This is a genomic window from Absicoccus intestinalis (assembly GCF_033971885.1).
GTDB classification, from domain to species: Bacteria; Bacillota_I; Bacilli_A; order Erysipelotrichales; family Erysipelotrichaceae; genus Absicoccus; species Absicoccus intestinalis.
Window position 1 is genome coordinate 1 of record NZ_JALBUS010000001.1, and the last position, 57,671, is coordinate 57,671.

The 57,671-nt window shown below is 40.4% G+C and carries 45 protein-coding genes, 2 tRNA genes and 1 other RNA gene (1 of these 48 running past the window's edge); 23 read left to right on the plus strand and 25 right to left on the minus strand.

From position 1 onward, the window contains the following. From MOZ64_RS00005 to MOZ64_RS00015, 3 genes are all read right to left on the minus strand, one after another. On the minus strand, positions 1–140 hold a 140-nt coding region (locus MOZ64_RS00005), incomplete at its 3' end, for a helix-turn-helix domain-containing protein (protein ID WP_320324782.1). A 136-nt stretch (positions 141–276) separates the two neighbouring features. After that, on the minus strand, positions 277–1,551 hold the full coding sequence (locus MOZ64_RS00010) for a cytosine permease (protein ID WP_320324576.1): 1,275 nt from the start codon (positions 1,549–1,551) through the stop codon (positions 277–279). 160 nt (positions 1,552–1,711) lie between these two features. Then, positions 1,712–2,827 carry a PucR family transcriptional regulator gene (locus MOZ64_RS00015; protein WP_320324577.1) on the minus strand — a complete coding sequence of 372 codons (1,116 nt, stop codon included), beginning with the start codon at positions 2,825–2,827 and terminating at the stop codon, positions 1,712–1,714. A gap of 165 nt (positions 2,828–2,992) precedes the next feature. Between MOZ64_RS00015 and MOZ64_RS00020 the strand changes: the two genes are divergently transcribed. Beyond that, complete coding sequence (locus MOZ64_RS00020) at positions 2,993–3,670, plus strand: cysteine hydrolase family protein (protein ID WP_173447112.1); 678 nt, start codon at positions 2,993–2,995, stop codon at positions 3,668–3,670. Here the strand turns inward: MOZ64_RS00020 and MOZ64_RS00025 are convergent. The 5 genes from MOZ64_RS00025 to MOZ64_RS00045 form a co-directional block, all read right to left on the minus strand. After that, positions 3,667–4,152, minus strand: coding sequence for a peptidylprolyl isomerase (locus MOZ64_RS00025; protein WP_320324578.1), 486 nt, complete (start codon positions 4,150–4,152; stop codon positions 3,667–3,669). The genes MOZ64_RS00020 and MOZ64_RS00025 overlap by 4 nt on opposite strands. Positions 4,153–4,166: 14 nt before the next feature. After that, positions 4,167–5,099: a magnesium transporter CorA family protein gene (locus tag MOZ64_RS00030; RefSeq protein ID WP_320324579.1), complete on the minus strand. Its 933-nt coding sequence runs from the start codon at positions 5,097–5,099 to the stop codon at positions 4,167–4,169. A 56-nt stretch (positions 5,100–5,155) separates the two neighbouring features. Then, positions 5,156–5,486: RNase P RNA component class B (rnpB, locus tag MOZ64_RS00035), an RNA gene on the minus strand. A gap of 14 nt (positions 5,487–5,500) precedes the next feature. Then, entirely contained in the window at positions 5,501–5,983 is a 483-nt protein-coding gene (locus MOZ64_RS00040) for a DivIVA domain-containing protein (protein ID WP_320324580.1), read from the minus strand. A gap of 62 nt (positions 5,984–6,045) precedes the next feature. After that, on the minus strand, positions 6,046–8,592 hold the full coding sequence (locus MOZ64_RS00045) for an ABC transporter ATP-binding protein/permease (RefSeq protein WP_320324581.1): 2,547 nt from the start codon (positions 8,590–8,592) through the stop codon (positions 6,046–6,048). 133 nt (positions 8,593–8,725) lie between these two features. Between MOZ64_RS00045 and recU the strand changes: the two genes are divergently transcribed. Beyond that, positions 8,726–9,334: a Holliday junction resolvase RecU gene (gene recU / locus MOZ64_RS00050; protein WP_320324582.1), complete on the plus strand. Its 609-nt coding sequence runs from the start codon at positions 8,726–8,728 to the stop codon at positions 9,332–9,334. Next, positions 9,315–11,675, plus strand: a complete 2,361-nt coding sequence (locus MOZ64_RS00055; RefSeq protein ID WP_320324583.1) for a transglycosylase domain-containing protein — start codon at positions 9,315–9,317, stop codon at positions 11,673–11,675. Before recU ends, MOZ64_RS00055 begins: the two co-directional genes overlap by 20 nt. A gap of 34 nt (positions 11,676–11,709) precedes the next feature. Here the strand turns inward: MOZ64_RS00055 and MOZ64_RS00060 are convergent, their stop codons facing one another. The 4 genes from MOZ64_RS00060 to MOZ64_RS00075 form a co-directional block, all read right to left on the minus strand. Continuing rightward, the gene (locus MOZ64_RS00060; RefSeq protein WP_173447119.1) at positions 11,710–11,871 is read right to left on the minus strand and encodes a hypothetical protein; all 162 of its coding nucleotides are present in this window, start codon (positions 11,869–11,871) and stop codon (positions 11,710–11,712) included. Position 11,872: 1 nt separating this feature from the next. Continuing rightward, complete coding sequence (locus MOZ64_RS00065; RefSeq protein WP_320324584.1) at positions 11,873–12,415, minus strand: nitroreductase family protein; 543 nt, start codon at positions 12,413–12,415, stop codon at positions 11,873–11,875. Positions 12,416–12,523: 108 nt separating this feature from the next. Continuing rightward, positions 12,524–14,902: a coiled-coil domain-containing protein gene (locus MOZ64_RS00070; RefSeq protein WP_320324585.1), complete on the minus strand. Its 2,379-nt coding sequence runs from the start codon at positions 14,900–14,902 to the stop codon at positions 12,524–12,526. Continuing rightward, complete coding sequence (locus tag MOZ64_RS00075) at positions 14,886–16,994, minus strand: efflux RND transporter permease subunit (RefSeq protein WP_320324586.1); 2,109 nt, start codon at positions 16,992–16,994, stop codon at positions 14,886–14,888. Before MOZ64_RS00075 ends, MOZ64_RS00070 begins: the two co-directional genes overlap by 17 nt. 151 nt (positions 16,995–17,145) lie before the next feature. On the opposite strand from MOZ64_RS00075, the gene MOZ64_RS00080 reads away from it, so the two are divergent. After that, the gene (locus MOZ64_RS00080; RefSeq protein ID WP_320324587.1) at positions 17,146–17,757 is read left to right on the plus strand and encodes a TetR/AcrR family transcriptional regulator; all 612 of its coding nucleotides are present in this window, start codon (positions 17,146–17,148) and stop codon (positions 17,755–17,757) included. Here MOZ64_RS00080 and MOZ64_RS00085 read toward each other — a convergent pair. Further along, the gene (locus MOZ64_RS00085) at positions 17,744–18,664 is read right to left on the minus strand and encodes a calcium/sodium antiporter (RefSeq protein WP_320324588.1); all 921 of its coding nucleotides are present in this window, start codon (positions 18,662–18,664) and stop codon (positions 17,744–17,746) included. The two genes, MOZ64_RS00080 and MOZ64_RS00085, sit on opposite strands and share 14 nt — an antisense overlap. 100 nt (positions 18,665–18,764) lie before the next feature. Here MOZ64_RS00085 and MOZ64_RS00090 point away from each other — a divergent pair. After that, positions 18,765–18,839: transfer RNA gene (locus MOZ64_RS00090), tRNA-Asn, on the plus strand. A 13-nt stretch (positions 18,840–18,852) separates the two neighbouring features. Beyond that, positions 18,853–18,927 (plus strand) — tRNA-Asn (locus MOZ64_RS00095). Positions 18,928–19,061: 134 nt separating this feature from the next. On the opposite strand, the gene MOZ64_RS00100 is transcribed toward MOZ64_RS00095, so the two are convergent. Continuing rightward, complete coding sequence (locus MOZ64_RS00100) at positions 19,062–21,875, minus strand: DNA methyltransferase (RefSeq protein ID WP_320324589.1); 2,814 nt, start codon at positions 21,873–21,875, stop codon at positions 19,062–19,064. A 379-nt stretch (positions 21,876–22,254) separates the two neighbouring features. On the opposite strand from MOZ64_RS00100, the gene MOZ64_RS00105 reads away from it, so the two are divergent. Further along, positions 22,255–24,258: an EAL domain-containing protein gene (locus MOZ64_RS00105; protein ID WP_320324590.1), complete on the plus strand. Its 2,004-nt coding sequence runs from the start codon at positions 22,255–22,257 to the stop codon at positions 24,256–24,258. Between the two features lie 206 nt (positions 24,259–24,464). Here the strand turns inward: MOZ64_RS00105 and MOZ64_RS00110 are convergent, their stop codons facing one another. Continuing rightward, the gene (locus tag MOZ64_RS00110) at positions 24,465–25,802 is read right to left on the minus strand and encodes an MATE family efflux transporter (protein WP_320324591.1); all 1,338 of its coding nucleotides are present in this window, start codon (positions 25,800–25,802) and stop codon (positions 24,465–24,467) included. Between the two features lie 147 nt (positions 25,803–25,949). Here MOZ64_RS00110 and MOZ64_RS00115 point away from each other — a divergent pair, with 147 nt between their 5' ends. Next, positions 25,950–26,408 (plus strand): Lrp/AsnC family transcriptional regulator, encoded by a 459-nt coding sequence (locus tag MOZ64_RS00115; RefSeq protein WP_320324592.1) that lies wholly within the window; start codon positions 25,950–25,952, stop codon positions 26,406–26,408. 23 nt (positions 26,409–26,431) lie between these two features. Here MOZ64_RS00115 and MOZ64_RS00120 read toward each other — a convergent pair whose 3' ends face one another. After that, positions 26,432–27,445, minus strand: coding sequence for a phosphotransferase (locus tag MOZ64_RS00120; protein WP_320324593.1), 1,014 nt, complete (start codon positions 27,443–27,445; stop codon positions 26,432–26,434). Beyond that, entirely contained in the window at positions 27,445–28,935 is a 1,491-nt protein-coding gene (gene cysK, locus MOZ64_RS00125; RefSeq protein WP_320324594.1) for a cysteine synthase A, read from the minus strand. Before cysK ends, MOZ64_RS00120 begins: the two co-directional genes overlap by 1 nt. Before the next feature lie 116 nt (positions 28,936–29,051). Here cysK and MOZ64_RS00130 point away from each other — a divergent pair, with 116 nt between their 5' ends. The 5 genes from MOZ64_RS00130 to MOZ64_RS00150 all read left to right on the plus strand — a co-directional run bounded on the left by MOZ64_RS00130 (position 29,052) and on the right by MOZ64_RS00150 (position 31,969). Then, positions 29,052–29,498, plus strand: coding sequence for a C-GCAxxG-C-C family protein (locus MOZ64_RS00130; RefSeq protein WP_320324595.1), 447 nt, complete (start codon positions 29,052–29,054; stop codon positions 29,496–29,498). Between the two features lie 18 nt (positions 29,499–29,516). Further along, on the plus strand, positions 29,517–29,963 hold the full coding sequence (locus MOZ64_RS00135; protein WP_320324596.1) for a C-GCAxxG-C-C family protein: 447 nt from the start codon (positions 29,517–29,519) through the stop codon (positions 29,961–29,963). After that, the gene (locus MOZ64_RS00140) at positions 29,950–30,663 is read left to right on the plus strand and encodes a phosphotransferase (RefSeq protein ID WP_320324597.1); all 714 of its coding nucleotides are present in this window, start codon (positions 29,950–29,952) and stop codon (positions 30,661–30,663) included. Before MOZ64_RS00135 ends, MOZ64_RS00140 begins: the two co-directional genes overlap by 14 nt. Positions 30,664–30,781: 118 nt before the next feature. Continuing rightward, on the plus strand, positions 30,782–30,970 hold the full coding sequence (locus tag MOZ64_RS00145) for a hypothetical protein (RefSeq protein ID WP_320324598.1): 189 nt from the start codon (positions 30,782–30,784) through the stop codon (positions 30,968–30,970). A 51-nt stretch (positions 30,971–31,021) separates the two neighbouring features. Further along, a complete protein-coding gene (locus tag MOZ64_RS00150) occupies positions 31,022–31,969 on the plus strand; it encodes an SHIRT domain-containing protein (protein ID WP_320324599.1) in 948 nt (315 codons plus the stop codon). Positions 31,970–32,040: 71 nt separating this feature from the next. Here MOZ64_RS00150 and MOZ64_RS00155 read toward each other — a convergent pair whose 3' ends face one another. Beyond that, positions 32,041–33,744: a hypothetical protein gene (locus MOZ64_RS00155; RefSeq protein WP_320324600.1), complete on the minus strand. Its 1,704-nt coding sequence runs from the start codon at positions 33,742–33,744 to the stop codon at positions 32,041–32,043. Positions 33,745–33,995: 251 nt separating this feature from the next. Here MOZ64_RS00155 and MOZ64_RS00160 point away from each other — a divergent pair, with 251 nt between their 5' ends. Continuing rightward, entirely contained in the window at positions 33,996–35,690 is a 1,695-nt protein-coding gene (locus tag MOZ64_RS00160; RefSeq protein ID WP_320324601.1) for an ammonium transporter, read from the plus strand. Between the two features lie 93 nt (positions 35,691–35,783). Here MOZ64_RS00160 and MOZ64_RS00165 read toward each other — a convergent pair whose 3' ends face one another. After that, positions 35,784–36,869 carry a M20 metallopeptidase family protein gene (locus tag MOZ64_RS00165; protein WP_320324602.1) on the minus strand — a complete coding sequence of 362 codons (1,086 nt, stop codon included), beginning with the start codon at positions 36,867–36,869 and terminating at the stop codon, positions 35,784–35,786. A gap of 90 nt (positions 36,870–36,959) precedes the next feature. On the opposite strand from MOZ64_RS00165, the gene dapF reads away from it, so the two are divergent. The 3 genes from dapF to pyrG all read left to right on the plus strand — a co-directional run bounded on the left by dapF (position 36,960) and on the right by pyrG (position 40,124). Continuing rightward, the gene (gene dapF, locus MOZ64_RS00170; protein ID WP_320324603.1) at positions 36,960–37,724 is read left to right on the plus strand and encodes a diaminopimelate epimerase; all 765 of its coding nucleotides are present in this window, start codon (positions 36,960–36,962) and stop codon (positions 37,722–37,724) included. Further along, complete coding sequence (dapD, locus tag MOZ64_RS00175) at positions 37,721–38,407, plus strand: 2,3,4,5-tetrahydropyridine-2,6-dicarboxylate N-acetyltransferase (RefSeq protein WP_320324604.1); 687 nt, start codon at positions 37,721–37,723, stop codon at positions 38,405–38,407. The genes dapF and dapD overlap by 4 nt, the downstream gene beginning before the upstream one ends. Before the next feature lie 115 nt (positions 38,408–38,522). Next, the gene (pyrG, locus tag MOZ64_RS00180; protein WP_320324605.1) at positions 38,523–40,124 is read left to right on the plus strand and encodes a CTP synthase; all 1,602 of its coding nucleotides are present in this window, start codon (positions 38,523–38,525) and stop codon (positions 40,122–40,124) included. A gap of 13 nt (positions 40,125–40,137) precedes the next feature. Here pyrG and MOZ64_RS00185 read toward each other — a convergent pair whose 3' ends face one another. Further along, the gene (locus tag MOZ64_RS00185) at positions 40,138–40,707 is read right to left on the minus strand and encodes an ANTAR domain-containing response regulator (RefSeq protein ID WP_320324606.1); all 570 of its coding nucleotides are present in this window, start codon (positions 40,705–40,707) and stop codon (positions 40,138–40,140) included. A gap of 12 nt (positions 40,708–40,719) precedes the next feature. After that, positions 40,720–41,874 (minus strand): glutamine synthetase family protein, encoded by a 1,155-nt coding sequence (locus MOZ64_RS00190; protein WP_320324607.1) that lies wholly within the window; start codon positions 41,872–41,874, stop codon positions 40,720–40,722. Between the two features lie 195 nt (positions 41,875–42,069). Here MOZ64_RS00190 and MOZ64_RS00195 point away from each other — a divergent pair, with 195 nt between their 5' ends. The 5 genes from MOZ64_RS00195 to purF all read left to right on the plus strand — a co-directional run bounded on the left by MOZ64_RS00195 (position 42,070) and on the right by purF (position 53,203). Continuing rightward, on the plus strand, positions 42,070–44,154 hold the full coding sequence (locus tag MOZ64_RS00195; RefSeq protein WP_320324608.1) for a glutamine synthetase III family protein: 2,085 nt from the start codon (positions 42,070–42,072) through the stop codon (positions 44,152–44,154). A 10-nt stretch (positions 44,155–44,164) separates the two neighbouring features. Then, entirely contained in the window at positions 44,165–45,748 is a 1,584-nt protein-coding gene (gene asnB / locus MOZ64_RS00200) for an asparagine synthase B (protein ID WP_320324609.1), read from the plus strand. Between the two features lie 11 nt (positions 45,749–45,759). Then, on the plus strand, positions 45,760–50,220 hold the full coding sequence (gene gltB / locus MOZ64_RS00205; protein WP_320324610.1) for a glutamate synthase large subunit: 4,461 nt from the start codon (positions 45,760–45,762) through the stop codon (positions 50,218–50,220). 11 nt (positions 50,221–50,231) lie between these two features. After that, a complete protein-coding gene (locus tag MOZ64_RS00210; RefSeq protein ID WP_320324611.1) occupies positions 50,232–51,686 on the plus strand; it encodes a glutamate synthase subunit beta in 1,455 nt (484 codons plus the stop codon). 101 nt (positions 51,687–51,787) lie between these two features. Continuing rightward, on the plus strand, positions 51,788–53,203 hold the full coding sequence (gene purF, locus MOZ64_RS00215; protein ID WP_320324612.1) for an amidophosphoribosyltransferase: 1,416 nt from the start codon (positions 51,788–51,790) through the stop codon (positions 53,201–53,203). 46 nt (positions 53,204–53,249) lie between these two features. Here purF and MOZ64_RS00220 read toward each other — a convergent pair whose 3' ends face one another. Together MOZ64_RS00220 and trkA are read right to left on the minus strand one after the other, a co-directional pair. Further along, complete coding sequence (locus MOZ64_RS00220) at positions 53,250–54,779, minus strand: TrkH family potassium uptake protein (RefSeq protein ID WP_320324613.1); 1,530 nt, start codon at positions 54,777–54,779, stop codon at positions 53,250–53,252. After that, positions 54,763–56,121, minus strand: coding sequence for a Trk system potassium transporter TrkA (gene trkA, locus MOZ64_RS00225; protein ID WP_320324614.1), 1,359 nt, complete (start codon positions 56,119–56,121; stop codon positions 54,763–54,765). Before trkA ends, MOZ64_RS00220 begins: the two co-directional genes overlap by 17 nt. A gap of 117 nt (positions 56,122–56,238) precedes the next feature. Here trkA and MOZ64_RS00230 point away from each other — a divergent pair, with 117 nt between their 5' ends. Continuing rightward, the gene (locus MOZ64_RS00230; RefSeq protein WP_128519364.1) at positions 56,239–56,397 is read left to right on the plus strand and encodes a rubredoxin; all 159 of its coding nucleotides are present in this window, start codon (positions 56,239–56,241) and stop codon (positions 56,395–56,397) included. Between the two features lie 32 nt (positions 56,398–56,429). Here the strand turns inward: MOZ64_RS00230 and MOZ64_RS00235 are convergent, their stop codons facing one another. Continuing rightward, positions 56,430–56,756: a YolD-like family protein gene (locus tag MOZ64_RS00235; RefSeq protein ID WP_320324615.1), complete on the minus strand. Its 327-nt coding sequence runs from the start codon at positions 56,754–56,756 to the stop codon at positions 56,430–56,432. Next, positions 56,746–57,671, minus strand: the 3' portion of a protein-coding gene (locus tag MOZ64_RS00240) for a Y-family DNA polymerase (RefSeq protein WP_320324616.1). It continues 322 nt past the right edge of the window; only the last 926 of its 1,248 coding nucleotides appear in the window; its start codon lies off the right edge, out of view; it ends in the stop codon at positions 56,746–56,748. The genes MOZ64_RS00235 and MOZ64_RS00240 overlap by 11 nt, the downstream gene beginning before the upstream one ends.

Sequence of the window (57,671 nt, forward strand, 5' to 3'; positions counted from 1 at the left end):
GTTTGGTTTCGTTTCAATTCTCTGGAAATCGTACTCGGACTTCTTCCAAGTTGCTTCGCTATTTCACGAATCGATACGTCAGAAGAAGCAAGTAAAGATATGACTGTTCTCTCATTTATGTTAAGATGGTTGTAGTTCATGGGATTCTCCTTGATAAATGTTTGTTTTCTCACTCACATTTTATCATTGAACCCATGGACTTTTTTAATTCTTATAGGCTGTTGCACTTATTATGATAATTTATCCATGAAAAAAAGCTGCCTTGGATAAGACAGCTTATACATTTTCAGATACGATCTTGGTATTTCTTACATTTCTGATTTTTTCGATCCATAAAGACAAACCAGCTTCAATTAAAAAAGCAACAAGAATACTATTTACTTGACCAATGCCAAAGGAAAGATAATTAGCCGCAATACCAAGTCCCCAAGCCAGGAAAGCTTGCCATTTGACTTGAGGGATCATTCCCCCATCTAGTGATGGATAGCCGTTTCGATATGTCACGAGATAATCGGCAATGAATACACCACCTAAAGCCGGGATGGTGGTGGCTAAAAAATTGATGAATTGACCAAAATAATTGTAGAATCCCAAGACTGCGCCTAAGGTGCCTAAGGCTCCAAAGCCGATGACCAGATACTTTCGATCGATCGATAAAGTATTTCCTAACGATAACGAACCGGAATAGACACATCCTTGAGCCGTCGACCAAATATTGAGGATCATGACAAGAAAAGCTGGAGCCAATAATCCTTGGGATGCCAATACATAGGTAATATCGGAATAGCCAGTGGCAATAGCACCAACTGCACCTAAAATGATCATTAAGGGATTGGCCAACATCATCGCTATAAACATGATGATCAAAGTCTGTTTCTTATTTTTCGCAAATCGTAAAACATCCGGGGTAAAAGAAACTGCGCCACATACAAAGGAGCCAATCGCAAGCGAAACCAAGGTATTGAAGGAAGCTGGATTTTTGGGTTGGATTGCAAATAAAGCATCCATTCCACCGGTACTTTTCACACTCAGAACAATGGATAGGATTCCAAAGATCAAGACCAATGGCACCGCAATATCACTAAGCTTTGACATCCAGGACATACCAAATAAGGCGGTCGTGGTCATCGCAATACCAGCCAATATGGCAATCGGAATAATGGGTAAAAAAGAAAATAAGGCATGAGAAGCTTGTCCAATCATATAGGCATCCACAGAAAACCATCCAATCAAGGTCACAACGATCATCAAAGAAATGATATGGGATCCTAAGGAACCAAATGCATAGCGGCAGAGCTTGCCAAACGTCAACCCAGTTTTTAAGGCAATCAGTCCCATAAAAGAACCGAGGATCAATAAGATCACACTGCCCACGGCCAATGCTTGTAACAAGGTCGCAAAATCGGTAGAAATTCCCATCGTACCGCCTACTTGCATACCGGTAACCACAAAGACGTAGCCAATCCAGACAACACAAATTTCTAAAAAACCTTTTCTTTGTGATAGGGGTACAGCTTGTTGGGTAAATTCCACATCTTTTTTCTCATCCATAGCATTCACTCTCCTTTCGAAAACAAAAAAAGCCATAAAATGAATTTTCATTTTATGACTTCTTTGCCTGCTTTTCTTTGGATATTTGCATATTAGCATACAAAAAATGAGTTGTATATGGATAGATTGTATGTATTTTTTATGGTTCTTTATAGATATTTTACCCATAATACTTTCTAAGATTCATGACATTCATAATTTCGCGACGAGCATTGAAATTATTGAGATCCACATCCAACAACACGGCAATCTTTTCCAATCTTTGAAGTAACGTATTTCGATGAATAAATAATTTTTGACTGGCTTTTGCCACATTAAAATTACATTCTTGATAGACATTCAACGTTTCAATCAAATCAATCGAATGATGTGTCTGATATTCTTGTAAAGGTGCTAAAAAATCCATGATATATTGTTTGATATTATGGTCATTATCAACATCATCCAATAATGTCAATAAACCGAGTTCATCATAAAAAAGAATCTGTTTTTCTTTTGTGACCATCAAATAACGCAATGCACGCAATGCTTGATAATAGCTATTTTGATACTTCATCAGATTTGTACAAACATCACCAATTCCAATATATACATCTTCTGTTGCTAGAAGACTTCGCAACTGATTTTTGAGTTGTTTCTTTTCGCAATAGGGATAAAACACGATAAGATGTTCATTTTGTTCTAGATACAAAATTCTTTTATCTTCACAAAAACGTTTCTTTAATGCATCATATCCTCCTTCCTTTTGAAAGACCATACATTGATGGGGACTCCGAAGATCATATCCATAATAATCGGTTTGTTGGAGAATCTGTCCGGGATTTACATTCGCAAATAAAATATTTCGCATGATATCCATGATGGTTGATTCTTTTCTTTCTTCGCGAACAATAAAGTCATAGACCGTATTTAAGATTGGACCAAATGGAACATCCCAAGAAAGTGTAAAAATGGGAAGTTGATATTGGTTGGCAAGATCAATGGCTTCTTGTGGAATCTTAGGTATAAAGGTTTGACTGATTTCAAAGGCGATGCATGCTGCATTGGCTTTGTTCGCATTTTCGATCACCTGCAACATATTTTCTTTTTGATCCAGGCCTAAGCCTACCCCATTGATCAATAGAAATTCACCGCCGCCCATCCAATCGGAAAAGTTCATCAATTGGGCAATATTGGGTCTGGTCACAATACGATAGAGTCCTTGTTTACCGGCCACTAATTCTAAATGGTTGTGCTTAAAAAAATCCAGATTCATGATATCTTCAACTGTAGCCATAGAAGACCCTCCTTTTTTGCATTGTATAATTTAACCATAATTTGTCAATGATAGATAGATACTTTATACATTGTCAAAGGGAAACTTTCCGATTATGCTAAAAACATCAAGACAAAGAAGTCATTTTCCAGCATGACTTCTTTTTTATTTTGAGGAGGGTAGAACATGAGTAAAAAATATTGGGAATGGCAACCATCGTTTTCGATTCGTTCCGAAGACACTGCTTTTTTGATCGTGGACATGCAAAAGGGATTTGTCGATGAAGGAAGTTGTTTAGAAGTACCTATGGCACGCACCCAAGTAAAGATAATTCGTGACTTTCAAAATTTTTGTCATCGATATCAAATTCCCGTTTATATGTCCGTCTTTGCGCAAGGACCAGACTATTGTTACGATTTTTATTGGCAAAAGAACAAAGAACGAGGTCTCATCAATGCCAAAGGCGAATATAAATTTAAGATTGGCAGTCCTGAATGTGAGATCACCGATGCCTTAGCACCCACCCTTTCCGATACGATATTTACCAAATATGGCTATGATTGCTTTGCTCATACGGATCTAGAAACTTGGTTAAAGAAGCAAAATATCAAAACGTTGATCATTTGTGGTACAGTCGTCAATTGGTGTGTGGACAGCACGATTCGCAGTGCCTATCACAAAGACTACAACGTCGTCGTAATGGCGGATGGAGTCAGCGGTTATGATCATGCCGGAGCAAGTGGACAACAATGGGTCGATATGGAATTGGATCTATTCGGTGAAGGGTTTGCGCGTGTACTTCAAGAAACGGATCTAAAAAAAGAGATCGAAGCAAATAAAAAGAAGGAGGAGGACTCCTTCTAATCGATGATTTCAATGGTCTTGATCTTTTGTTCTTGTTTCGGGCGATCCATCCAATCGGTTGGTACCGAAGCGATCGCATCCAATACATCAAACCCGCTCGTTAATTTGCCAAATGCGGCATATTGACCATCCAGATGAGGAGCATCTTGATGCATGATAAAAAATTGCGAACCAGCCGAATTGGGATCCATGGTCCGTGCCATTGACAATACTCCACGGGTATGTTTGAGATCGTTGTCAAATCCATTGGCACGAAATTCTCCCGGAATCGTATAGCCTGGACCACCCATTCCGCTTCCTTCAGGATCGCCACCTTGGATCATAAAGTCTTTGATGATGCGATGAAAGATCAAACCATCATAAAAATGCTTTTGGATCAAGTCAACAAAATTTTGTACTGTTTTTGGGGCGATGTCTGGATACATTTCAAATTCCATGATATCGCCATTTTCCATTGTGATTTTTCCATTAATTACATTCATATTTTTCTTTCCTTTCATTTAAATCGCTTACTACTTAATAACCAGATCAAAGATCCCACACAAAGAAGAACCGAGATCAAAGTTGGGAACCAAACATAAGGAAGTGGCAAGCGAACATTCATACCGTAGAAGGCATAAACAATATTGGGCAACGATAAGACAATGGTCACGATGGCCAATAATTTCATGACCTTGTTCATATTGTTCGAAATGATACTGTTGTATGTTTCTCTCATTTGCGACAAGATGCCGGAATAGATATTACACATCTCGTTGGCCTGATTCATTTCGATCATGACATCTTCCCATAATTCTTCGTCTTCTTCATATAATTTGATTTGTTTGCCTCGATGAATCCGATTCAATGTCGTTTCATCGGATTTTAAAGAAGTTGAAAAATACACCAAAGATTTTTCAAGTCCTAATAAGCGTAAGAGTCCATCGTTATCCAGATCTTCTTGTAGGTCTTGTTCCGTTTGGGTCGATAAACGATCAATTTGACGCAGACACATCAAGAAGCGTTGGGAAATATATAGACACAGCGTCAATAAAAAGCGGGTCTTTAAGCGCGTATCGACAAATTTACCCAAATGACGGCGTAAGGCATTGATGCTCCAGCTTTCATACAAAGAAATCGTAATGACATAGCCATGCATCAAGATCACCCCCAATGGGCAAGTGAAATATTCATTGGCTCCTGTATCGATGCCTTTCATGCTTGGATAGTCAATAATGACCAGGGTTTGTTCCAGATCATCATCATAATCGATATGGGATGATTCTTCCTCATCCAGACTGGATTGAACAAATTCAGGTAAGACACCGACATGATCGGTCAAAAACCGTTTTTCTTCCATGGATGGAGCCACGCAATTGATCCAACATCCTCGTTCTGGCATCTCTAATTGTTGGGTGCCTTCTTCTGTTGTTTTAAAGTATTCGATCACGATGGACTCCCTCCTTTCAAAAAAAAGAGCAAGGGCAAACCTTGCTTATTCTCTCAAATGCATAAGCCATGTTCTGTATATGCAGCCATTTATCTATATCTTTCGATATCCAGCCATCCTTTTGATTCATTCTGGCCGACTCCCCTACCAAATTTGGGTTTCTCGCTTGTGGGGTTTACCCGTTCCACCTCGAATGTTTCCATTCGAACTCGTCTCTGTGGCACTTTCAAACTTGTTTCCATAGTTTCCCTTAGGATCAAAGTTGCCGTCAATTGAACTGATTCAACTGCCTAGACTTATTGATTCATCTAGCACAAACACTACGATCATCTCAGATCGTGCGAGCATGGACTTTCCTCTAGCTATTGCCAGCGACTGCGGATTTAAGAGTTGAATTCATTTTATTGTTGTTCCACTTCTTTGGGTTGAGCAACAGCAGCTGGCTGTTCTTGTACAGGTTGTGGTTCCCCTTTTTCATGGGCTTGATGTTGCGCCGTATTGTTGTTTTTGCGTTTATTTTTTGGACCACGATAGCCGCTATTATAGCGATTGTTATGGAATACCGCTTGTTCCAAACGACTGATTCGTTTTAAGATATCCACTTGGTCACTATTGTTGGCAGCCACCATGCCACTCTTCATTTGATCGCGCAATTTACGATTGTCTGTATTTAATTCGACGATTTTCGCCTGCAACTCATTGATTTTTTGTTCATAACGAGTAATAGCTTGCGACAATTCCTCGATTTTTTCATCATATTCCTGATAATCTTCAATGACTTGATCCAAGAATTCATCAACTTCTGCTGGTGCATATCCTTTTAGGTCGACATGAAACTCTTTGGAATATACATCTTGAGCAGTTAAATTCAAGTTGTTTGCCATATATTCATTCCCCCAATACTAATACACATTATGCCTTTTTAAAGCTAAAAAATCAACCCACATTATTCGGATCGTAAGGCTTCGACCGGATCTTTTTTCGATGCGATTCGCGCTGGGATCAAACCGGCCAATACGGTCAATCCCAAACTGATCAAGATCAAGATCAAACCGCCTTGCCAAGGCAATCGCGCAATGTTGGCAATCTTTGTTTTCGAATAAACAATGGAACTGATTGGAAAATTCAACAATAGCGTGATCACGATGCCCATGATGCCTGAGGTCAAACCAATAATAAAGGTTTCCGCATTGAATACACGAGAGATGTCTCGTTTCGAAGCACCCATAGCGCGTAAAATACCAATTTCTTTGGTCCGTTCTAAGACTGAAATATAGGTGATGATACCAATCATGATGCTGGAAACGATCAAGGAAACACTCACAAAGCCTATCAAAACATAGCTAATCAGATCAATGACACTAGTGACGGATTTCATCATGGTACCGACCACATCATTATAGGTAATGACATTTTTGGTCTTTCCGACCTTCTTTTGTTGCTCATTGTACTTCGTGATCAGGACACTCACTTTTTCTTTCTGATCAAAACTGGATACATACAAATTGATGGAGCTTGGATCATCTGGATCCATATATCCTAATTTTTTCATATTGGCATCATACGTTGCGTTCGCATTTTCCGACATGGTTTGTGCATAGGCCAACATGTCCGATTGAGACAAACCTGCCATTGCGCTAATATCACGGCTTTGTTGGGTGCCAAATGCTTGGCCCGTAAATACATTGGTTTGTGGACTGTTTTTTTGTTCTTGATAAATTTGTGATTGTTCACATTGCTGTGCAACATATTTCTGCATGGCCGATGTATAGTAAACCCCACCATAGAATTGTTGATTCGCCGTTGATTTTTTCGGCCGAATAATGCCCACGACCTTCACTTCTTTGGATTTCGCAACAATCTCTTTTAATGCATTTTCATCTTGTGAAGCATCGATCCAAACGGCATTTCTTTTTTGATACAAATCGGTATTCAAGACCAATCGGAAGGAAGTATTCAATAATTCATCCTTCGTATAGGTTGGCATCGTTGTGGTTGGCATCTTATCGGTATTTCCGGCAATAAAATCCTGATAGGCATTGACCAGATCATCTTGATTCATCAAGCCTAAAGAATAAAGCGCATAATCACTAATTTCATTGTTTTGATCCACTGCCAAAACGACTTCATTTTCATTACTGGCCCATTTTCCCCCAATCAATTCGAATTCATCGTCTCGCAGCTTTTGACTATCGGGCAGTTTCATCCATACCGATTGGCCGGAGCTATTGCCACTCAATTGCGAAGTCGCCGATAACATTTCCGACATTCCCAAACGTTGCAACAAGCCATTCGGACTGACTTGAACTAAGCCCGATTGAGTCTTTTCATTGTAGACTTGTAAAGGCAGGTCATATTCATATTCAATCGCTTTGGTCGCTTTTTGAAAGGCTTTGCCATCCGCACTTTCCAAATAGGCCTTAAAGGCAGATAAATTGTTCTTTTTGGAACTGGATACCGAATCCAAGATATCCTTGACCATTGGCTGAGTATGAATTTTACCATCCTTGTTGGTCTTGGTCTTTTGCATATTCATCATGGTTGAAAGCATAACGGACATATCGGTCGAATAATCTTGGATCTCGATGGGATAACTGGACATGGTATCATTTTCTACGAGATCAATATAGAGTTGCATTCCATTGGATAACGATAAGACCAAAGCGATTCCAATGATCCCAATGCTACCGGCAAAAGCGGTCAATAAGGTCCTGGCTTTTTTGGTCATCAAATTGGTCATACTTAAGGCCAAGGCGGTTTTAAAAGACATGGAAGGACGTCGTTGATCATCCGCGTGGGGATGGATCTCGGTTTCATCCACCGGTTGGGAATCCGACTGTACTTGGCCATCAAACAAACGAATGATCCGGGTCGAATAATCTTGAGCCAAGGATGGATTATGTGTGACCATGATGACCAACTTATTTTTCGCAATTTCTTTTAACAGTTCCATGATCTGCACACTGGTTTCAGAATCCAAAGCGCCAGTTGGCTCATCGGCCAAAACAATATCTGGATCGTTGATCAAAGCTCGAGCAATGGCAACTCGTTGCATTTGGCCACCCGACAATTGGCTTGGCCGTTTATGGATCTGATCGGATAAGCCTACTTTTTCTAAGGCTTGAATGGCTCTTTCTTTTCTTTCTTTTTTTTCTACACCCGTCAGTGTCAAAGCCAATTCGACATTGGCCAAGACCGTTTGATGCATGATCAAATTATAACTTTGAAAGACAAAGCCAACATGATGGTTACGATAGGTATCCCAATCTTTTTCACTATACTCTTTGGTTGATTTTCCATTGATCACCAAATCACCCGATGTATAGTGGTCCAATCCGCCTAAGATATTAAGAAAAGTTGTCTTACCACAACCACTTGGGCCTAAAATCGACACGAATTCATTATCACGAAAGGTCAAGGATACATCCCGTAAGGCATGAACGACCTTGTCCCCACTTGGATAGTCTTTGATGATATGTTTGCATGTAAGCATAAGTTTCTCCTCTAATAAATTTTTTAATTATACCATTAATTTCAAAAATCAAAATATACAGATGGGCTTTACTATCTATATCATAACATGGCAAAGATTGAATGTTCGTTCGTTTTCAAGTATAATCAATCTGATGAGTACAATCAAATATCCAAACGGGACAAAACATGTCCAGATGGGTTCGACTTCGGATCATCATAGTGGTCGCGGTATGCGTTTAGAAAATGATCTAAATGATTCCAATGCCTATTATCGAACCGTTGATCGGGCTTTGATCTACAAAAAACCAACCCCTATTCAAGTGGTGCGAGTGGATTATCCCAGCCGAAATCGAGCAAAGATTGTCGAAGCGTATTATCGAACACCGTCAACAACGGATTATAACGGCGTATATCGAGGTCGATATATCGATTTTGAAGCCAAAGAAACCCGAAATAAAAAGAATTTTCCTTTATTTATGGTACATCCCCATCAAATTGAACATTTAAAAAAAGTGCATGTCCATGGGGGCATTGGTTTCTTTCTGATTCGATTTACTGCTTATGACTGTACGTATTTGGTTGATTCAGAAATCTTGATCCATGAAATTGAGACGATGGATCGGCGATCCATTCCTTATACCTGGTTTGAACAATATGGACATCCGATCCATGAAGGTTATCAACCTCGTCTTGATTATCTATCGATCGTAGATACACTCTATTTTAAGGAGGAAGGTCATTATGAAAAAACACAGAAGTAATGACACACAAACGCCGAAGAAAATGAGGCGGCGCCTAGATATATGGAATAAGATCGCGGTTGTGATCTTGACCTTATTCTTAGTTGGCTGTATTTCTGTTTTCTTTGTATTGGTCAATATCATCAATGATCCAGAAGGTATGCGCTTTAGTCAAGATGGCTTACAAGCCATGTCCAATTCCAGGATCTATGATACCAACGGCAAGATGATTTATGAATTTGGTTCTGAAATTCGTGATGATGTGAAATATAAAGATATCCCACAATCGGTCATTGATGCTTTCCTTTCGATCGAGGACTCTCGTTTCTTCGATCATAATGGATTTGATTTGCCACGATTCTTATCGGCGGCTATTACCGATTTACGATCGGGTGGATTTGCCCAAGGTGGTTCCACATTGACCATGCAGATGATCGATAACTCATTTACCAAAAACCAAGAAGACAAGATCATCAAAGAAAAAGGATCCCTGAGCAAATTTGACCAGGTCAAATTAAAAGTGCAAGAAATCTACTTATCTTTGATTGCGGAACAATCAGTCAGCAAAGAAAAAATCTTTGAATATTATGTCAATCGAATCTGGTTTGGTTCGGGAAATAATACGCGTGGTATCCAAAAAGCGGCTCAATACTACTTTGGCAAAGACATCCAGGATGTCAACTTGGAAGAGGCAGCTTTCTTGGCGGGTTGTATCAATGCACCGGGTCAGTACAATCCTTTAGCGAATAAGACCGATCCGGATACCGATCACTTGAAATCGGGTCAGAATCGACGAAATGCGACATTGGACCTGATGCTGGCACATGGATATATCTCCCAAACCGAGCATGATCTGGCTGTCAATACCAATTTGGCCTATGATCTAAAAGAAGAAGATACGACCTCGGATGCGGAAGATCCAAATGAAGCCTATATTGATATGGTCATTCAAGAAACACAAACCTTGACGGGACAAGATCCAGCCGTTATTCCGATGGATATTTATACGTCTTTGAATACCAGCGTACAAAAAGAAGCCGATAAGATTTGTAACGGTGAAGTCGTTACCTTCCCGAATTCGTATTTTGATGTCGGATTCAGCATCATTGATAACACCAATGGTGAGATCTTAGCGGTAGGACCTGGACGAACGTATCACACCGATTCGGTCAAGACCAACAACGCAACCGATCGAAAGCAGCCCGGATCTTCCATGAAGCCTTTATTGGCTTATTCTTCAACATTTGACTTATTGGGTTGGTCTACCGAACACACGGTCAATGACCAGAAGAAAGACTATTGGAAAAATGGTTCGTATGTATCCAACTCCGATGGTACCTTCTCCGGTAATATTTCGTTGGCGTATGCATTGGGTGTTTCCAAAAATACCACAGCGGCAGCTGCGATGTTGGATCTGATCGATGCCAAAGGCTACAACTACTGGATCAACTTCTGTAAGAAACTTGGCTATGACGATGATGTAGCGGAAGATTTCACGGAACAATATGCGATCGGTGGTGGCAGTATGTATGCCAGCCCTGTCCAACAAGCCAATGCGTATTCTATTTTTGCGAATAAAGGAAATCGTGTCGATGCTCATACGGTGCGCAATGCGATTCGTCGAACTGACAATAAAGAGTTCAAGACCAATGCGCAAACGACCAATGTCATTAGTGAAGATGCAGCCTTTATGATGAGTTTCTTATTGTATAAAGTCGTTCATGGCGGCTATCAAAACTTCAACGAAAAATTGACGAGTGATTATCCGGTATATGGTAAATCCGGTACTTCCGACTGGGGTACCAGTGGTTTAGCGTATGGCATTCCACAAGGTTCAATTCGTGATGAATGGTCGCTTGGATATACATCGCAATTTACGATTGCGACGTGGTCGGGTTACCCGCGTAAATATGAGCAACAAGGCTACTACATTCCAACATCACAAGTAAGTGGTTTTACCCAGGCTTTTGATATTTCGCATTATATGTTAGATTATTGTAAAAAATATGGAACCTATAAGAGCATCCCACAAACGCCAGGGGTAACGAAATATGGTTCAGGATGGATCGAAACCAAATATGCTTCCCAAGGAGATAAAGGAGCCACAGCGAATGATCCGACTTCTTCGAGTTCTTCTTCGTCGTCGAGTTCATCTTCCAATGAGGAATCGAGCAGTAGTTCATCGACCCAGTCGCAACAATCAACAACGACAGAAACACAAGATAACAACAATACCTATACCGAAGAAAATGGTTCTGGTGAAGTGACCGATGATACCAATGATCAAACCGATTATAGTAATTATGGTGGCTTCTTCTTCACCAATAAAAAATCGTTGTTCAATCTCTTTGATTGGCTATAAAAAATGACCACGTAGCATGCTACGTGGTCTTTATTTATTGTTTATCTTGTAAAGCAGCATAGACTTTTTGAAAAAGAATCGCAAAGCCATAGGTCGTAATAAAATAGAAGATCCAATTGTGTGTCAGTATGCCGAGAAAGCCACCAACAAACACACATAAACAAATCCAAATGGAGGGTTTCACATACTTGGGCATCTTATTCTCCATCCACATACGTAATGATTTCGGATACTTCTTTTCGTTTCGGTGCGGTTGGATGTATATCCGGAATACCTAAGGCAATGACACTGGTGATGATCTCATCCGCAGGAATTTGGCATTGTTCACGTAGAATTTGTTCATCACGAATTCCCATGACGATTGTTCCAAAACCCATATCATACGCTTTTAACAATAGATTTTCAGTAGCTAGACCATTATCATAGAAGCCCCAGCCATTCCCTACTTCATTATCTGGTGAGCCATTTTGCATAAAGCCAGATCGATCTTTCTTAAATGTCATCACAAATAGAGCCGCCGCATGAATGGTATGATGAGCATTTCGTTCGGGCAGACCCGCACGAATCTTATTCATGCCTTCTTCACTTGTGGCAACATAATATCGAGCTGTTTGTGAATTCTTCCAAGAAGGGGCCATTTGACTCGCATGGACCAATTCTTCCATTTGATCTTTTGTGATCGAACCTGGTTTAAATTTACGAATACTTCTTCGTTGTTCTAATACATCTTTTGTATTCATGTTCGTTCCTCCTGCATTCATTCAACCACGCTATGAAAAAAAAAACAAGTTTGACATCATCCCCATCCTATAGAAAAAGACGGTGTAACTACACCGCCTTGATCACATTTATTTTGAAGTTCGCAATACATAATTGACTTTACTTTCGGCACCTTCTGGTTTACCGGCAAAGTTATCGTTTTCTTGCGTTAATTCTTTGATGTCATTGAAGACATTCGTTAATTTTTGAACTTCTTCATCGGTCAAATCGGCCATTTCTTCCAATGGTTTCATGGCTTCTTCATTGAATTGTTGCTCACCCGAATACAATTGAGAGGCACCATCATTCAATTGCGTAAAGGCCGAATCCAATTGTGTCAATCCTGAAGCCATTTCTTGAAGTTTGCCTTGTTGGCTGGCTAATTGACTGGTTCCAGAAGTTAATTGATCAGCGCCATTATTCAATGCGGAACTATTGGCGTTCAATTGATCAATACCACCATTCAATTGGTCGATACCGCTCTTGGATTGACTTTGTAGTTGTGATAAACCGCCATCCAATTGTTTGATACCTGCCACCAATTGTTGCGAACCCGCATGTAGCTTTTTAATTCCAGTTGATAATTGGTTCAAGTCCAATTTTGTATTGGTATTTTTCAATAAAGCCGACATTTGATCCAAACCTTTTTGGCTGGTCGCAATGTCTTTCTTCAGATCCGTTAAGGTATCATTGGAATCAGAAATTGTCGATTGCATGCCACTCATGGTCTTACTTAAGGTTGTAAATAAGGTATTCAAATTATCAAAATCCGATTTGATCTTGCTTAAGTTATCTAAGGTCTGCAAGTTTAGATCATCGGCACTAATATGATCGATCGTTCTAATCGTAGCCGACGATGCTTGGGCGGATTGTAAAGCCGTGATCTGCGCATTGATCTGCGCTTTGGCATTTTCATCATCCGTATTGGCTGCTGCGTTTTGTAAAGCCGTGATCGAACTGCTATAGGCTGTATTGATACTTGTATTGGCCGCATTGATCTGCGTATTGGTTGCATCGATCTTGGCATTGATCGAATCCACCGTGCTATTGATCTTGGTTTGATCACCTTGTAGGATTTGTTGATCGGTACCGAGTTGGGTCAATACATCGGTGGCCAAACTAGATAATTGTTGTTGCGCTGCTTGCAACCCTGCCATGCTTTGTTGGGCCTTGGCCAAGTTCTCATCCAATGTCTTCAATTGTTCTTGGTCATTGGAAACCATCTTATCCATGGCGGATAATTGTTGGTTGGCTGTATTCAATTGTTGTTGTAGCTTGCTGATTTGATCCGGATCGATCTGACTATCCATTTGTGCTAAGCCAGCTTCCAATTGTTCGGCTCCCGAAAGCAAGGTTTGTGGACTGTTACCAGAAACACCGGCTTGAACTTGCGCCACCCCATTTGGAATGCCATATAACTGATTGGCACCAGCTTTTAGCACACTGACACCATTGGTATATTGATGAATGCCACTAGCCATCGTTTGGGCGCCATCATTCAATGTTCCCAAGGCACTGCTTAATTCCAACACACTGCCTGAAGCACTGGTCAATGGAGCGGCTTGACTCTTTAATTGGGTCGTTCCTGCATACAATTGTTGCGCACCACTTTCCAATTGATCGGAAGCCGATACGATTTGCGAAATATCACCAGCTAAATCAGGAATATTGCTTGTCGTCAATTCCTTTAGATCAAAATCACTGGAAATACCAATCATGATATCGCCTAAGTCAAAGTTTTCCACATCGGCTTCAATCGTACAGTCATCACTGGCTTTTAATTGATTGACAACTTTATCCAAACCGGCACTTTCCAATGTATCGGCTAGGCCTGGAACACTGGCAAAGGCCAATACTTGGTTGGATCCATCATTCATGACTTTACCACTGGAACAAGTGACATTGGAATAATTTCCGGTTTTTAGATTCAAGATTCCACCGGCTAAATAGCCTGGATGAACGATTACACCATCGGATGTTGTTTTAGAAATCAAGTTGGTGAAGTGAACATTGATCTTCATATGGCCAGATTTGCCTTCCATTTGTTTGGCACTCATCGTTTTGCCATCCATCGAATAGGTAATGTTGACTTTGACTGGCAAAGCTTTATTGGTGGATCCTTGATAATAGACATCATCGCCTTTGGCATTCCATGTATAGGTATTGCCATTTTTGATTGGATCTTCATCCGTCTTGATATTTTCGACATGTTTCAGATCCAGATCTTCTTTGATGTTATGGATGCCATCCCCATCGTGTAACCAACTCGATACAATGGTACTCGATACGGTTCCATCTGGATTCACAACGGCATATACGGTTTCTGTTTTCTGGGTTGGGTTCGCATCGGTATTACTTTCAGCAAAAACCGGAGCTGTAAACATACTACCTGCCATCGTGGCACTGACCAAACAAGCCCCCAATGCTTTTAATGTCTCCTTGCGGATTCCTCTATTCTTCGTCTTCACTTGAGATCCTTCCTTCCTCTACTTGACCTACTGGCCATCCTTTCGTCGTTTTTTCAATAAATTTATGACATAACAATAATAATGATGGTAATACAAATAAGATACAAACTACACTGATCAAAGCCCCACGTGCCAACAACAAGCACATGCTTCGCAATAGATCCATCTTCGCAAAAATACTTACACCAATACATGCGGCAAAGAAACTAAAGCCCGATGTCAAAATCGATGTACATGTATGCTTGATGGAGGATCCAATCGCATGTTTGACATGTTTTCCCTTGGTCAATTCTTCTCTAAATCGCGATGTCATCAAAATGGCATAATCCACGGTAGCTCCCAATTGAATCGTACCAATGACGATACCCGCAATAAATGGCAAGACCGTACCGGTAAAGTATGGAATACCCATATTAATGTTGATCGCATATTCGATCGTTGCGACCAGAATGATAGGTAAGGCAAAGGATTTAAAGGTAAAGACAATGATCACAAAGATCAAAATAATGGATACAATGTTGACCATTTGGAAGTCAATATTCGTGATATTGATCAAATCATCTTCCAATTTACCTTCGCCACCGATCACGGCTTTTTTATCATATTTATGAATGATCGTATCGATCGCATTCAATTGTTTGGTTTGTTTGCTGGTAGCAGGTCGATAATCGCTATTGACGATCAAGAGTCGTTTGCCACCATTGTTCAAGATGTCTTTCACGGCTTGTGGTTCAAAGGAAGATGGTACGCCAGGACCGACAAATTCTTCATAGGCCAAGACATTGGTGATGCCATCCACTTTCTTGATTTCTTTACAAATCTTTTGCACATCGCGGGTCTTGACGGAATCATCCACTAAGACGAAATGGGTCGTTGTCATATCAAAGTCTTTTTTCAATTGATTGGTGCCAATGACCGATTTAAACGATTGTGGCATATTGGCAACCAAATCATAGTACGATTGCGTATGTGCTTGCGCATAGACCATTGGTGCAAAGGAAAGGAAGAAAACCGCTAAAATGGCTTTATGATGATTGATGATCCAAGCGGGTAATTTCACCATTGGACGAATCAATACTTTATGTTTCTTCTTTTCGATTTGTTTATCGAAGATCATCAACAAGCTTGGTAATACCACGATCGTTGAAATAACACCCAAAATAACACCTTTGGCCATGACCAAACCAATATCGCGGCCCAATGTCAATCGCATGGCACACAAAGCCATAAAACCAGCAATGGTCGTGATTGAAGAAGAACTGATCGAAACAAAAGTGGCTTGAATAGCCTTGCTCATGGCTTCTTCATTATCACCTGGATGTCGTAGTTTTTCTTCTTGGTAACGATGCAACAAGAAGATGGAATAGTCCATCGTAACAGCCAATTGTAAGACCATGGCCAAGGCTTTGGTGATATAGGAAATTTCACCGAAGATGATGTTGGTACCAAAGTTATATACAATCGGGAACGCAATCCCTAACATAAATACAAAAGGTGCAAAGTTGCTTTCCAAACCAAGCCACAAGACACAAAGAACCAGCACAACAGCTACCGCTGAATAGATTGGCATCGAATGATCTAGATCTTCCTTGATATCTTCGGACATGGCCGACATACCACCTAAGAAACAATCCTTATCCGCTACTTTTTTGATGTTGGCAATCGCATTCATCGTTCGTGTCGATGAGGTTCCCTCATCAAAAGTGATGATCATCATGGTTGAACCCTTATCCGAATACAACATTTTTTGTAAGCTATCCGGAATGGCTTCTTTTGGAATCGTGACATCTAAGACATCATCACGCCAATATACTTTTTTTACACCGTCAATCTTTTTGATCTCATTTTTCAATTTGACGACATCTCGATCTTTCATGCCATTGACGACAAGTTCATCCACACTGGCTAGATCAAAATCATCGCCAAGGATCTTTTGTGCCTGCATGGATTCAACATCACTTGGCAAATACGATAATAAATCATAATTGACACGTGTGTTCAGATATCCAAATATACTTGGAATCAGTAAAATAATCGCCAGAATCAGAATCTGGTTACGAAATTTTACAATGAATCTGGATAATTTTTCCATATCGCTTCCCCCGTTTTCGTTGAATAGTATAGAGCTACTTTGACCATGAGTCAATTTTTATATCCACTTTTTAGACAATTTTGGACATATAACTAAAATAATTGACCAATGGTTCAGGTTTCTTTATAATACGTGTGACGAAGGTGAAGAAATGAAATCCAAAATTTTGGAAAATAAGAAACAAAAAGAAAATAAATTATTGAAAAGTGCATTTGATTTATTCACAACAAGAGACATCGATACGGTCACCATTTCGGAAATTGCCCGGCATGCCGGTGTCGCCAAAGGAACTTTTTATTTATATTTTAAAGATAAAGATCAAATTCGAAATATCTTGATTTCACGAGAATCGCGGCGAATTTTCTTAAATGCCCAAAAAGCACTGGAAGAAAATGACATTCGTGGTTTTGAAGATGCCATTATCTTTATGATCAATCATATCCTCATGGAATTGAAAAAAAATCGTTCCATCTTGGCTTTCATTGAAAAGAATCTTTCCTGGGGCATCTTTTCAGATTATGTTCAAAATGCATTTGCAGATGATGAATTGCATATAAAGAATGATTTTATTCAGTTAGCCAAAAAAAACCACTACCAGTTTAAAGATCCAGAAGTGGTCATGTATATTATCATTGATATGGTAGGAAGTACTTGTTATTCCAGTATCATCAACAACAAGCCTCTTCCCATTGATCAATATAAACCCTATTTATTTGATGCCGTACGCGCTATCTTGCGTACCGGCAAAACTAACGAAAAATAATATAAATCAGATAGACGACATAGATGACGACAAACAAAGCCCCTTTGGCACGCGTCATCTGGTCGTCTTTTTTGGCAATCCAAAGGGTAAAACAAGCCACGACAACTAAGATCCAGGCATCCATGATATTTTCTGTTAAAGCCGCAATCGGCGATAAAACACTGGAAACACCCAAAATAAAAATGATATTCAAGATATTCGAGCCAATGGCATTTCCTAAAGAAAGGCCGCTCTCCCCTTTTCGGGCCGCTACAATACTGGTCATCAATTCTGGCAAAGATGTACCAATCGAAACAATGGTCAAACCAATCAAGGTATCCGACAAGCCCAAGAGTTGCGCAATTTTGGTTGCATTATCGACAACCAGATTTCCACCCAAGATAATAGCAGCAATGCCTACAACGATATAAACGATGCTCATCGGTGCACTTAACGTTTTAGCATTCTCTTCTTGGGTTCGATTTTGCATGGCACTCCTAATCAAAGTGCCAATATACATAACCAATAACACCAATAGGATCAAGCCTTCCCAGCGATCCAAATACCCATTGATACTGACAAAAACAGCTAATAAAAACGATACAAACAAATTGATCTTCAAATCCCGACGAACAATATCTTTATCCATGATAAATGGTGTGATCAAAGCCGATGCACCCACAACGACCAACGTATTAAAGATATCTGAACCCACCACATTGGATATAGCCAATTCGTTGTTGCCAACCAAGCCAGCCGTAATGGAAACCGAAGCTTCTGGTAAGCTTGTCCCCAGCGCCACAATGGTCAAACCAATAATGACCGATGGCACCTTTAACATCCGTGCCACCGATGAAGATCCATCCACAAACCAATCGGCACCCTTCACCAAACAAAGCATACCAACGATCAATAACAAGATAGTCATAATTTCACCTCAATATGTATTTAGTGTAGCATAAAAATCATCAATAAAATGGTTGCAATAAAAAAATGGTCATGGTATCATAGAAAAGCACTAAGCAGATGCCTCCATAGCTCAGCGGTAGAGCGTCCGGCTGTTAACCGGCAGGTCATAAGTTCGAATCTTATTGGAGGCGCCACTTTTATTTTAGTGCCTCCATAGCTCAGCGGTAGAGCGTCCGGCTGTTAACCGGCAGGTCATAAGTTCGAATCTTATTGGAGGCGCCAGTATGATCAATAAACATCTCAGATTTTCATGGGATGTTTTTTATTACATATAACAATTACAAAAAGGTGCAACTCAATTGTCGCACCTTTATACCGATCTTGTTTGTTGTTCATCATAATTCAATTATACAAAATCAATTTGATCCCTTTTCTGCCGTTAACTTTTGATACATTTTCATCAATTCACTAACAACCTCAGACTCCGACATATCATAATGAAATCCATATGCATCCATGACAGCTTTATCATTTTCTTGATGAGCTTTCACAAGTTCTGGATACATCCATTCGTTATCTGGATCATACATCTCCGCTAATGAACTATTCGGATATAAGGAACGAGCATCAAGTATAGCCTGTGCAGTATGCTCAATTTTAGATTTCTGCTCTTCGGACGGAGTAGGCCATGGAAAGTTATTATAGACATTTTTAACCGAATATCTATAATCAGACTTCAATCTTCCCGCAACAACACGCATCCAATTATTATGAATAGATGATGCTAATACCCCAAACATTAATAAACTAGCATCCGGCACAATAATATTAGCATCACTCGCAATAGTATGGTAATCCATATAACCAATAGGTATATATTCCCGTCTTTCTGAAGAAACACGAGGAATAATCAAGTAATTAGATTTTGGCTGCCGTATTTCTCCAAATAACCAGGGAGTACTAGCCAATTTTTTGGTTGCTATTCTATCACTACTCTTTCTAATTTCTTTTACCATTTGAACTCTATTATAAATTGGAGGTATTGCTTTAATTTCAAAGGTTTCAATATCTGTAAGCCACAAACAATATCTTATTTTGTTGTGCAAAAATTCTTCAGATCCAACTATTGGTTTAAACATTTTCTTTGAATCTGGATATTTTTTTGTTATTTCAAGCATCTCATTCTCAGAATAGTTGCTTAATAATCCTTTATCATTAGGCATACTCCCAAAACTCGCTTTGCTAACATTACACAAGGGAATTGATTTATTTTCGATAAATACATCTGGTGCATCCATAAGATATCCATTTATATTTTCTGCATATTGATATTTTTCACCGGTAAAAATACGTTTTTTTCTACTATTAACAGCAACACTAAAGCCGATAATAACACAATGAACATGTGCTTTTATATGCGCTTCACTATCCCATCGAAATGTACGATAAGCAAAATCGAAATGTAATCCTTTTTCAAAAAGCGGTTTCCATAAATTTGCTACTGCTTCACCCTGCGTAACAGAATTCGTAGAAACCAACGCTCCACGAATATTAGTTTCAGCCATCATTTCCATTGATTTTTTGTACCAGCAGGAAACATAGTCTAAATTTCCAACATGCTTCCATTTCTTTCCAAAAATACTAAGAACATCATTCTTTTGATCAACTGACATTAATCTGGCACCAATAAATGGTGGATTTCCCATAATGTAATTTAGTTCACTTGCTGGTATCACGTCATTCCAATCCATTCTTAAAGCATTACTTTCAATGATGTTTGCATTGGTTTTCAATGGTAAGAATTCATAATCTGTCATCATGATCAGTGATGTTTCATCCATCATTTGAGATTCTGCTATCCATAATGCTGTTTTGGCAACAGTGACTGCAAAATCATTAATTTCAATTCCATAAAATTGATCAATATTTACTTTAATAGGATTAAAATCTTCTTCAGACGCATATAAATCAAATTGATTTTTATTAATGATTGAAATAATTTTATTTTCCAATTTTCGCAAGCATAAATACGTTTCGGTCAAAAAGTTACCGCTGCCTGCTGCTGGGTCCAAAAAATATAAAGATGCCAATTTGTTCTGAAATTCTCGTAGGTGTGCATTACGTATTTTTTCACGTTTGATTTGCATGATTTGATTGAATTCATCTTTCAAATCATCTAAAAATAAAGGATCAATGACTTTATGTATGTTTTCAATCGATGTATAATGCATACCACCTTTTCGTCGTGTTTCTGGATTCAATGTTGATTCAAAGACTGCCCCAAAGATCGTTGGACTAATATCTGACCAATCAAACTCATCTGATGCTTGATCTAACAGCATAGTCCTTAATTCATCTGTGAATGGAGGTATCAATACGTTTTCATCCGCAAACAAGCCCCCATTTACATAGGGAAATGCTTTAAGCTGTTCTGACAAATACGGATCTCTCTCTTCATTTTTTGTATTTAATACCTTAAATAAGGTTTTAAGTGCCTCTCGTATATTTTCTGCCGAATATTGAGAAAGATAGTCATGAAATTGATTTTTCTTTTCAAATAATCCTGCATCTTCGGCATATAAACAAAACACAAGTCGTACACATAACTTATTTAAATGCTCATACATTATTTTTTCGTCAAGAGGTGCCAATTTATATTGTTCTAACAAGGAGTCATAGAGTTTACCAACCAATTCACCAGCTTTTATTGATAATTCTTGTTCCTTAATCAAATGATGGTTTGTTTGTGAAACAAGAAAATTCATTTGATAGGCTTGTTTTGACAATTCACTTAATTCGATATGCAATGGATCTTTTTCTGGCACTGATTTATCCATGTCATAGATATAAAATTCTTTAAAATTACATGTAATGATCCATCTTGGTTTTTCCGATAATTTTAGATCATCACTGTATTGCTTTGCTTGCTGATATGCATTTAGATATAGTCCACTCGATTGTCTGATTGGTTTTAATAGATCTTTTGCGATATCTTTCTGTTCGATCATGACTAATGTACTAGAAATATAACCATCAATAAAATTGGTTGTATTCGTATGCGAATTCTTTACTCTTTTTTCAAAACTAATATATTCGGTAGGTTGTTTTATATCATAAACATTCTGTAATAAATCAATCCAAAATGATTGATTATCCGATTTTTCATTTCCTCTACCAGTCCATCTGTCTGCAAATTCTTTTGCTTTTCTTTTTTGTTCTCTATCATTCATGCGAAATTTTCCTTACTATGTAATTATTATAGCAAATGTTGGTATCGATAAAACATCATACAGAACACCAGCTTTTTATGATTGTATTGTCTATCATGGTAAAAGATTAAATATGAATCTTATAAACAAATGATAGAGAAATATTTACATATACCTACTAGCATACATCGAATTTTGGTACTTCTTAGGATACTTGGATCCTATTAAACGAGTTGTTAGAATGTTTTTAGTGTTAAAATGTTTTCCAAAGTACCGGTCACAGGATATTGTCCAATACTTTCTTTATGCATTTTCTTTCGTATCAAAAGTAGTGGCATAGCCAATCGCAGTATTCGCACATCGGACAAAAGATGGACATTTTTTGAAGGGATGTGCTTTTATGCAAACGATTATAGGCTGGTTATCACAATACTGGTATCGCAATTATACCGATGTTCTGCAAGGAATTGTCTTTGCCGCCGTTACATTATTTCTCGTTTTTAAAGACACGGACAGAAGTACCAAAATCAAAAAATGTATTCTATCCTTTCTTGTCTCTTACAATACAGCTGAGATCATTTCCTATGCAACGTATGCTGGCTTCACTTCTTTTCTATCTATACAGGGGACTTTTCTGGATTTCTTACTTGCCTCAGGCTGCCTTTTATTACCGGTGTTTATTCTAATTCCGCTGTATGCAAAAGTACTTGCCATCCAAGGACCCGGTGCTGCTTTCTTGTATGCTCTTTTTTTCTGCTCCAATTGCTTAGCCATGTTACTTGCCCAGAGTGTATGGCAACGCATGTGTATCACAATTGCATTAAGCATTGCCCTAACATGGTACTTTCAACAGGAAATCCGCTATCTTCTTTTTGAAAAATCCATGCTTCAAATGGACCACCGATTTCAGGGAACTGCATATTCCTTTATGGTTCTGATTGGCGTGGAAGCCGAGCTTCCACGCATTGTGCTTGATGGCAGTCCAAATGGAGTCGTAAATGCACTTGCTTATGGGGTTTCCATAGCTGGTATTGCGCTTATTCTCTTCTTTGTATTTTTCATGAAATTCAACTTTTTTGCCATCATGAAGTATGAAAACTACATCCGCAGCCAGGACGAAGATAGTACCACCGGCGCGAAGAGCCTGACTTACTTGATTGAGCATGGAAGAGACATGATTTTAAAAGCACAAACCACAAATGAAGAATTTGCCGTTTTTTATACAAATCTTGAAAATCTTCACGATGTAAATATGATTCACGGTTATGATGCTGGTACCAAAATTTTCCAAAAGACAGCAGCGCTTTTGGCTGCACAGTTCCCGGATGGCATCGTCGCTCGCGTATCCGGTTCCCACTTTGCCGGCATCATACCTCTTGCAAATATAGAAAACAAATTCAATCTAGCAGCTAAACAAATTGAGGGACTGAGCTTAGATGAAGCACTGCACCTAAAAGTTGGCATCTATCCCATCCCTGTGGCAACCCATACCACAAGACACGAAACGGAATTATCCTATGATGAGCTAACAACAATGGTGGATCTTTCCGCCTATGCAGTCCGCTACCAAAAGGATTCCCGACAAGTTGTGCAATATTTCGAAGAAGACCTCAAAAAACAGGAAGAAATTCGCTTACATGTCATAAGTAGCATAGACAAAGCCATACAAAATCAATGGCTACGTGTCTACTATCAGCCCCTTATCCATATCCAAAGTGGAAAACCGGCCGGATTTGAGGCTCTATCTCGCTGGGAAGATCCTGTATATGGCCTGCTCACACCCGATAAGTTTGTTCCTTCGCTTGAAAATCTCAGATTGATCTACAAAGTAGACTTAAACGTCCTTTCCACCTATGGAAGAGAAATACAAAAAATTCAAAAAATTGGGTTGGAACCACTTCCCATTAGCTTTAATATCTCGCGAACCGATCTTGAATCTGGTATTGATCTCTATGGCGAAATCGAAAGAATTGTGAATGCACTTGCCATCGACAAAAACCTGATTCATATTGAAATCACAGAAAGTGCACTGAACGGCGATTCCCTTATCATGCCTCAGGCAATCGAACATTTCCATCGTATGGGATTTGAAGTCTGGATGGACGACTTTGGATCTGGTTATTCCTCCCTCAACGTTCTAAAAGATTATCCTTTCGATGTAATTAAGATCGACATGGAATTTATGAAAAAATTCGATGAGCGTTCCAAACAAATCGTGCGCTCCATCTGTGAAATGGCTACATCACTTGGTACTCGAACAGTAGCCGAAGGGGTAGAAACTAAAGAGCAGCTTCAATTCCTGCAACAAATTGGTTGCACCTATGCCCAGGGCTATCTTTTCAGCAAACCAAAACCTGTACAGGAATTCTTTAGCCTCCTACCAAAGCGCCCATCCAATTACTAGTATGAACAGGCCGCCAAAATCATTGATAAGAAATGGGAATACAATACAGAATCGATTTTGAATTGCGGTTTATCAAAATGCACAAATCACTTTAATGCCTATGATGACAAGTAAACGAGAGTGCAATCTAAACTGTGTAAGTTAGTTAGATGCGTACGGCTAACTAATGAAAACAGTTTAGATTACACTATATATATTGACCCATTTCAATCACCATCAACCGACATATCGATTTTTGTCCTGCCCATAAAATACCAACCATATCCTACGAGATCGGCTAAGAACCAACCAATGGGTATGGCCATCCAAATCCCTATTTCACCAAGGGTAGGTGCCAATGCATAAGCCAATAATACTCGAGTACCTAAGGAAAGAATGGTCAAGATCACCGAAATACCCGGTTTTCCCATTCCACGAAAATAGCCATAGAGAAGAAATAAACAGCCAATACCTATATAAAAAGTGCCTTCGATGTGTAAATAACGAATTCCACACCATAGGACTTCTGTTTCCTTGGCTTGCACGAAAAGTTGCATCAATGGTTGGGCAAACACAAAGACCAACAATGAGATCACGGCTGAAAAGAGGATGGTCATCGTTGTTGCGATTCGAAATCCTTGTTGTTGGCGATCGATTCTTTTGGCACCCTCATTTTGAGAAATAAAAATAGAAAAGGCATTCCCAAAATCTTGTACTGGTAAATACGCAAAGGTATCGATCTTTACACCAGCGGCAAAAGCAGCCATAGTTATTGGACCAAACGTATCAACTAGACGTTGAACCAACAAAATGCCAAAGTTCATACACGATTGTTGCAAACAAGTCATCAACGATAAGCCTAGCAAATCATGCAAGATCGTTGGGTCAAAGACCCAATCTTGCCGATGGAGAATGAACGATCGATACGTTTTCATATAATACATACTGATACCCGATCCGGATACATATTGTGCAAGGATGGTTGCGATGGCTGCTCCGGCAATGCCCCAATGAAAGCCAAGTACAAACAAAAGATCCAAACCAATATTCAATCCAGCCGATAGACCAAGAAAGACTAAAGGAATCACTGAATTTCCTATCGAACGTAACAAACACGAAAAAAAATTATAGATGGATACAGCCAACAAGCCCATGAAAATGATTTCTACATAGATGCGCATAGAATCATAGATGGCTTGTGGTACAGCTAAAAAATGCAGAATGGGATCCATCCATACATAGAGTGCTATATTCAATAGGATTGTAATCAAAATGATCAAACAAAATGCATGCAAGATACCTAATTGTAAACGATGGATATTTCCCCTTCCCCATTCCATTGAAAATAAGACACCGGCTCCCATGGATAGACCTAAGAAAATGGAAGTCAAAAAGGTCATCAACGCATAGGCCGAACCAACCGCTGCCAATGCGTTGATGCCAATAAAGCGTCCCACGATCAATGTATCACTCAGATTATAGACTTGTTGCAACAAATCACCAAGAATAATGGGCAAGGCAAAAAGAAGCAATCCTTTTCGTATGTCACAAGTTGTAAGATCCATACTTTTCCTTCTTTCATTTCGAATTCATATTATTTCTATTTGATATAATTTATATAGATTAATTTTCTATTTGAAATATATCACGTTCATTATGAAATTGCAATTCCATCAAACCTTGGTACAATAAAAGCAGAAAAGGAGACTTCTATGTTTGTGGAAAAACTAGATACACTGGATCAAAAAATATTAGAATTATTGATTGAAAATGCGCGATATACCTATTCAGAAATTGGCAATAAACTTGGTATATCACGAGTGGCAGTGAAAAACCACGTTAAAGAATTGGAAAATCGTGGCATCATTGAAGAATATACGACCATCATAGATACGCATAAACTAACGGATTCCATTTCTTGTTTTTTTGAAATTGAAACAAAACCAGAAACATTCCATACCGTTATTCAAAAACTCAAAGATTGTCCGGACATTACCCAAATCTATCAAACAACTGGTCATTGTCGTCTTCATGTACATGCCATCGTTGCCGGACAAGAAGAAATGGACCGTCTTCTTCAAGAAGTCATCGATCCATTACCTGGTGCCCTATCCATTCAAACCAATGTCATCCTAAGCCGAATCAAAGACATCAAAGGTCTACGCCTATAAAAAAACAGCCAGTTCTGACTGTTTTATAAATAATTTTTTTCTATTTGATCCAAAAAGGCATCCTCGAGATATTGATCCAACTTCTTTTTTGTTTCTGAATTGTGGATCAAGCGATCAGACTGTTGATATTGGACCCAAGCCATCGCACAATAGGTAATGCCCCGTAAACAAGTAATCGATAAATACGTATACGTCCGTTCGATCAATCCATCCAAACAAAAACGTCCATCGACCGCTTGGATATATTCTTTCAATACGGCATCCACACAGGATTTCTCCAAAAGGATATCGGTTTTCCAGAATGTGGTCGTAGGCGCGAAAAAATGACCCAGATCTTGTGCCGGCTCACTATATACCGGTTTTTCCCAATCAATCAAATAATTGGTTTTTTCATTGCCATTGATCAAAAAATTCCCATTATTGAGTTCTGTATTGACACAACATCGATACGACATCGATGTTGGATTGTTTTTGTATATCTGCCAAGCCGTATCCAACATCGAACGAATATGTGCTTCCACATGCGCATCCTTATTGGATGCATGCACATAAACCGAAAACATGTCTTCACATTCTTTCAATATCGCAGCCAAAGGATCGTTATCAACGATCAGACCATCATTCACCGATATTGGAATACTATGAATATCCGCTAAGATCTGCATACCCAATCCACACTCTGTTTGATAATCCAAAGCATGGCCTGGTAACCAAGATTCCACCAAGACCCCATAGGGACGATGCGTATCTTTGGGCCAACAGCCCCATACTTGAGGGGTATGGCCACTTTCTTTCAACAAATCCAAGGCATGGGCTTCATACCCAATCGAATCATCGACATGGATCTGACTGGCCGTGTTGATTCGCAATAATAAAGGCTTCTGCGTTAGGGGATGAATCCATTTAAAATTCACATTGTATTCCCCCATCGCTAATAATTGATACGATTCAACCACCTGTTCAGGAAGACCCAACGGTTTCCGGTACTGCGGATCATGAATCAATGCCGAAACGCCTTCAAACATTTCCAAATTCATTAGATACGCACCTTATTGGGATTGTTGATATATTTTGGCTTTTCCTCTAGTGCTTTACCTCCATGTTTAGGTAGATAATCCAATAACTGATTCTGAATGATATCATCGGTAATCTCGGCTGCTTCCTTGACGATTCGCTCACAATTCATCTTATGCTCTTCGGAATTCCAAACAAATGGCTTCGTTAGTACACGACAACACATCGCATGCTCCAATTGACGGAAGCGATCATGCAATTCATTGGTCACCGTAAAAGCCAAACGTTCCGATTCATAATTATGACCACGCCCCGCAATTAAGCTTAAGACCATGGCACAACCCGTTACCGCACCACAAGCGCAACCCGATTCCCCTAAACCGGACCCAAAAGCGGTCGCAATCTTATATTGATTACTAGGAAACTGTAACTCATACGCTTCATTGAATCCACGCAACATCGCTTCCGAACAATACAAGCCATTTTGAAAATAACGCAAAGACAAAGCCACGGCTTTTGGCAAATGACTATCCAGATCTTTAAATACCGATTGATCCAATCGATTTCCTGCCTCTTTGGCATTGCGAGCAAACTCTTCAAACAACCACGTACTCAAATAGCGTTCTCCACTATCGGGCAATACCGTTACGATTCGTTTTCCTTTATTTTCCAGACGCTGTGCCAAAGTAACGGCTGCCCACACATTGGCCGCCCCCGAAATTCCAGCTAAGATGCCATCATTTTGACTCAACAAATGGGCATACTTGCTCGCATCTTCATCTTCCACCAATAAGATCTCATCGACAATCTCCATATTCATATTAGCGGGAATAAAGCCAGCCCCGATTCCTTGAATCCGATGCGGATAGGGTTTGCCACCCGACAATACGGCAGATTTCAACGGTTCAACCGCTACCACTTGGGTATTTGGATCGTTTTGTTTCAAAACCTCGCCAATGCCTGTCAACGTACCTCCTGTACCAACGCCAGCCACAAAGATGTCTACTTGCCCATCGGTATCCGCTAGAATCTCTTTTGCGGTGGTTTGCCGATGCACCTCGGCATTGGCCGGATTGGAAAATTGATCAGGGATCCATGCATGAGGAATTTGTGCCTGTAATTCTTTGGCCTTTTGGATCGAACCCGGCATATTCAACCGTGCTTCCGTTAAAACGATTTCCGCCCCTAATGCGGTTAATATTTTCCGACGCTCCATGCTCATCGTTTCCGGCATGGTCAAGATCAAGTGATAGCCCTTGATTGCACAAGCCATCGCCAATCCAATACCGGTATTGCCACTGGTTGGCTCGATGATCGTAGCTCCAGGACAAAGAATGCCCTTTTGTTCTGCATCTTCGATCATAGCTAGACCTACACGATCTTTAATACTGGACATGGGATTGAAATTTTCTAACTTCACCACGACTTCAGCCGCAGTGGGATTGGTTTTTTGACTCAATTTCACCATGGGCGTATGCCCAATCAAATCTGTTACATTTTCCGCAATATGCATGATACTTGGCTCCTTTTTCTTTTTTCTGTATACTGAGAGTTTAACACTTTTATTCCTAGTTGACAAATTGGTTTTATAGGTTTATTTTAACCTTACAATGAAAGTGAGGAAATTGTATGAAAGAACCAAGTGAGGAACTCATTGAACAAATTGCCCATGACTTCACCCAAGAACACATGATGTGTTCCCAAGTCACTTTTGCGTATGCCGCAAAAAAACTGGGATACGACGTGGATACAGCCAAACACATGGCTTCCATTTTTGGTGGTGGCATGATGAATGGCGAACGCTGTGGCGCATTAACGGGTGCATTGATGGGCCTTGGCCTCAAATACGGCCATTCCGGACCGGAAGACAAAGCCAATGAACAAACTTTACAAGCCAAGAAAAAAGCTTTGGAAGCTGCATTCATGGATCAATACCATAGCTTATTGTGTAAAGATGTGATTGGTGCTAATTTCGGTACACCCGAAGGCCAAAAGAAGATCCAAGAAGAACAATTAACCAAAAATTGTCCTCTATTGACGGCTCGTGTATGTATGCTTTTAGACGAGTTATTATAAAGAAAGAAGGAAATCAAAATGGCAAAAGAACCAAGTACAACCTTTGTAGAAACGGTCGCAAAAGATTTCGCATCCGGACTTCATTGCTCACAAGTAACCCTGGCTTATGCCGCTAAGAAACTGGGATATGATGAAAAAACGGCCAAAAAAATTGGTGCTGGATTTGGCGGTGGCATGTTCAATGGCGAACGCTGTGGTGCGCTTACCGGCGCCATGATGGGTCTAGGCCTCAAATATGGATATACAGGTCAAAAAGACGCAGAAAATCTAGCCGTCCTCCAACAGAAAGTGAAACAATTGGAAGATGCATTCCAAACCTATTATGCATCCTTGCAGTGTGAAGATATCATTGGCGTAAACATTGGTACACCAGAAGGTGCCAAAAAAGCGGTCGAGAACAATTGCTTTGCGAACTGTCCCTTGTTGACGGCACGCGTATGTATGATCCTTGATGAATTACTCTGATCCTACTTTGCTTGCCAGGGTCAATGATGTCCAAGCCAAACAAGACCAGATCATCAAGGTCTATCATTCGCACTTAAAAAAGTACGATACCCACTGGCCACTTACACGCGCTCAAGTGGAAGTAGATATGATCCATTTGTTGAGCTCGCTCCAAGACGATCAAATCCAATTTCCAAAAATCATTGCCTGGCAGCCCAAAACGACAACGTTGACCATGAAGCGACTTTCAGGTCGTCCTCTATCCCAATTTCAAGCAAAAGATTTGATGGATGAACAACTATGGAAACCTCTTTTTTCCTTTTTTGAAGATCTAAAGAACATCACAAAACAAGATCTTCGACAAGCAACCGGATCTTATTTTAGTTATCAAACAAAGATCCAAAAATGCATGTATCAAAATAAGATTGAACAACAACCACCCCTAGGCAAGCAAATGCTCTGTCTGGGTGATGTTAGCATCTATAATGTTTTATGGGATACCAAAAAACCGGCTTTGGTTGATTTGGAATGTGCACACTGGGGCTATCCTGGATACGATATCGGCCAATTACTAGCCATGCTCCAAGTGCGGTTCGCCCATACACCGCTACTTCCTTATTTGGATGCACACATGTCCCAATGGATCCAAGATCCCCTCTTTTATCAACAAATCATCGAATGGAAACAAGCTTTCCTTCCCTATTACAAGTCTCAGAAATGATCGAACTGGGACTTTTTTATATAGAAATGTATTGATATTTATATTGCATCTTCATTTAAGGATTGCTACAATATTTTTGTTGTAAAATACAATATTTTTAAAATAGAGGGAGACACAAATGAAAAAAATCGTCCAAGCCCTATTATGTGCAGGCCTATTCTTTATTTTTTTACCCCAACAAGTATATGCAACCGAAGCCGATCCAGCCAGTTATGCCGGTCATTATTCCACAAACCAAAGTTTTGCGTTTGTGAATAGCCGCTATTATGATGGAACCAATCAAGTGAAAGTATTTAATTTTGGTTGAGTAGCCATTCCTTCATCCGGTGAATATTACTTGAATGGTGATTGGTCCGACATGGAACATGTCTATACGCGTGAAGATTATCATTCTACGACAACACCAACCAACGAAGTCGGTGCCGATGGGGATGGTCAATTAGCATCCGCCAATGCCGGAACTTATACAACCATCAATATTTCCAACTTCACCTTATATGGCCCCGATGCCAAGAATTATCGTCTACCCACCACTTTCAATCATGTACCAACCTATGTTGAAATTTGGCAAGTTGCCCCCGAACTCACTTTGACCAGTGACGTACAAGGTACGATCCAACGCGGCCAATCCTTTACCCTTACACTCACGATCCAAAATGATTTCAACAATGTAAGTGGTTTACCCACAACCGATCAAGTCAGCTTTGATGTTGAAAATGCCGAAGCCATTTCAACCATTACCCAAACTGACAATACATATGTACAAACATTCAAAGCAACCCATGATACCAATGTCCAAACGATCAAAGCCAAAGCTGGTGTAAAAAATAATGCCACCAATTATAAAGAAGGCTATCAAACCTTAAATCTGACTTTACCAGCTATTCATTCCATTTCCTATCAATTTGTGAGTGGCACCCAAGGCAAAGATCTTCCCGATTCGATCACAAAGTTATTGCCACAAACAACAACCGCTCAAGAAGGACAAACGGTTTCACCAACCCAACCCACAGCCAATCAAGTAAACGTGTCAGATGGCATCTGGACATTTGCAGGGTATGATGTCAATCAAAAAGCATTGGATACAGATATCACATTCACAGGGACATGGACCTTTACAGCCAATGCACAAACAAACAAAAAACAATCATCCAACACCAATTCAAAGCCAAAACCGGCACAAAAAAATAAAGGTATACAAACAGGCATCACCACACATACGACACTATGGACACGTTTATTCAGTGGTTCACTTGTGATCTGCATATTGTTGTTTGCCTTACGAAAACGGAAATTATCCAACTAAACGGGGACAAGATCTCCGTTTTTTCTCATTAAAAAAAAACGAATCTTCATAGACTCGTTTTTTATCAATACTTATTTATGTGCCGAAATATCTTTGGTGATGAATTCCAACAACTCTTGAGCAGCCACATTCAATCCTTTACGATTTTCACGACTGAATCCCAAATGCGTATAGATCTCACCAGTAAAGACACCATTTTCTTTTAGACAACGGAATGTCTTATCGATCAATGGTTCACATACCTCTTCCATCTGCATCGGTCCAAATGGATTGGCAAAATATGTTGTGGAAATACCCACTTCTTGAGTCGTACCCAAGGCCATACGTTTTCCCATTTTACAGGTTTCCTTCACTTCTTCGACACTCAATTCGGCCAAACCATACTTATCGGTATAATTGTTGGCATACGCAAATAAATCGATCTTATGATTCTGGACAATGAATTTATAAGGAGAAGCCGGTGTGACCATCCGTGAATTTGGATTTTCTGGTGCCATAAAGACCGAACGATCCATGTCACGATATGGTGTACCTGGTTCTAGATCATCCAAACGGATGAAAGCACCAATTTCCGTACCTTGTCCATAAGGAATGCCATCTTCAATATGGATCGTACCCATATCATCAAAGATGACTTGCACATCACGAATATAATCTTTTCCAGCTGATTTTAAAGCTTCGATGGATTCCGATTTACCAGCACCCGAATCACCCATCAACATGATGTTCTTGCTGGAACCATCTCGCATGACCACTTTGACAAAGGCACCATGAATAGGTAGCCAGCCATCATGCATCTTCCGTACATTGTGCAACGTCAACATCATTTTCTTTAGATAGCCAAAGTAATCCATACGAGGATCATCGGATACGCAACCAATCCAAATATCATTTTCTTCATCATGATAGAATTGCGTTTCATTTTTATCATCTTCATTACCAATGATACAAATGAGATCTGGTTTTTGTTCAATTTCATCTTTGGTTGCTAATTCAAATAAGTTCGCCAAAGACAATGCCAATGGCATATATTTGATATTAAAATATGTAAAGCACAATAAAGAACCCACTTTACATGGGAAACAGAACCAATTGTCTTTACTTCCCGTAAAATATTCCATTGGACTTTGATGAATTTGATTGATCACACCCGTACGCTTACTTGATTTTGGATGCAAGATCATTGGTGTACGTAACATGACCGTATCGATCATTGGGATTTCTTGTAAGGCTTCATACCCTTTTGAAAACTTTTTATCTCTTTGATAAATAGAGAAACAAGCATTCGTTCCGGCTTGTGCATTGCGATATACCGAATTGCTTCGACCTTGGACTTTTTCTTCAAACAAACGATACGTACGCAAAATCAAACTATTGACATTGCTGTCCATGCCGACAAGCGTATTGACGCCAAAGCTTTCCATATTTTGACTTTTCATAAAGGCAAAACGACTCCGATTGCGCCAGAACTTATACATTTCTTCAATGCAGGTCAACAACATATCGGGATCTCTAGCATATGGGTGATCGATTTCATCCAACTCAAAAATAGCCAATTGACGTAAAAAGTGACTCATAGTTTTACTGGCTTGATGAATATTGATTGAGTTATCAATTGTCAAATATTTCAAAAGAGTTGGGTTTTGAATCTCATCCATGAAATATTCCAACACAAAGCGAAATGTATCGCTTTTCAAAAGCATGTCTCGATTTTTAGGATACATTCGGTTGTAATTCATTACGATCTGATTATCAGATAAATAAATTGTGTTCATATACATCCTCCAACGTATATAAATATATCTCATTCTTTTGAAAATCACAAATCTTTTATTTCATCTATGAAAAATAATTTCTGAAAAATATTTGACATTTTTTCATTTATTGGTATACTGAAATTCGTAAAAAGCAAAGGCGCTTCTATTTCCATATAGAAGTGCCCTTTTGTTTTTTTATTGGTACAAAGGCGTACGAAGAATGAATATTCTTTTTACGCCTTTTTGCATATCAAAGGGAGGGAAAAGATATGGCAGAAGTATTATCACAAGTTTTCGGCATCTGGTATCTGATTGGAGCCGCACTGGTCTTCTTCATGCAAGCAGGATTTGCGATGGTAGAAGCCGGATTTACCAGACGAAAAAATGCCGGAAATATCATTATGAAGAACTTGATGGATTTCTGTTTGGGAACCGTCGCTTTCTTGATCTTAGGGTATTCGATCATAATGGGAAAAGATACAGGAGCCGGCATCATCGGTTGGATCGACTTTTCAAAAGGACCCCTATTTGATTTTCAAAATACCAATTGGTCCTTGTTCGTCTTTAACTTAGTGTTCTGTGCCACCGCTGCAACCATCGTTTCTGGAGCCATGGCCGAACGAACCAAATTCTTATCGTATTGTATTTACAGTTTCGTGATTTCATTGATTGTTTATCCCGTTGAAGCCCATTGGGTATGGGGGCCCGATGGATTCTTGACCGCTATGGGATTTCATGATTTTGCCGGATCCGGTGTCATTCATTACGTTGGTGGTATGACCGCCTTGATTGGCGCTGCCATGTTAGGTCCACGTATTGGTAAATTCAACAAAGATGGCAGTCCCAACGGTATTCCTGGACACAATATTCCATTAGGTGCTTTGGGATGCTTCATCTTATGGTTTGGATGGTATGGATTCAACGGTGCTGCTGCAACCAATGAAGTCCAATTAGCAACCATTTTCGCAACAACCACCATTGCACCTGCCGTTGCCACTTGTACAGCCATGATCTTCACCTGGAAAAAATACGGTAAACCCGATGTTGGTATGTGTTTAAATGCTTCTTTAGCTGGATTGGTTGCCATCACCGCTGGTTGTGATTATGTCAATGGCTTGGGTGCCTTCATCATCGGCATCTGTTCTGGCTTGATCGTATGCTTTGGTGTATGGCTACTCGACTACAAACTGCACGTGGATGATCCTGTCGGCGCTGTTGGTGTCCATTTCTTCAATGGTATGCTAGGCATCATCATGACCGGTTTATTTGCTTGTGGTACCGATACCCATCCAGCCCCTCTTGGCCTTTTCTATGGTGGCGGTGTCCATTTCTTATTGATCCAGATCTTTGGTTTGGTCGTCATTGGTCTTTGGACCGCTGTTACCATGTTCATCACATTCAAACTCATCGATAAAACAGTTGGTTTACGTGTCAGTGAAGAAGAAGAACTCCAAGGATTAGATCTTCCAGAACATGGTTTGGCCGATGCCTATGCTGGATTTGGCCTTCAAGCCTTAACAACATCCAACCAAGCAGGTGCTAATATTGTTTCGACAGCTCCAGAAGTTCAAATGAGTGAAGCCGTACCAACCAAAGTTACGAAAGGTGTATCGGGTATTTCTAAGGTAACCATTATCGCAAAACCAGAAAAACTCGATGCCTTGAAGTTAGCGATGGATGAGATTGGCATCATGGGCATGACCGTGACCCGTGTCATGGGTTGTGGTGTTCAAAAAGGACAAGTCACTTACTATCGTGGTGCTAAAGTGACCATGGATCTTTTACCAAAGATCAAAGCGGAGATCGTCGTTAGTGAAATTCCGGTTCAAACCGTTGTCAATGCCGCTCGTAAAGCTTTATATACAGGTCATATGGGCGATGGTAAGATCTTCGTTTATGACGTTGAAAATGTGGTTCGTATCTCCAGTGGATCACAAGGCCAAGAAGCCCTAGATTATGAATAGACAATAACGAACTTTCCATTTCGTAAATAGCAGAGAAAAGGACACCGTATGGTGTCTTTTTCTCTACCTAAAAAAAAGAACGATTTCTCGTTCTTATAAACATTGAATCAAATCTTGATACAACTGCACGCCATGGATCAGGATATCTTCATCAAAATCCCAATGATCACTATGTAACGGAATCCCTGTTCCCGTTCCTAAAAAGAAGAAGACACCTGGTATAGCTTGTTGATAATAGGCAAAATCTTCCGCAATCATTTCTGGATGTTCCAAACGATGCACAGAAGGAATTTGATGATAGATCTGATTGACCAAAGCTTCATCATTGATCACAGCTGGATAGCCATTTTTAAATTGAACCTGGATCTTGACCTTTTCTTCTTGCTCAATTTCGTGCGCAATTCGCCGAATCTTTGTTTGTATCTCCTTAAATAAAATTGGATCAAATACCCGCATCGTCCCTTCCATATGGGTATGTCCACTAATAGAGTTACAAACCACACCCGATCGCATCAAACCAAACTTTAATAAACGATGAATCTGCGGATCGATACTTTTTTCATATTCGTAACAACGCAATAAGAAATGTGCCCCCGCCACCATCGCATCAATACCCTCTTCGGCTTTGGCTACATGAGAAGTCTTCCCTTCGATATCGACATGAATCTCACTGCTTTGGGCAAGCTGGCCCTTCGGCCGCGTTGCCACTTGTCCTTTATCAATGGAAGGCCATAAATGCAACCCAAATATACTGGTCACATGAAATTTTTTAAAAATGCCCGTATCGACGATCAATTGAGCACCACCTGGCGATTCTTCCCCCGGTTGAAAAACCAATAATACATTGTGAGCAAGATCAGCTTGGGCATTCACCCATTGGGCAAATCCCAACAAAATGGCCATATGCCCATCATGGCCACACGCATGCATACACCCCGGATGTTTACTTTTATAAGGAACATCATTTTGTTCCTGAACCGGTAAGGCATCCATATCACTTCGAAACGCAAATGTATCTTTTTTGCCAAAATCAAAATATGCCACCACACTGGATGGAATGGGTTCAAACAATTCACAACGATAAGCACGTAGATGCTGTTGGATATAGGATTGCGTTTCGGGCAGCTCCAATTCCAATTCCGGAATTTGATGCAGTTCTTGTCGATATTCTTTTAACATGGCCTTATGGTATTCTTATTTTCAAAAATTTTCAAGACAATTGAAATTTTTTTCCATCAATGATAGGGTGTAGACAAAGGAGATTAAACTATGAAATCCATTCCGATCACCAAATACCATGGATTGGGCAATGACTTTATCATTACTCGTTATTCCTATGTCGATAAAGAAGACATTGTTTCCTTTATTCAATCGGTTTGTGACCGTCATACCGGCATTGGTGCTGATGGTGCCATCTTTGTCAAAACAAACCCATTGGAAATGATCTATTATAACCAAGACGGATCAAGGGCACCCATGTGTGGCAACGGTATTCGTTGTTTTGCGAAATATTGTTTTGATGAAAACATCGATCGAAGTGAAAAACTCGAAGTCCAAACCTTGGCAGGACCCAAAGTGGTCTATCGCCAATCCATCGATCCCTTCTTAGTTCGCGTCGATATGGGTTATGCCCAAGAATATAAGGATAAGTGGCCCATTCAAATTGGTTCGCACACTTGTTATTCGGGATTTGTATCGACCGTCCATACTGTTCTTTTCGAACCATGGGATGAAACCGTTGGCCATGACATTTGCCATGATTCGGTTTTCCCCGAACAAACCAATGTGAATTTTGTCCAAATACAAGATCAAAGCCATCTATCCATTCGCACCTACGAACGAGGTTGTGGGCCGACCCTAGCTTGTGGAACCGGGGTTTGTGCCAGTGTCTACACAGCCTACACGCTAGGAAAGTGTGACCATTCGGTAGATGTCCAATTGATCAAAGGACAGCTCCATATTGATATTGACCCCGATGGACGAATCTTTATGACTGGTCCCGCCCAAAAAATTTTAGAAGGAGAAACCGCATGAACGCAGAAGAAATCATTCATATCATCCAAACTTCCAAGAAACAAACAACCGTTAAAGTGTACTTCAACGCGACCGAGCCCATTGACTTTCCCCCATCGGTTCAGGTCTTTGGCCATATCGCCATAGGCCCTTGGGAAGATATCCAGCCCATCTTAGAATCCCAAAAAGAAAAGTTCACCCATCTATATATCGAAAACAATGGTCGCAACACCGCTATCCCGCTTTTGGATACCAAAAACATCAATGCGCGGATCGAACCCGGTGCGATCATCCGCGACAACGTTGAAATTGGCGATCATGCCGTCATCATGATGGGGGCCATCATCAATATTGGTGCCCAAATTGGAAAAAACACCATGATCGATATGGGCGCTGTACTGGGTGGTCGAGCCATCGTCAAAAACAATTGTCATATTGGAGCTGGTGCTGTCTTAGCTGGTGTGGTCGAACCAGCCAGTGCTACACCTGTCATCGTTGAAGACAATGTATTGATTGGTGCCAATGCCGTCATCATTGAAGGTGTCCATATTGGCAAAGGTGCTGTCATAGGGGCAGGAGCCATCGTCTTAGAAGATGTTGGTGAAAACCAAGTGGTTGGTGGCAATCCGGCTCGTGTTCTCAAAACCAAAAATGAACAAACCGAAGAAAAAACCGAATTGGTTGATGCCCTTCGTCAAATCTAATTGACATCGATTTTTTTCATGGTAACATGAATGTGGTCATTTTTTTCGGCAAAGAAGCCCTTCCGGACAGTTTTTTTACTGACCGGATTTTTTCATGAGAACAAGGAGGTCAATCATGACAAAATACATATTTGTAACTGGTGGTGTTGTTTCGGGAATCGGTAAAGGCATCAGTGCAGCCAGTTTAGGACGTTTATTAAAGTGTCGCGGCTATCGTGTTACCTCACAAAAATTGGATCCGTATATCAATGTGGATCCGGGCACGATGTCTCCCCTTCAACATGGTGAAGTCTATGTTACCAACGATGGTCTAGAAGCCGATTTGGACTTAGGACACTACGAACGCTTTATCGATGAAGATCTACATCAATATTCCAATTTGACAACGGGTAAAGTCTATTCCAATGTCATCAATAAAGAACGTGAAGGCAAATACTTAGGACAAACTGTTCAGGTGATTCCTCATATCACAGATGAGATCAAACATTTCATTTATCAAGCTGGTAAACATGCCAATGCCGATTTTGTGATTACCGAAATTGGTGGTACGACCGGCGATATTGAAAGTTTGCCCTTTTTGGAAGCCATTCGCCAAGTTCGCTTGGAAGTAGGATACGAAAATTGCTTATTTATTCATGTAACCTATATTCCTTATTTGGAAGGAAGCCAAGAATTTAAATCCAAACCAACCCAACACAGTGTTAAAGAATTACGTTCCTATGGAATCAATCCCGATATCATCATTGCCCGTGTCAATCATCAAATTCCACAATCCGTATTAGATAAGATCTCCTTATTCTGTAATGTCGAAAAAGAATGTGTGATTGAAAACCGTACCCTCGGTTCTTTATATGAAGTGCCTCTCATGCTAGAAAAACAACACCTAGCCGACACCATTTGTAAGAAATTAAATTGTGAAGTTCGCCCTGCCGATTTGACCGAATGGGAAAATTTGATTGATTCCATCCATCAAGCCACCGAACCGGTACATATTGCCTTGGTGGGTAAATATGTTCAACTTCATGATGCCTATCTATCCGTATCGGAAGCTTTGTATCATGCTGGTTTTGCCAATGGCGCCAATGTACACATTCATTGGATCGATTCCGAACAAATCACACCGGAAAACGTAGAAGATACCTTTAAAGATGTGAGTGGCATCATTGTTCCCGGCGGATTTGGGGAACGCGGCATCGAAGGGATGATCGAAACCGCTCGCTATGCCTATACCCACAAGATTCCTTATTTAGGAATTTGTTTAGGGATGCAGATTATGGCCATTTATGTGGCTCGTGACTTATTGGGTTATGAAGATGCCAACAGTTTTGAATTCGATGAAACCAGCAAACATACCATCATTGATTTTATGGCCGATCAAAGCAATGATATCCGCAAAGGTGGAACCATGCGTTTGGGTGCCTATCCATGCAGCTTAAAACAAAATAGTCACATTCATCAATGTTACCAAAAAGAAATCATTGAAGAACGTCATCGTCATCGTTATGAATTCAACAATGCCTATCGATTTGAATTTGAAGAAGCGGGCATTCCAATCGTTGGTACCAGCCCCGATAAGAAATTGGTCGAAGCCATTGAAGCCAAGGACCATCCTTTCTTCATTGGTGTACAATTTCATCCAGAATTTAAATCTCGTCCCAATAATGCCCATCCTTTATTCAAAGGATTTGTGGCTGCTTCAAAAAACGCAAAAAAGTGAGATCATGACGATCTCACTTTTTTTCATCCATATTTTTTAATAACTCTTTTGCCACATCCACTTTTGTGATGGAATTATTCATCGCAATTTGCTCAATATAATGGTGTGCCTTTTCTTCCGACCAATGATAACTCTCGATCAATACCAATTTTGCACGATTGACCAATTTATCATTTCGGATCTTCTTCTTTAATCGCTCGATTTCCCCTTGATACTTTTGAATTTCTTCTCGTTTGATCCTTAATTGCTCACAAGCTTGATACATGGTTTGCGCACTGGATGGATCCGCAATCACAAAGATACCTGACCCATTCAATTGATAAACAATTTGATCATATTGACGAAGCGGGACCATCAGTAAGATTTCACAGCCAATGGCTTGTTTCCATTCATAGGCTAACCGCCAGGAAACACCTTCATCAATGGGCTCTTGAATGATCAATAGATCCGGTCTTTGTGCCCGTAATTGTTGTTTCAGACCCGAAACACTCTTAAAACTTTCCATGGGATCATAAACTGTGGAAGGTAGGATCTGTGAGAATCTTATCGGATGGGTCGCGAGTACAAATACTTTCGTACGCATGGCCCTTTCCTCCTACAAATAGCTCTTTAAGACATTTTCTGGCATAATTTTTTTCACAAATACACTATGTGAAGCCATTTCTCTTGCCTGATCCAACGATAAAGGCAAATGTTCAAATAAGCCACCCTCCACTTCAATATTTTTATCGGTAGGTGCCATCAATTCTAAATGTTTCTCAATACCTTCTAAGCCCGCATAAATCAAAACGGTATAGGCTAGATAACTATTGGCCAGACAATCGGGAGAACGCAATTCAAATCGTTTGGTACCAACAGCCGGAATCCGAACCAATGCACTTCGATTGGCATAGCCCCAACTAATATAACGAGGTGCTTTTTGTTGCCCCAAACGCAAATACGAATCCGCACCCGGATTTAAAAACAAAGTAATTTCTTTGATGCGATTGAGGATGCCCGCTAAAAATTCTTCCATGTTCTTATTGGTGGACACATGCATATGCATGCCATTGCCCGGTGCATCTTCCAATGGTTTGGGTGAAAAGTCAGCACTCAACCCATTCGATTGTGCAACAGTCTTGACCACCCATCGGAAAGTGGCAGCATGATCGGCAGCAATCAATGGATCCTGGTAGCGGAAATCAATCTCATTCTGTCCCGGTCCTTGTTCATGATGACTGGCTTCGGGTTCCACATCCATGGCCGAAAGATAGGAACAAATCTGACGGCGTACATCTTCCCCACAATCATCCGGGGCAATATCCATATACCCAGCTTGATCCATTGGATTTTTGGTTCCTTGTTCAAATAAATAAAATTCAAATTCATTCCCAAAATGAATGGATATGCCCATATCTTTTGCCTTCTGGATAGCTTTTTTCAATAAATAACGAGTATCGTTTTCATACAACGAGCCATCCGTATCATAGATCGTACAATACATACGAATGACCATGCCATCTAAAGAACGCCAAGGCAATACCGTCATGGTGCTTGGATCGGGTTTTAAGATCAAGTCGCTATGACTTTCATCATTAAAGCCAATGATGGCACTGCCATCAAATGAAATGCCCGTTTCAAAAGCCCGTTTCAATTGGCTTGGCTGTATCGAGACGTTTTTTTGCGTTCCCAAGACATCAAAGAACGCACAACGAATAAATTTCACATCTTGTTCTTCAACAAATTCAAGAACATCTTCTTTTGTATACATAGACTCACCTCAATGGGAATATACCTTATTTTCATCTTGTTTTCAATGAAATGTAAAATGTTTTCATTATATGTTTGACAAAAGAAACGAACCGTGTAAAATAATAGACATAGAAACGGCAATGAAGTCGGATGAATGCACTTTTCTTCTGTCTTCGTCGCCGTTTTTTTATATCCAAAAATAAGGAGGAACAATATGCCAATCACTGATGTATTTGCTTCCAATGTCTTTGATGAAGCAAAAATGAAAGAGTACCTTGCGAAAGACACCTTTCAAGAAATGGAAAAAACCATTCGCGAAGGAAAACCATTGAATCCAAAAATTGCGGAAGCCGTTGCGCATGGAATGAAAGAATGGGCCCTATCCAAAGGAGCCACTCATTTTACGCACTGGTTCCAACCATTGACCGGAGTCACTGCAGAGAAACACGATAGTTTCTTGAATCCAAGCAAAGACCACAGTATTTCCTTGGAATTTTCCGGTAAAGAATTAGTCAAAGGAGAACCCGATGCGTCAAGTTTCCCGAGTGGTGGTTTGCGTGCAACATTTGAAGCACGTGGTTACACAGCTTGGGATCCAACCAGCTTTGTCTTCATTAAAAATGGCGTGCTTTGTATCCCCACGGCCTTCTATTCATATACCGGCCATGCCCTGGATAAAAAGACCCCTTTATTACGAAGCATGGATGCCATCAACACCCAGGCTCTTCGTATTTTACGATTGTTTGGACACGAAGATGTAAAAATGGTCCGTACAACGGTAGGTCCTGAACAAGAATATTTCTTAGTCGATATCGAAGACTATAAACAAAGAAAAGATCTACTTTATACTGGTCGTACCTTATTTGGTGCACCATGTCCAAAAGGCCAAGAATTGGAAGACCATTATTTTGGAACAATCAAATCGCGTGTACAAGCATTCATGCAAGAATTGAATTCCGAATTATGGAAATTGGGCGTCTATGCCAAGACCGAACACAACGAAGTAGCGCCAGCTCAATTTGAATTAGCGCCCGTCTTCTCCACGACAAACATTGCGACCGATCACAACCAATTGACCATGGAACTGATCCAACGCATTGCGAAGCATCATGGCATGGTTGCTTTACTTCATGAAAAACCATTCGATTACATCAATGGCTCGGGTAAACATAATAACTGGTCCTTATCGACCGATACCGGTATGAACTTATTGGAACCAGGGGAAACCCCTTATGATAATGCGCAATTCTTATTGTTCTTAAGTGCAGTCATCAAAGCCGTTGATGAGCATCAAGACTTATTGCGTTTGAGCGTTGCCACAGCCGGTAATGATCATCGTTTGGGTGCCAACGAAGCCCCTCCTGCCATCATCTCCATGTTTTTGGGTGATGAATTAACGGAAGTCTTAAAAGCCATCGAGACCGATCAGCCATATGGCCAAAAGAAACAAGAGCGCATGCGTGTAGGTATCGATATTTTGCCAAAGATCAAAAAAGATGCGACCGATCGTAACCGTACAAGTCCATTTGCCTTTACGGGAAATAAATTTGAATTCCGGATGCCCGGATCGAATTCATCCATTGCCGGCTGCAACATCATGTTGAATACTGCCGTAGCCGATGTTCTAGAAGGATTTGCCGATACCTTAGAAAAAGCCGATAATTTTGAAGATGCCTTACATACTTTGATCCAAGAAACCATCAAAGATCATAAACGCATCATCTTTAACGGCAACGGTTATGACGATAGTTGGATTGGTGAAGCCGAAGCTCGTGGCTTATTGAATTTACCAACGACACCGGATGCCCTTCCTTATTCGATCAAACCAGAAAATGTCGAATTATTTGAACGTCAACATGTTTTGAATAAAGAAGAAGTCTATTCTCGTTATGAAATCAACATGGAAGAATACACCAAAGTCGTATTGATCGAAGCACGTACCATGGTGGGTATGGCCCGCAAAGATATTTTGCCTGCTGTTTCTAAGTATACTCAATCCTTAGCGGATACCTTGGCATTAAAGAAACAAACAGGCGTCAGTGCTACATATGAAAAAGCCAATCTGGATGAAATTTCAAGTTATCTAGATAAAGCCTATGTTGCCCTTCAAGATCTCGAAGGAAAAGTCAAAACATTAGAAGGAACCGAAGACTTTGAAAAAGCCGCAAACTACGTACGCGATGCGATCTTACCAGCCATGGGCGCATTACGTAAACCATGCGACAAATTAGAAACATTAGTATCCGCCAAAGTATGGCCATTCCCTACTTACGGAAAACTATTGTTCGGTATCATTTAAGGAGGAAATTATGTGTACCATTTTGGGTTATTTTGATAAAGACGTAGATAAAAAAACCATAGAGAAAGCGTTGGCACCAACGCATTCTCGTGGTCCAGATGATCAACGCATCCTGTCGGTAGAAGCCGGCATGATTGGCTTCCAAAGACTTGCCATCATGGGCTTGAGTGAAGCCGGTATGCAACCGTTCCAGCTTAACGGTAAGACGATCGTCTGCAACGGCGAAATTTATGGGTTTCGTCCCATCAAAGATGAATTGATCCAAGATGGATACACATTCTCTAGCGATAGTGATTGCGAAATTTTGATTCCCATGTATGAAAAATATGGATTGGATATGTTCGCCCAATTGGATGCAGAATATGCCCTTGTTTTATACGATGAAACCAAACACGCAATCATTGCGGCTAGAGATCCGATTGGAATTCGTCCTTTATTTTACGGATACACCCCAAATGGCTCCATTGTCTTTGCTTCCGAAGCCAAAAACCTAGTCGGATTTGTGAACAAGATCATTCCGTTTCCTCCTGGACATTATTACTACAATGGTCAGTTTGTGTGCTATCACGATATTACCGAAACCAAAACCATGCATACCGGTTCCATTGAACCCATTTGTCAAGAAATCCACGATAAATTGGAAGATGGTATCCTGAAACGGTTGGATAGTGATGCCCCGGTCGGTTTCTTATTAAGTGGTGGGCTTGATTCGAGTTTAGTTTGTGCCGTTGCAGCCAAATTATCAAAAAAACCCATCCGTACATTTGCGATTGGCATGGATGTGGATGCCATTGACTTAAAATACGCGAAACAAGTGGCTGACTATATTGGCTCGGATCATACCGAAGTCATTATTTCTAAAGAAGATGTCATCGCTGCCATTGAACCTGTCATTCATCTTCTTGGTACCTATGACATCACGACTATTCGTGCTTCCATTGGTATGTACCTGGTATGTAAATATATTCATGAAAACACCGATATTCGTGTCTTGTTGACCGGTGAAATCAGCGATGAATTATTTGGCTATAAGTATACCGATTTTGCCCCTAATGCTGAAGAATTCCAAAAAGAAAGCAAGAAACGGATGCGCGAACTATATATGTATGATGTCTTACGTGCCGATCGTTGCATTGCTGCCAACTCTTTGGAAGCCCGCGTTCCTTTTGGGGATCTCTATTTTGTCCAATATGTGATGGAAATTGATCCAAAATTAAAACTAAACACATATAATAAAGGTAAATATTTGCTTCGTCATGCTTTTGAAAAAGATGAAATTCTTCCTTATTCCATCTTGATGCGTGAAAAAGCCGCTTTCTCGGATGCAGTCGGCCACTCTCTAAAAGATGACATATGCGAATATGCGGAAAGCCAATATACCGATGAAGAATTTGAAACATTGCGCAAAAAGTATCTTCACGTCCCCCCAACGACAAAGGAATCCCTGTTCTATCGGGAGATTTTCGAAAAATATTATCCAGGACAAGGCGATATGATCATTGACTTCTGGATGCCAAATAAAACGTGGCCAGGATGCGATGTAGAAGATCCTTCTGCTCGTGTGCTTTCTAACTATGGTGATAGTGGAAAATAGAAAGGATTTTTATGAATCAACAATTAGAACATGATGCCTGCGGCATTGGTATGGTTGTCAATTATGATGGTAAGAAAACCCATACCGTTGTCGATGCGGCCTTAAAAATCGTCGAAAAATTAGACCATCGTGCTGGAAAAGATGCTTCTGGTAAAGTCGGAGATGGTGTCGGGATCTTGCTTCAGATCTCCCATGATTTCTTTTCCAAAGAAGTTCCTTTTCCATTAGGAAACCAACGAGAATATGGGGTGGGCATGTTTTTCTTCCCGCAAAGTTATCTTGCCCGCAATCAAGCCAAACGTTTATTTCAAACAATCGTCAAAAGTCACGATGCCCAATTACTGGGATGGCGAACAGTGAATTGTAAGCCCGCTATCTTAGGTCAAAAAGCATTGGATTGTATGCCATATATTGAACAGGCCTTCATCAAGAAGCCCGATCCAAAGATGACGGATCTAGAATTTGATCAATTGTTGTATATCATTCGTCGAGAATTTGAAAAGAGCGCACCTGAAACGTATGTGTGCTCTTTGTCATGTCGTACGATCGTATACAAAGGCATGTTTTTGGTCAATCAATTGCGTTTGTTTTATCAAGATCTGCAAGACCGTTCCTATAAGAGTGCCATTGCGATCGTTCACTCGCGTTTCTCGACCAATACGACACCTTCTTGGCGTAGGGCCCATCCCAACCGTTTGATTGCACACAATGGTGAGATCAATACCATTCGTGGTAACTTCAAACGTATGAGTGCCCGTGAAGAAAGTATGGACAGTCCCTTCTTGGAAAAATATAGCGACCAGATCTTGCCCGCCATCGATGCATCCGGATCCGATTCCGCAATGTTAGATAACACCTTGGAATTCTTGATGATGAATGGGATGCCCCTTTCCAAAGCGGTCTTGATCACCATTCCCGAACCTTGGAAACATGTACCACTCGATCAAAAAGAAAAAGACTTCTATCATTATTATGCTTCCTTGATGGAGCCATGGGATGGTCCTGCTGCTGTCTTATTCAGCGATGGCGATATTGCCGGTGCGACCTTAGATCGAAATGGTTTGCGTCCTTGCCGTTATTATCTGACCAAAGACCATACCTTGATCTTAGCCAGTGAAGTCGGGGTATTGGATATTCCTGAAAAAAACATCATCAAAAAGGATCGTTTGCGTCCGGGACAGATCTTATTATTGGATACAAAAGCCAAACGTATGATTTCCAATGAAGAAATCAAGAAATCATATGCAACCCAAAATCCATATGGCGAATGGCTAAACCAAAATCTTCTGCATTTGCGTGATCTGCCCGCTTCCGATCGTAAGTCCCATATGTATTCGCAAACCGAAAGAGACCAATTGTATAAAGCCTTTGGCTATACCTATGAAGATGTGATTGAAACGATCGTGCCTACCATCGAAAAGAAAACCGAACCCATCGCCTCCATGGGAACCGATATCCCATTGGCTGTTTTAAGCAAACGCCATCCATTGTTGTTCCATTATTTCAAACAATTGTTTGCGCAAGTCACAAACCCACCGATGGATAGTTTACGTGAAAAAGTGGTAACCGATACAACGGTTTATCTTGGTGCCAGTGGCGATATCCTGCAAGAAAAAGATACAAACTGCCGGGTATTGGAAATCAATAATCCGATCCTCGATGAGCGTGACATGCAGAAAATTTTGGAATTGGATAAAAAAGGCTTTAAAAATGAAGTCATTTCCTTATTGTTCTATCGTGGTATGCCTTTAAAAGAAGCCCTTAACCATTTATTTATCGAATGTGAACGCGCCTATCGTCATGGCGCCTCGATCTTGATCCTTTCCGATCGTGGTGTTGATGAAAATCATATGGCCATCCCAAGCTTGTTAGCCGTTTCGGCAGTCGATCAATACTTTGTTCGTACCAAAAAACGAACGGCCATTTCCATTGTCTTGGAATCAGGCGAACCAAGAGATGTTCATCAATTTGCTTGTTTGTTAGGTTTCGGTGCCACAGCCATCTATCCATACTTGGCTCATGAATGCATTCAAGAAATGATCGAGAAAGACATGTTGGATTTTGAAGTCTACCAAGCCATCAAAGACTACAACCAAGCAATCATGAATGGCATCGTTAAAATTGCTTCCAAGATGGGTATTTCTACGTTGCAGTCTTATCAGTCGGCACAGATCTTTGAAGCCATTGGTCTCAGCCAAGACTTAGTGGATGAATATTTCACCAATACGATCAATGAAGTCGGTGGTATTGGCTTAAAAGAAATCGAAGAAGACCTGGCTTATCATCATGATAAAGCCTTTGATCCATTGGGATTGGCTAGCGATACAACTTTGGATAGTCCTGGTTTCCATAAGAACCGTTCCGGTGCTAATAAAGAATCGCATTTGTATGATCCAAAAACGATTGTCTTGTTGCAACGTGCTACCCAAACCAATGATTATGCTTTGTTTAAAGAATATACCGCAAGGGTCAATGATCCCGATGATCCGCATACGTTACGTTCCAATTTTGCGTTTGTTTCTGATCGCAAACCCATTGATATAAAAGAAGTAGAACCGGTTGAAAACATCGTGAAACGCTTCAAGACCGGTGCTATGAGTTATGGATCAATTTCTGAAGAAGCCCATACTTGTATGGCCATTGCGATGAATCGCTTGGGTGGAAAATCCAATTCGGGTGAAGGTGGCGAAATGCCTTCTCGTTATGGAACGATCAAAAACAGTGCCATCAAACAAGTGGCTTCCGGTCGTTTTGGCGTAACCAGTGAATTCTTGGTTTCTGCCAAAGAAATCCAGATCAAGATGGCCCAAGGCGCAAAACCAGGAGAAGGCGGTCACCTACCTGGCCGTAAAGTCTATCCGTGGGTAGCGAAAACTCGTTATTCGACACCAGGGGTTGCCTTAATTTCCCCACCACCTCATCATGATATTTACTCGATCGAAGATCTGGCCCAATTGATCTATGATCTCAAGAATGCGAATGATCAAGCACGTATCTCTGTAAAACTTGTTTCCGAAGGTGGTGTAGGTACGATTGCGTGTGGTGTGGCCAAAGCTGGTGCCAATGTCATCTTGATTTCTGGTTATGATGGTGGTACAGGTGCAGCGCCAATTAGCTCGATCCATCATGCCGGATTGCCATGGGAATTAGGATTGGTTCAAACCCATCAAGCTTTAGTGGAACAAGGCTTAAGAGATCGCGTAGCCATCGAGACCGATGGAAAATTGATGAGTGGTCGTGATGTAGCCATTGCCTGTCTATTAGGGGCTGAAGAATTCGGTTTTGCGACCGCCCCATTGGTAACCATGGGCTGCCGCATGATGCGTGTATGCAACTTGGATACATGTCCATTTGGGGTTGCGACCCAAAATAGTGAATTACGAAAACGATTCAAAGGAAAACCTGAATATGTCATGCATTTTATGGAATTTATTGCCCAAGAACTACGGGAGATCATGGCTCAATTAGGTTTTCACAGCGTGGATGAAATGGTTGGTCATAGTGAATGTCTAAAAGTACGTACCTCATCCAATGCGCGTCAAAATATGTTGGATTATGCCGCCATCTTACGTAAGCCACAACCTGTCCATTTCGAAAAGAAAGTGGATCCACAATTGAATCGCACCGTCGATGCAAAAGTATTGATCCCCGCTTTCCAAGAAACATTGAAATCAGGTGAACCAAAAACCGTATCCATCGAGATTTCATCAACCAATCGTACCTTGGGTACCTTGTTGGGTTCGACCATTACGCAACAACATCGACCTTACAAAGACAATACCTTCAAGATCGTTGCCCGTGGGGGTGCTGGTCAATCTTGTGGTGCATTCTTGCCAAAAGGCGAAACCTTATCCGTCCATGGTGATGCCAATGACTATTTTGGAAAAGGCCTCAGTGGTGGTATCTTGGCCATTCGTCCCCAATCAGCCAGTCCATTGGTTGCCCAAGACAATGTGATCATTGGTAATGTAGCTTTGTATGGCGCAACCAGTGGTAAAGCCTTCATTCGCGGCATTGCCGGTGAACGTTTCTGTGTTCGAAATTCCGGAGCTATAGCCGTTTGTGAAGGTTGTGGCGACCATGGCTTGGAATATATGACTGGCGGTACCGCGGTTATCTTAGGAAAAACGGGTAAAAACTTTGCGGCTGGTATGAGTGGTGGTATTGCGTATGTATGGGATAAAGATCATGAGCTCTATCAACAATTGAATCCAACCTTGGTTTCCATGGAACCAATATCGATGAAAAACGATATCGAAACGTTAGAAGCCATTTTAAAAGAACATGTCGAAATGACACAATCCGAGATCGCACAAGAAATCTTAGCCCATTTTGATGCTTCCCTAGCTCAATTTAAAAAGATCGTGCCAAAGGATTTCGCAAAGATCTCAAAAATGATCAAAACATTAGAAGATAAAGGCTACAATCATGAAGAAGCTCAAATCAAAGCCTTTGAGCAATTGTACGATTAGGAGGATGACGTATGGGAAAATATACAGGATTTTTAGAATATGAACGTCAAGCGAATCCTTGGATGGATGAAAAAGAGCGAATTCAAACGTTCCGAGAATTCCAACAAGATCTTCCTTTAGAGAAACGTCGTCAACAAGCAGCACGCTGTATGAACTGTGGATCTCCCTATTGTCAATCGGCCATGGAATTAAAAGGTATGGTCACCGGATGTCCACTTCATAATTTGATTCCAGAATGGAACGATGCCATCTATCGAAATCAAATGGACTTTGCGTTTGCCCGTTTATTTAAGACAAACCCCTTCCCGGAATTCACAGGTCGGGTTTGTCCTGCCCTTTGTGAAAAGGCATGCTTAAATGGTTTTGATGGCGAACCCGTGACTTGTCATGATAATGAAAAAGCCATTATTGAATATGCCTATGAGCATGGCTGGATGAAAGAGCGAATCCCAACTGTCCATACCGAAAAGAAAGTAGCTGTCATTGGCGCCGGTCCGGCGGGATTGACCGTGGCTTATCTTTTGAATCAGCGTGGTCATCAAGTCACCGTCTATGAACGAGATAGTTATCCCGGTGGTTTATTGATGTTTGGTATTCCAAATATGAAACTCAATAAGACCTATGTAGAACGTCGGATCACCTTGATGCAAAAAGAAGGTATTAAATTCATCTGTAATACCGAAGTAGGAAAAGATATCAAACGAAAAGATTTGGAAAAAGCATACGATGCGATCGTACTTTGTACGGGTTCCAAAGAGCCACGTGATCTGAAGGGCCCAGGTCGTGATGCGAAAGGCATATATTTTGCGGTGGATTTCTTAAGTCAAAACACCAAGCATCTATTAACGGATTCACCTTATATCAGTGCCAAGAACAAACATGTAATCGTTGTTGGTGGGGGCGATACCGGAAATGACTGTGTGGGTACTTGTATTCGTCATGGTTGTAAATCCATTACGCAATTGGAAATGATGCCAAAAGCACCGGATACCAGAACCGCCAGCAATCCATGGCCCGAATGGCCAAAGGTTTGTAAGACCGATTATGGTCAACAAGAAGCCATTTATCAATTTGGTCATGATCCTCGTATTTATCAAACGACCATTGAAGAATTCATTCAAAAAGATGGTCAATTAACCGCTGTTAAAACTGTTCAAGTCGAATTCAAAGATGGCAAGTTACAAAATGTCAAAGGTTCCGAAAAGACCTTGCCTTGTGATCTATTATTGATTGCGGCTGGTTTTGTGGGCGTACAAGATACGATCAGAAAAGATTTCCATTTGGAGATGACCCCACGAAATGTCTTTGCGACCAATGAAAAACATCAGACCAAAGATGAACATATCTTTGTAGCTGGCGATTGCCGTCGTGGTCAATCGTTGGTCGTATGGGCCATTGCGGAAGGCAAAAAAACCGCAAAAGAAGTCGATACATACTTGATGGGATATTCAAGTATCGATGCTTGACAAAAAAAACTTTGTCGTTGATAATGTGTTCGTAAACGACAAAGTGTCGGGTACACAAATGTATTTGGGTGCTCGACTTTTTGTCTTTAAAGGAGAAATTTATGATACATGAAGAATGTGGTGTCTTTGGTGTCTATGCGAAACAACCCATGGATGTAGCGAAAATGGCTTATTATGGCCTGTATGCCCTGCAACATCGTGGACAAGAAAGTTGCGGCATTGTTGTCAATCAAGATGGCTTATTCTATTCCAAAAAAGATCTAGGTCTAGTCAGTGATGTTTTCCATAAAAATGATTTAGCTTCTTTACCGCAAGGAAAAATGGCCATTGCACATTGTCGCTATGGTACAACCGGCGCAACAAATCGTGCCAATGTACAACCCTTGGAAGTGAACCATCAAAAGGGTCCTTTGGCCTTGGCTCATAATGGTAATTTGACCAATGCCTATGAATTGCGCAATCAATTGGAATTGGGTGGTGCCATTTTCCATACAACCGCAGATACAGAAACAATTGCGTATTTAGTCACGCAACAACGCTTAAAAACAGGATCCATCGAAGAAGCCATTCGCCGTACCATGGATCAATTAGAAGGTGCCTATTCGTTATTATTTATGTCTCCTTCGAAAATGATCGCGGTCCGTGATCCTTATGGATTCCGTCCTTTATGTTATGGACAATGCGATGATGGAACGTATGTAGTTGCGAGTGAAAGCTGTGCTCTTGATGTTGTGAATGCCCATTTCATCCGTGATTTGGAACCAGGTGAAATGTTGGTCTTTTATCAAAATGGTGTACAAAGTTATCGTCACCACATTCATGAAAAACAGAAACATATTTGTATTTTTGAATATATTTATTTTGCCCGGCCAGATTCTGTCATTGATGGAATTTCCATTCATGAAGCACGTAAAAAAGCCGGTGAAGTATTATGGGAAAGCTGTCCAGTCGAGGCCGATGCCATCGTTGGTGTACCGGATTCAGGATTGGATGCTGCCCTTGGCTACAGTCAAGCATCCGCTATCCCTTATGTTATGGGCTTTATGAAAAATCGGTACATTGGTCGTACGTTTATTTCCCCTGGTCAAGATTCACGGATTGATAAGGTACATATCAAATTGAATCCGATTTCCAGTGAGATCAAGGGAAAACGCATTGTATTGATCGATGATTCGATCGTTCGTGGTACAACTTCGGCACAAATCGTCCGCTTATTGCGAGATGCAGGTGCCAAAGAGATCCATGTCCGCATTTCTGCTCCCCCTTTCTTAAATCCATGTTTCTATGGTACCGATATTGATTCAAAAGAAAACTTGATTGCGTGTCATCACAGTGTGTCCGAAATTTGTAAGATCATTGATGCCGATTCTTTGGAGTATTTACCTTTGGATCAACTGTATCAATTGATTGGTCATCATCAATATTGTGATGCTTGTTTTTCTGGCAATTATCCAACGGCCGTACCAAGCAGTACAGCGAAAAATCGGTTTGAACAACCTCTACAAGATCAAGAATAGATCGACCTTCATGGTCGATCTTTTTTTCATAAAAAAACAACATCGCTTAGATGTTGTTTTCATCGTATAAATAAATGGATTCTTTAGCGCGTTTCTTTTTCTTATGTCCATGACCAATCAATGGTGCAATGAAAATAAGGATTGGGAAAATTTCCAAACGACCAATCAACATGGCCAAAGACAAGACCAATTTTGATAAATCACTAAAGGCATGGAAATTTCCAAAGGGACCAACCAGTTTAAATCCAGGACCAATATTGCCAAGACATGAAACACAAGCAGAAATGGTCGTTTCCATATCAAAGCCGTCAATGGAAACCAAAAAGAAACAAATTCCCATGATCAATATGTAACAGCCAAAATAGCTCATGATCTGATTGACCACTTTTTCAGGGACAGCCTTTCCATCAAAAGTGATCACTTTTACTTTTTGTGGGTGTACGCTTCGTTGAATATCCGCTTTGATTCGACGAACCACGATCATCATTCGGCTTACTTTCACACCGCCTCCGGTCGATCCGGCACAAGCGCCCAATACCATCAACAACAATAAGACCATCTTAGAGAAGGTCGGCCATAAATCAAAGTTACAGGATGAATAGCCTGTGGTCGTGATGATGCTGGATACTTGGAAGAAGGCTAAGCGTATGGAGCGAACGACATCGTAGTTATACATGGATAATATATTGATCGTGATCAATGCCGTGGATGCCAAAATGACATATAGATAGTTCTTGACTTCTTCCATCTTAAAGGCGTTTTTAAAATCGTGGATCACTAAGAAAAAGTAAAAGTTGAAGTTCACCCCAAATAAGGCCATAAAAATACCAATGACCCATTCATAATAGGCATTATGATATTCCCCGATTCCTTGATTGGTCACACTAAAACCACCGGTCCCGGCAGAACCAAAGGTATTACATAAGGAATCAAAAAGCGGCATGTGCCCCATGACCAAGAGGATGACCTCGATGATGGTCAATCCCATATACATTAAGTATAGGATCATGGCACTTTGGCGCAATCGTGGAACCAACTTGCCAATGACGGGACCTGGTGATTCCGCCCGTAAGATGTGCATCGAACGATCATTGGATTTGGGTAAGATGGCTAAGACAAAGACCAAGATTCCCATACCACCGATCCAGTGGGTGAAGCTTCGCCAAAACAACATACATTTTGGTAAGGACTCCACTTCTTTTAAAATGCTGGATCCCGTGGTCGTAAAGCCGGATACGGCTTCAAATAAAGCATCCATATAATGCGGGATCGTACCCGACAGATAAAAAGGCAAAGCGCCAATGATGGATAAAACGATCCAACACAGGCCCACCGCCATCAATCCATCCCTGGCAAAATACGAGGCATGACTGACTTTTACACGTGAAAAAGGTAAGCCAAGAAGCAAGGAAAGGATGATCACGATCACAAAGGATGAAATATCTTCATGATAGATCAAACCACAAATCAATGGAGCCACCAATAAACCGGCCAATGCCAATAAAACATATCCGATCACATTAACGATGACACGCCAATTTAATTTTCGAAATTCATATTTAAGCCAAGACATCATTTAAATCCCTCAACTTTGGAATTGAACTAACCACTACGATCGTATCATCCAATTGCACCGAACTATTTCCATTAGCAATTTCAGGATGACCATGATGCGAAATATAGCCAATCAATATGCCTGGTTTAAATGTCAGATCTTTTAATGGGATCCCAATAAATTTACAATTTTTCCGAACCCGAAATTCCAAGGCTTCGACGGTATTTTCATTTAATGTGATCAAAGATTCAATATTGGATCCAACCGCATTCTGCATTGCCCGCACATACCGAACGATTCGATTCGCTGTAATATATTTTGGCGATACCGAATTGCACATATCGAATTTTTCCAACAAAAATTCTAAAGACATTCGATTGATCTTTGGCATGACACGCTCAACGCCTTGACTGGCGGCAAACATGGAAATAATAACATTTTCTTCATCATTGTCGGTCAATGCGACAAATGCATCCATCGTCGTTAAATTCTCACTTAATAAGAATTCTTGATCGGTTCCATCGCCAAGGATCACATTGGCTTCGGGAAATTGCAGGGCCAATTGACGGCATTTTTCCGGATCTTTTTCAATGATCTTGACACGAATATTCATACCTAACATCATGCTGGTTAGATAATAGGTGATCCTTCCACCGCCAACGATCATGATTTCATTGAAATTCCGATATTCGGAAACACCGGTAGTAATCAAGAAGGATTCAATATGTTGGGTCGTTCCAATCACAGAGATACGATCGCCTTTTTGGATCACAAATTCGCCATCTGGAATGATAACCTCTTTGCCTCGATTGACAGCACAAATCAATACGGTACCATGATGGCGTGAGCCAATCGAGCGGACTTTTTCATCGCAAAGCAAACTGTTTTCGCCCACGATGATCTCGGCAATCTCAACGCGTCCTTTCGCAAAGGTACTGACATGTACACCTTGTGAAAAATGTAAAGAACGGACAATTTCACGAGCGGCCCCTCGTTCTGGATTGATGCTCATGGAAAGATGCAATTCATCTTTTAATAATTCAATGGAATTGACATATTCCGGATTTCGAACACGGGCAATGGTGTTTTTCACACCTAATTTTTTTGCCAACATGCAACAAATCAAGTTCACTTCATCACTGCCGGTCACCGCAATCATCATATCGGCTTCTTCGATGTTTCCTTCTTTTAATGTATTTACATTCGCACCATTTCCATGGATACAAAGAACGTCCAATTGATCGGCACATTTTTCTATAATTTTCAAACGATTGTCAATGATGGCAATGTCATGTCCCTCTTTCTCGAGTTGTGAAGCCAAAGTAAATCCAACTTTGCCTCCCCCTACTACCGTTATTTGCATTGCTTTTTCCCTCCGTAGTTTGCTAATTATACCATATTTCTTAATTTTTGTATCGAGGCATATATATAGCCAAAGACCAAATTTTTTTGTATAGTAAAGATAAGGAGGAAATAAAAGATGAAATATACATGTGACGTATGTGGATGGACATATGATGAAGCTGTAGGTGATCCAGACAATGGTATTGCTCCAGGCACAAAATGGGAAGATCTTCCTGCTGACTTTACTTGTCCATTATGTGGCGTTGGTAAAGACCAATTCTCAAAAAGTGAATAAAGAAAAGCATCGATCCATTGGGATCGATCTTTTTATAAGGGTCTTTCCAGTCCCACCCCTTCCATTTCGATAATAGCGATCAGCGGGATCTTTTGTTTGACAATTTGCATATACTTTTCATTCAGATCTAGCTTGGATACCATGACTTCTTTTTGTATATAATGTTGGCCATCGTAATACGTAATACATACGATCATGCCTGGTTGGATCAAATGAATTTGCCGATCCAATTCATCTCTTGCATCTTCATCCAAGATCTTTGGTTTCACAATGATCTTCTCTTGTTGCGCCAATAATTCTTTTAAGCCCTTTAAAGAATCAAACGATTGAAAGATAGCTGCTCGATTTTTATTGGGCATTGTGCCCTCCAATCAACAAATTTCGCTTTCGAGCCGTTGCTTTTTCTTCCAGATTCATGCCCTTTAAAATGGCATTCTTTCCATATTTTTGTTTGATTTCAATAATGGCTTTTTGGACCGATGCTTCTTTTTCAATGGTATTTGGATCCGTAAACAAATCATAACTTTCATATCTTTCATCCTTGACATCACAAAAAGACAAACCAATTTGACGAATGGGATAGTGCGGATCCACGATTCGTTGATACAATCGTTTAAATTCAGCCAATAAGATTCGATAGGAATTGGTACAATTCGTAATTTTGGTAGTTGCCGAAGAAGCTTTGCGACAATTTTTAGAATATCCCACATATAATGCGATCCGATTGGTCACTAAATGTTCATCGACCAATCGCAATACATTGACATCTACCATTTCTTTGACGATCAAATACGCATCTTGATACGAATAATCTTCAAACAAAATTTGACTATTGGAAATCGAATGCGCCTGTGAATGATACGCTTTGATATCTTGGATCGTCGTTGGTTCTTTGCCCCATGCATGATCAATCAAATATTCGGCCTGGATCCCAAAAACCTGATATAAAATCGATTCCGGATAATGGGCTAGATCATACATATCAAAAATACCCAGGCTCGCCAATCGACGACTGAGGCCGGGTCCAATTCGCCAAAAATCGGTCAAGGGTTTATGATGCCACAATATATTTTGATACAGACCTTCATCCAAATACCCCATATTATCGGGTACATGTTTGGAAAGAATGTCCAGTGCTACTTTGGTCAAATATAAATTGGTCCCAATCCCAACAGTAGCCGTAATATGCGTTTGTTCGAAAATCGCATCCGTGATCTTTTTCGCCAACGCTTTGGGAGATAGACCATATAATTTCATATAGGGTTCAATATTTA

What these genes read in the sequence shown, in the direction of transcription:
- MOZ64_RS00130 (WP_320324595.1), top strand. Translation starts at nt 29,052, where the DNA reads ATGAAAGAACCAAGTGAGGAACTCATTGAACAAATTGCCCATGACTTC.
- MOZ64_RS00085 (WP_320324588.1), bottom strand. Translation starts at nt 18,664, where the DNA reads ATGACTATCTTGTTATTGATCGTTGGTATGCTTTGTTTGGTGAAGGGT.
- dapF (WP_320324603.1), top strand. Translation starts at nt 36,960, where the DNA reads ATGAAATCCATTCCGATCACCAAATACCATGGATTGGGCAATGACTTT.
- MOZ64_RS00145 (WP_320324598.1), top strand. Translation starts at nt 30,782, where the DNA reads ATGAAAAAAATCGTCCAAGCCCTATTATGTGCAGGCCTATTCTTTATT.
- MOZ64_RS00105 (WP_320324590.1), top strand. Translation starts at nt 22,255, where the DNA reads ATGCAAACGATTATAGGCTGGTTATCACAATACTGGTATCGCAATTAT.
- purF (WP_320324612.1), top strand. Translation starts at nt 51,788, where the DNA reads ATGATACATGAAGAATGTGGTGTCTTTGGTGTCTATGCGAAACAACCC.
- pyrG (WP_320324605.1), top strand. Translation starts at nt 38,523, where the DNA reads ATGACAAAATACATATTTGTAACTGGTGGTGTTGTTTCGGGAATCGGT.
- MOZ64_RS00150 (WP_320324599.1), top strand. Translation starts at nt 31,022, where the DNA reads ATGGAACATGTCTATACGCGTGAAGATTATCATTCTACGACAACACCA.
- MOZ64_RS00015 (WP_320324577.1), bottom strand. Translation starts at nt 2,827, where the DNA reads ATGGCTACAGTTGAAGATATCATGAATCTGGATTTTTTTAAGCACAAC.
- MOZ64_RS00160 (WP_320324601.1), top strand. Translation starts at nt 33,996, where the DNA reads ATGGCAGAAGTATTATCACAAGTTTTCGGCATCTGGTATCTGATTGGA.
- gltB (WP_320324610.1), top strand. Translation starts at nt 45,760, where the DNA reads ATGAATCAACAATTAGAACATGATGCCTGCGGCATTGGTATGGTTGTC.
- MOZ64_RS00040 (WP_320324580.1), bottom strand. Translation starts at nt 5,983, where the DNA reads ATGGCAAACAACTTGAATTTAACTGCTCAAGATGTATATTCCAAAGAG.
- MOZ64_RS00235 (WP_320324615.1), bottom strand. Translation starts at nt 56,756, where the DNA reads ATGCCCAATAAAAATCGAGCAGCTATCTTTCAATCGTTTGATTCTTTA.
- MOZ64_RS00055 (WP_320324583.1), top strand. Translation starts at nt 9,315, where the DNA reads ATGAAAAAACACAGAAGTAATGACACACAAACGCCGAAGAAAATGAGG.
- cysK (WP_320324594.1), bottom strand. Translation starts at nt 28,935, where the DNA reads ATGCATATTGCGGAAAATGTAACAGATTTGATTGGGCATACGCCCATG.
- MOZ64_RS00190 (WP_320324607.1), bottom strand. Translation starts at nt 41,874, where the DNA reads ATGTATACAAAAGAAGATGTTCTTGAATTTGTTGAAGAACAAGATGTG.
- MOZ64_RS00020 (WP_173447112.1), top strand. Translation starts at nt 2,993, where the DNA reads ATGAGTAAAAAATATTGGGAATGGCAACCATCGTTTTCGATTCGTTCC.
- MOZ64_RS00220 (WP_320324613.1), bottom strand. Translation starts at nt 54,779, where the DNA reads ATGATGTCTTGGCTTAAATATGAATTTCGAAAATTAAATTGGCGTGTC.
- MOZ64_RS00165 (WP_320324602.1), bottom strand. Translation starts at nt 36,869, where the DNA reads ATGTTAAAAGAATATCGACAAGAACTGCATCAAATTCCGGAATTGGAA.
- MOZ64_RS00140 (WP_320324597.1), top strand. Translation starts at nt 29,950, where the DNA reads ATGAATTACTCTGATCCTACTTTGCTTGCCAGGGTCAATGATGTCCAA.
- MOZ64_RS00010 (WP_320324576.1), bottom strand. Translation starts at nt 1,551, where the DNA reads ATGGATGAGAAAAAAGATGTGGAATTTACCCAACAAGCTGTACCCCTA.
- MOZ64_RS00075 (WP_320324586.1), bottom strand. Translation starts at nt 16,994, where the DNA reads ATGGAAAAATTATCCAGATTCATTGTAAAATTTCGTAACCAGATTCTG.
- MOZ64_RS00060 (WP_173447119.1), bottom strand. Translation starts at nt 11,871, where the DNA reads ATGCCCAAGTATGTGAAACCCTCCATTTGGATTTGTTTATGTGTGTTT.
- recU (WP_320324582.1), top strand. Translation starts at nt 8,726, where the DNA reads ATGAGTACAATCAAATATCCAAACGGGACAAAACATGTCCAGATGGGT.
- MOZ64_RS00185 (WP_320324606.1), bottom strand. Translation starts at nt 40,707, where the DNA reads ATGCGTACGAAAGTATTTGTACTCGCGACCCATCCGATAAGATTCTCA.
- trkA (WP_320324614.1), bottom strand. Translation starts at nt 56,121, where the DNA reads ATGCAAATAACGGTAGTAGGGGGAGGCAAAGTTGGATTTACTTTGGCT.
- MOZ64_RS00100 (WP_320324589.1), bottom strand. Translation starts at nt 21,875, where the DNA reads ATGAATGATAGAGAACAAAAAAGAAAAGCAAAAGAATTTGCAGACAGA.
- MOZ64_RS00120 (WP_320324593.1), bottom strand. Translation starts at nt 27,445, where the DNA reads ATGAATTTGGAAATGTTTGAAGGCGTTTCGGCATTGATTCATGATCCG.
- dapD (WP_320324604.1), top strand. Translation starts at nt 37,721, where the DNA reads ATGAACGCAGAAGAAATCATTCATATCATCCAAACTTCCAAGAAACAA.
- MOZ64_RS00210 (WP_320324611.1), top strand. Translation starts at nt 50,232, where the DNA reads ATGGGAAAATATACAGGATTTTTAGAATATGAACGTCAAGCGAATCCT.
- asnB (WP_320324609.1), top strand. Translation starts at nt 44,165, where the DNA reads ATGTGTACCATTTTGGGTTATTTTGATAAAGACGTAGATAAAAAAACC.
- MOZ64_RS00115 (WP_320324592.1), top strand. Translation starts at nt 25,950, where the DNA reads ATGTTTGTGGAAAAACTAGATACACTGGATCAAAAAATATTAGAATTA.
- MOZ64_RS00025 (WP_320324578.1), bottom strand. Translation starts at nt 4,152, where the DNA reads ATGAATGTAATTAATGGAAAAATCACAATGGAAAATGGCGATATCATG.
- MOZ64_RS00065 (WP_320324584.1), bottom strand. Translation starts at nt 12,415, where the DNA reads ATGAATACAAAAGATGTATTAGAACAACGAAGAAGTATTCGTAAATTT.
- MOZ64_RS00195 (WP_320324608.1), top strand. Translation starts at nt 42,070, where the DNA reads ATGCCAATCACTGATGTATTTGCTTCCAATGTCTTTGATGAAGCAAAA.
- MOZ64_RS00045 (WP_320324581.1), bottom strand. Translation starts at nt 8,592, where the DNA reads ATGCTTACATGCAAACATATCATCAAAGACTATCCAAGTGGGGACAAG.
- MOZ64_RS00230 (WP_128519364.1), top strand. Translation starts at nt 56,239, where the DNA reads ATGAAATATACATGTGACGTATGTGGATGGACATATGATGAAGCTGTA.
- MOZ64_RS00135 (WP_320324596.1), top strand. Translation starts at nt 29,517, where the DNA reads ATGGCAAAAGAACCAAGTACAACCTTTGTAGAAACGGTCGCAAAAGAT.
- MOZ64_RS00155 (WP_320324600.1), bottom strand. Translation starts at nt 33,744, where the DNA reads ATGAACACAATTTATTTATCTGATAATCAGATCGTAATGAATTACAAC.
- MOZ64_RS00110 (WP_320324591.1), bottom strand. Translation starts at nt 25,802, where the DNA reads ATGGATCTTACAACTTGTGACATACGAAAAGGATTGCTTCTTTTTGCC.
- MOZ64_RS00080 (WP_320324587.1), top strand. Translation starts at nt 17,146, where the DNA reads ATGAAATCCAAAATTTTGGAAAATAAGAAACAAAAAGAAAATAAATTA.